At 73.5% G+C, this 40,787-nt stretch carries 33 protein-coding genes, 1 tRNA gene, 1 rRNA gene and 2 pseudogenes; 34 read left to right on the top strand and 3 right to left on the bottom strand.

Annotated elements, in window-relative coordinates; all coding sequences use genetic code 11:
• The first annotated feature begins 10 nt into the window (after window positions 1-10).
• Window positions 11-127: ribosomal RNA gene (rrf, locus tag ABGB16_RS25315) — 5S ribosomal RNA — on the top strand.
• 90 nt (window positions 128-217) lie between these two features.
• Here rrf and ABGB16_RS25310 read toward each other — a convergent pair.
• Window positions 218-1,765 carry a hypothetical protein gene (locus ABGB16_RS25310; protein ID WP_347670580.1) on the bottom strand — a complete coding sequence of 516 codons (1,548 nt, stop codon included), beginning with the start codon at window positions 1,763-1,765 and terminating at the stop codon, window positions 218-220.
• Here ABGB16_RS25310 and ABGB16_RS25305 point away from each other — a divergent pair.
• Together ABGB16_RS25305 and ABGB16_RS25300 are read left to right on the top strand one after the other, a co-directional pair.
• A complete protein-coding gene (locus tag ABGB16_RS25305) occupies window positions 1,724-2,692 on the top strand; it encodes a Replicase polyprotein 1ab (protein WP_347670587.1) in 969 nt (322 codons plus the stop codon). The two genes, ABGB16_RS25310 and ABGB16_RS25305, sit on opposite strands and share 42 nt — an antisense overlap.
• Window positions 2,689-3,708, top strand: coding sequence for an HAD-IIA family hydrolase (locus ABGB16_RS25300; protein WP_347670579.1), 1,020 nt, complete (start codon window positions 2,689-2,691; stop codon window positions 3,706-3,708). The genes ABGB16_RS25305 and ABGB16_RS25300 overlap by 4 nt, the downstream gene beginning before the upstream one ends.
• A 99-nt stretch (window positions 3,709-3,807) precedes the next feature.
• Here the strand turns inward: ABGB16_RS25300 and ABGB16_RS25295 are convergent, their stop codons facing one another.
• Complete coding sequence (locus ABGB16_RS25295; RefSeq protein WP_347670578.1) at window positions 3,808-4,146, bottom strand: SCP2 sterol-binding domain-containing protein; 339 nt, start codon at window positions 4,144-4,146, stop codon at window positions 3,808-3,810.
• 111 nt (window positions 4,147-4,257) lie between these two features.
• Here ABGB16_RS25295 and ABGB16_RS25290 point away from each other — a divergent pair, with 111 nt between their 5' ends.
• From ABGB16_RS25290 to ABGB16_RS25230, 13 genes and pseudogenes are all read left to right on the top strand, one after another.
• A complete protein-coding gene (locus tag ABGB16_RS25290) occupies window positions 4,258-4,827 on the top strand; it encodes a hypothetical protein (protein WP_347670577.1) in 570 nt (189 codons plus the stop codon).
• Window positions 4,828-4,855: 28 nt separating this feature from the next.
• Window positions 4,856-5,104 (top strand): hypothetical protein, encoded by a 249-nt coding sequence (locus tag ABGB16_RS25285; RefSeq protein WP_347670576.1) that lies wholly within the window; start codon window positions 4,856-4,858, stop codon window positions 5,102-5,104.
• Between the two features lie 19 nt (window positions 5,105-5,123).
• Entirely contained in the window at window positions 5,124-5,984 is an 861-nt protein-coding gene (locus tag ABGB16_RS25280) for a TlyA family RNA methyltransferase (RefSeq protein WP_347670575.1), read from the top strand.
• Between the two features lie 220 nt (window positions 5,985-6,204).
• Window positions 6,205-7,089: an NAD kinase gene (locus tag ABGB16_RS25275; protein ID WP_347670574.1), complete on the top strand. Its 885-nt coding sequence runs from the start codon at window positions 6,205-6,207 to the stop codon at window positions 7,087-7,089.
• A gap of 151 nt (window positions 7,090-7,240) precedes the next feature.
• Window positions 7,241-8,998 (top strand): DNA repair protein RecN, encoded by a 1,758-nt coding sequence (gene recN / locus ABGB16_RS25270; RefSeq protein WP_347670573.1) that lies wholly within the window; start codon window positions 7,241-7,243, stop codon window positions 8,996-8,998.
• Window positions 8,999-9,119: 121 nt separating this feature from the next.
• Complete coding sequence (steA, locus tag ABGB16_RS25265; RefSeq protein ID WP_347670572.1) at window positions 9,120-10,298, top strand: putative cytokinetic ring protein SteA; 1,179 nt, start codon at window positions 9,120-9,122, stop codon at window positions 10,296-10,298.
• Window positions 10,299-10,329: 31 nt separating this feature from the next.
• Window positions 10,330-11,268: a copper transporter gene (locus ABGB16_RS25260; protein ID WP_347670571.1), complete on the top strand. Its 939-nt coding sequence runs from the start codon at window positions 10,330-10,332 to the stop codon at window positions 11,266-11,268.
• A 71-nt stretch (window positions 11,269-11,339) separates the two neighbouring features.
• Window positions 11,340-12,206 (top strand): hypothetical protein, encoded by an 867-nt coding sequence (locus tag ABGB16_RS25255; RefSeq protein WP_347670586.1) that lies wholly within the window; start codon window positions 11,340-11,342, stop codon window positions 12,204-12,206.
• Between the two features lies 1 nt (window position 12,207).
• The gene (locus tag ABGB16_RS25250) at window positions 12,208-13,899 is read left to right on the top strand and encodes a lipid II flippase MurJ (RefSeq protein WP_347670570.1); all 1,692 of its coding nucleotides are present in this window, start codon (window positions 12,208-12,210) and stop codon (window positions 13,897-13,899) included.
• Between the two features lie 46 nt (window positions 13,900-13,945).
• Window positions 13,946-15,067, top strand: a pseudogene (locus ABGB16_RS25245) (glycosyltransferase family 4 protein); the annotation flags it as partial.
• A gap of 212 nt (window positions 15,068-15,279) precedes the next feature.
• Complete coding sequence (locus tag ABGB16_RS25240) at window positions 15,280-17,556, top strand: hypothetical protein (RefSeq protein ID WP_347670569.1); 2,277 nt, start codon at window positions 15,280-15,282, stop codon at window positions 17,554-17,556.
• A gap of 304 nt (window positions 17,557-17,860) precedes the next feature.
• Window positions 17,861-19,591, top strand: coding sequence for a CTP synthase (locus tag ABGB16_RS25235; protein ID WP_347670568.1), 1,731 nt, complete (start codon window positions 17,861-17,863; stop codon window positions 19,589-19,591).
• On the top strand, window positions 19,588-20,193 hold the full coding sequence (locus ABGB16_RS25230) for an NUDIX hydrolase (protein ID WP_347670567.1): 606 nt from the start codon (window positions 19,588-19,590) through the stop codon (window positions 20,191-20,193). The genes ABGB16_RS25235 and ABGB16_RS25230 overlap by 4 nt, the downstream gene beginning before the upstream one ends.
• Before the next feature lie 77 nt (window positions 20,194-20,270).
• Here ABGB16_RS25230 and ABGB16_RS25225 read toward each other — a convergent pair whose 3' ends face one another.
• Window positions 20,271-20,585 (bottom strand): TM2 domain-containing protein, encoded by a 315-nt coding sequence (locus ABGB16_RS25225; protein ID WP_347670585.1) that lies wholly within the window; start codon window positions 20,583-20,585, stop codon window positions 20,271-20,273.
• Window positions 20,586-20,809: 224 nt separating this feature from the next.
• Between ABGB16_RS25225 and ald the strand changes: the two genes are divergently transcribed.
• The 18 genes and pseudogenes from ald to ABGB16_RS25135 form a co-directional block, all read left to right on the top strand.
• Window positions 20,810-21,925, top strand: a complete 1,116-nt coding sequence (ald, locus tag ABGB16_RS25220; protein ID WP_347670566.1) for an alanine dehydrogenase — start codon at window positions 20,810-20,812, stop codon at window positions 21,923-21,925.
• On the top strand, window positions 21,922-22,929 hold the full coding sequence (locus ABGB16_RS25215; protein WP_347670584.1) for a site-specific tyrosine recombinase XerD: 1,008 nt from the start codon (window positions 21,922-21,924) through the stop codon (window positions 22,927-22,929). The genes ald and ABGB16_RS25215 overlap by 4 nt, the downstream gene beginning before the upstream one ends.
• Window positions 22,930-23,162: 233 nt before the next feature.
• Window positions 23,163-24,086: a ParA family protein gene (locus ABGB16_RS25210; RefSeq protein WP_347670565.1), complete on the top strand. Its 924-nt coding sequence runs from the start codon at window positions 23,163-23,165 to the stop codon at window positions 24,084-24,086.
• Between the two features lie 326 nt (window positions 24,087-24,412).
• On the top strand, window positions 24,413-25,330 hold the full coding sequence (locus tag ABGB16_RS25205) for a segregation/condensation protein A (RefSeq protein ID WP_347670583.1): 918 nt from the start codon (window positions 24,413-24,415) through the stop codon (window positions 25,328-25,330).
• 143 nt (window positions 25,331-25,473) lie between these two features.
• Window positions 25,474-26,460 (top strand): SMC-Scp complex subunit ScpB, encoded by a 987-nt coding sequence (gene scpB, locus ABGB16_RS25200; RefSeq protein ID WP_347670582.1) that lies wholly within the window; start codon window positions 25,474-25,476, stop codon window positions 26,458-26,460.
• Window positions 26,447-27,217: a pseudouridine synthase gene (locus ABGB16_RS25195; protein ID WP_347670564.1), complete on the top strand. Its 771-nt coding sequence runs from the start codon at window positions 26,447-26,449 to the stop codon at window positions 27,215-27,217. Before scpB ends, ABGB16_RS25195 begins: the two co-directional genes overlap by 14 nt.
• 168 nt (window positions 27,218-27,385) lie before the next feature.
• Complete coding sequence (gene cmk / locus ABGB16_RS25190; RefSeq protein ID WP_347670563.1) at window positions 27,386-28,066, top strand: (d)CMP kinase; 681 nt, start codon at window positions 27,386-27,388, stop codon at window positions 28,064-28,066.
• Between the two features lie 17 nt (window positions 28,067-28,083).
• On the top strand, window positions 28,084-29,466 hold the full coding sequence (der, locus tag ABGB16_RS25185) for a ribosome biogenesis GTPase Der (RefSeq protein ID WP_347670581.1): 1,383 nt from the start codon (window positions 28,084-28,086) through the stop codon (window positions 29,464-29,466).
• Window positions 29,467-29,646: 180 nt separating this feature from the next.
• Window positions 29,647-29,720 (top strand) — tRNA-Pro (locus tag ABGB16_RS25180).
• Between the two features lie 1,447 nt (window positions 29,721-31,167).
• Window positions 31,168-31,470 (top strand): DUF4193 domain-containing protein, encoded by a 303-nt coding sequence (locus ABGB16_RS25175; protein ID WP_347670562.1) that lies wholly within the window; start codon window positions 31,168-31,170, stop codon window positions 31,468-31,470.
• 621 nt (window positions 31,471-32,091) lie between these two features.
• Window positions 32,092-32,238, top strand: coding sequence for a hypothetical protein (locus ABGB16_RS25170; RefSeq protein ID WP_347670561.1), 147 nt, complete (start codon window positions 32,092-32,094; stop codon window positions 32,236-32,238).
• A 550-nt stretch (window positions 32,239-32,788) separates the two neighbouring features.
• The gene (locus ABGB16_RS25165) at window positions 32,789-34,213 is read left to right on the top strand and encodes a DEAD/DEAH box helicase (RefSeq protein ID WP_347670560.1); all 1,425 of its coding nucleotides are present in this window, start codon (window positions 32,789-32,791) and stop codon (window positions 34,211-34,213) included.
• Between the two features lie 196 nt (window positions 34,214-34,409).
• On the top strand, window positions 34,410-34,613 hold the full coding sequence (locus ABGB16_RS25160; protein WP_073838002.1) for a cold-shock protein: 204 nt from the start codon (window positions 34,410-34,412) through the stop codon (window positions 34,611-34,613).
• A 119-nt stretch (window positions 34,614-34,732) separates the two neighbouring features.
• Window positions 34,733-35,475 (top strand): annotated as a pseudogene (locus ABGB16_RS25155) (50S ribosomal protein L11 methyltransferase).
• Between the two features lie 630 nt (window positions 35,476-36,105).
• Window positions 36,106-37,566: an SDR family NAD(P)-dependent oxidoreductase gene (locus ABGB16_RS25150; protein ID WP_347670559.1), complete on the top strand. Its 1,461-nt coding sequence runs from the start codon at window positions 36,106-36,108 to the stop codon at window positions 37,564-37,566.
• Window positions 37,567-38,647: 1,081 nt separating this feature from the next.
• Window positions 38,648-40,099 (top strand): ATP-binding protein, encoded by a 1,452-nt coding sequence (locus ABGB16_RS25145; protein ID WP_347670558.1) that lies wholly within the window; start codon window positions 38,648-38,650, stop codon window positions 40,097-40,099.
• A gap of 156 nt (window positions 40,100-40,255) precedes the next feature.
• Window positions 40,256-40,387 carry a hypothetical protein gene (locus ABGB16_RS25140; protein WP_347670557.1) on the top strand — a complete coding sequence of 44 codons (132 nt, stop codon included), beginning with the start codon at window positions 40,256-40,258 and terminating at the stop codon, window positions 40,385-40,387.
• A 100-nt stretch (window positions 40,388-40,487) separates the two neighbouring features.
• A partial coding sequence (locus ABGB16_RS25135; RefSeq protein ID WP_347670556.1) for a reverse transcriptase N-terminal domain-containing protein occupies window positions 40,488-40,787 on the top strand: 300 nt, incomplete at its 3' end.

Here is a 40,787-nt window from a genome sequence, read left to right as displayed (position 1 = left end):
TCGATAGTGTTACGGCGGTCATGGCGGAGGGGAAACGCCCGGTTACATTCCGAACCCGGTAGCTAAGCCTTCCAGCGCCGATGGTACTGCACTCGGGAGGGTGTGGGAGAGTAGGACACCGCCGGACTTCTTTCCAGTCGAGGGCCGCCCCAGCAGGGTCGGCCCTCGACTGCGTAGCGTCGGTCGCGGCGCAATCAGGAAGGATGTACCTGTGAGTTCAGGACCGCGGGACGGAGATCGTCCCCGTCGTTACGAAGACCGCGCCGAGCGGCGCGGCGCGGCGCCGCGGCGCGACGACCGACCGCCGTACCGGGGCGACCGCGACGACCGGTCGCGCGATCAGCGCGACGGTTACAGCGGTGGCCGGGATGGCGGCTACCGCGGCGGTGACCGTTTTGAGGGTGGCTCCCGCTTCAGGGACGACGCCAGGCCCGCCGGGAGTGGTTACGGCCGCGACGGCGAGACCCGCGCGGGTGGCTTCCGCGGCGGCCCGCGCGGCGAGGGCCGGGACTTCCGTGGCGGTGACCGTCGTGAGGGTGGTTTCCGCTCGGGCCCGCGCGAGGGCGGCTTCCGCCGCGACGGCGACGGCCCGCGCGACGGTGGTTTCCGCGAGCGCCGTGAGGGCGGTTTCCGTCGTGACGGTGAGTCGCGCCCGGGCGGGTTCCGCGACCGTGAGGGTGGCTTCCGCGGTGGGGACCGCCGTGAGGGTGGCTTCCGCGGTGGGGACCGTCGCGAGGGTGGCTTCGGCGGCGAGCGCCGTGAGGGTGGTTTCCGTGGCGGCGAGCGCCGCGAGGGTGGCTACGGCGGTGATCGTCGCGAGGGCGGCTTCCGCGGCGGCGACCGTGAGAGCGGCTTCCGTGGCGGTGACCGTCGTGAGGGTGGCTTCCGCTCGGGCCCGCGTGAGGGCGGCTTCCGCCGCGACGGCGACGGCCCGCGCGACGGTGGTTTCCGCGAGCGCCGTGAGGGCGGTTTCCGTCGTGACGGTGAGTCGCGTCCGGGCGGGTTCCGCGACCGTGAGGGTGGCTTCCGCGGTGGGGACCGCCGTGAGGGTGGCTTCCGCGGCGGCGACCGCCGTGAGGGCGGTTTCCGTCGTGACGGTGAGTCGCGCCCGGGCGGGTTCCGCGAGCGTGAGGGCGGTTTCCGTGGCGGGGAGCGCCGTGAGGGCGGCTTCCGCGGCGGCGACCGCCGTGAGGGCGGCTTCGGGGGGGAGCGCCGTGAGGGCGGCTTCCGCGGTGGGGAGCGTCGCGAAGGTGGCTTCGGCGGCGAGCGCCGCGACGGTGGCTTCCGCCGGGAGGGCGACGCCCGCGAGCGTGGCTTCCGGGGCGGTGACCGTGAGGGCGGCTTCGGTGGCGGGGAGCGCCGTGAGGGTGGCTTCCGCGGCGGCGAGCGTCGTGACGGTGGTTTCCGCGGTGGGGAGCGTCGTGACGGTGGTTTCCGCGGCGGCGAGCGCCGTGACGGTGGTTTCCGCGGTGGGGAGCGCCGTGAGGGCGGCTTCCGCGGCGGCGAGCGCCGTGACGGTGGTTTCCGCGGTGGGGAGCGTCGCGAAGGTGGCTTCGGCGGCGAGCGCCGTGAGGGCGGCTTCCGCGGTGGGGAGCGTCGCGAGGGCGCGCCGGGCGACCGGCGGGAGCGAGCCGAGGCGGAAACCGACCGTGGGCCGGCGGCTCCGGCGTTGCCCGAGGAGATCGTCGCGACCGACCTGGACTCGACCGTCCGCGCCGAGCTGCTGTCGCTGGCCAAGCCGGTGGCGGAGACCGTCGCCCGGCACCTGGTCGCGACCGGCCAACTGATCGACGAGGACCCGGCGGAGGCACTGGCCCACGCGCTGGCCGCCCGTCGGCTCGCGTCCCGGATCTCCGCGGTCCGTGAGGCGGTCGGGCTGGCCGCGTACCACGCGGGGGAGTGGCAGTCGGCGATCGCCGAGCTGCGGACGTACCACCGGATGACCGGGTTGCAGAGCCACCTCGCCGTCCTCGCCGACTGCGAGCGGGCCCTGGGGCGCCCGGAGCGGGCGATCGACCTGTTCCGGGGCGCCGACCGGGAGCGGTTGGACAAGGCCGTCGCGATCGAGCTGCTGATCGTGGCCGCCGGGGCGCGCGGTGACCTGGGTCAGAAGGACGCCGCCGTGGCCATGCTCCAGGTACGCGAGCTGACCAGCGAGGCGACCGAGCCGTGGGCCGCCCGGCTCCGGTACGCGTACGCCGACGCGCTGCTCGCCGTGGGCCGGCGCGAGGAGGCCCGGGAGTGGTTCTCGCGCGCGGCCGAGGTCGACACCGAGGGTGAGACGGACGCGGCCGAGCGCCTCCTGGAGCTCGACGGGGTGGTGATCGAGGGCGACGAGGACGACGAGTCGGAGGAGATCGCCTCCGGGCCGGGCGCCCCGGGCGCCGTGCCGGCCGAGCCGGACGTCGACCTCACGGACCTCGCCGACCGTCCGGCGGACGACGGCGACGTGGACCCGGACGAACTGGTCCTGGACGCCGCGGACGGGCCGGCCGCGGCCGGCGGCGAGGACGACGATGACCGGGACGGCCGGTACGCCGACGACCTGGCCGACGACGAGCTGACCGACGACGAGGCTGCCGCCGTCGCTACGCACACGGAGCCGGCCGGCGCCACGGACGCGAGCGGCTCCGAGCCGGGCGACCCGGAGCAGGGTGCCGAGTCCCGCTCCTCGGGCGCGGACCAGCGGTGACGCCGGACGCCGGGGGCCGGCTGGTCGACGGGTACTCGTTGGTCGTCTTCGACCTGGACGGGGTGCTCTACCTGATCGACCAGCCGATCCCCGGCGCCGCGGAGGCGGTCGGCCGGCTGCACGCGGAGGGGCGGCCCGTCGCCTACGCCACGAACAACGCCTCGCGCCGTTCCAGCGAGGTCGCCGATCTGCTCACCGGGATGGGCGTGCCCGCCCGCCCGGAGGAGGTGCTGACGTCCGCCGCGGCCTCCGCCGAGCTGCTGCGGGAGCGGCTGCCGGCCGGCGCCGCGGTGCTGGTGGTGGGCGCGGAGGCGCTGCGCGCGGAGATCGCCGCCGTGGGGTTGCGGCCCGTGTCCCGCGCCGACGAGTCCCCGGCCGCCGTGGTGCAGGGGTACGGCCCGCAGGTGGGCTGGGTGGACCTGGCCGAGGCGTGTCTGGCGGTGCGCGCCGGCGCGTTGTGGATCGCCACGAACACCGACCGGACGCTGCCCAGCGGGCGGGGCCCGCTGCCGGGCAACGGGTCGCTGGTCGCCGCGCTGCGGACCGCCCTGGACCGGGAGCCGGACGTCGTGGTCGGCAAGCCCGAGCCGGCGCTGTTCGGCACCGCCGCCCGGCGGGCGGGGCAGGGGCGCGCCCTGGTGGTGGGCGACCGGTTGGACACCGACATCGAGGGCGCCAGCCGTGCGGGCCTCGACAGCCTGCTGGTACTGACCGGTGTCAGCGGCGTACCCGATCTGCTCGCCGCCCCGCCGCAGCGCCGCCCGACGTACGTGTCGTTCGACCTGGCCGGGCTGTTCGACCCGGCGGCGGTGGTCCGGGTGCCCGGCGCGGCGGTCCCAGGCGGCTGGAAGGCGACCGTGCGCGACGGTGGGCTGGAGCTGGCCGGAGCGGGACGGACCCTGGACGCCCTCGCGGCGCTGTGCGCCGTCGGCTGGGCCGCCGAGGCCGGCTCGCGGGTGCGGCCCGCCTCGCCGGAGGCCGACGCGGCCCTGTCCGCCCTCGGCGTGGCCGGCTGACCGTCCCGGCCGCGCCGGCGTGGCCGGCTGACCGCCCCGACCGGGCCGGCGTGCTCGGTCACGCCCGGCGCGGGGCCGTGGCCGGCCATCGGGCGGAGCTCAGAGCAGCTTACGAAGCTTCATCAGGTCGAACGGGTTCGCCTTGATCGAGACCCGCTTGGACGCGACCGCGCGGGTGATGTCCAGCTCACCGCGGACGAGGGCGAGCAGGTCGTCGCTGCTGGTGCTCAGGGCGATCTTCGCCTTCGGGTCGTCGCCGTCGGTCAGGTCGACCAGGCGCCCGTCGGCGAGCCGACCGTGGAACGCGGCGTCCAGGTCGGTGATCCGGCAGGCCAGGGTCCGGTCCAGGTCGATCCGCTCCCGTACGGTCTCGGCGTTGCGGTCCAGCCGGCCGGCCAGTTCCTGCAACGCCTGCCGGCACTCGTCCACGCTGGCCACATCGTCTCCTCACGCACGCCACGCCCGTTTCCCGGCACCGTACCGCAATGGGCGGCGCGGGGCGCCCGGTAGCGTGACACCTGCACACCCCACCCGTGGAAGGACTCAGGCATGCAGGACGCGTGGCGCGCCTACCTCGGACTGGCCATGGGCCTGACGGAGGCGCCCCGGAAGAAGGCCCAGGAGGTGGTGCGCCGGGCGGTCGGATCCGGCGGGGCGACGGCCGCCCAGCTCCAGGCGCTCGCCGAGGAGCTGGTCTCGACCGGCCTGGCCAACCGGGAGGCGCTGACCAAGCTGGTCCGCCTCGAGGTGGACCGCGCGCTCGGCGCGGTGGGGCTGGCCACGGCCGACGAGGTGGCGGAGCTGAGCCGCCGGGTGCGCGAGCTGGAGCGCCAGCTCCGGGAGGCCAGGACCGCGCCGCCGCCCCACGGGCCAGGGGCCGCGCCCTCCGGCGGGCCCACGACGGCTCCCGCTGTGCCGAAGGCCGCGGAGCCCGCGGCACCCGCCTCCGCCGCGGTTCCGACGAAGGCGGTGACGAAGAAGGCCGTGGCGAAGAAGGCGATCGCCCGCAAGCCGCCGGCGACGGTCAGCCGTACCGGGGGCGCGGGCACCGCGGCGGAGCCGGCCCGGCCGGTGAAGAAGGCGCCGGGCCGCGGGCAACAGCCGGGCGGTGCGGCGTGAGCGGGCCCGCGGCGGGCGGAGGCGGGCGGTGAGCGCGCCGTTCCGGCCCGGACCGCCGCCGGGGGCGCGGCCCGCGCCGCCGCCCGGTCCCCGGCCCACCCCGCCTCCGGGGCCGGCCGTCGTCGGGGACGTCGACGACGCCCGGCACCCGGCGGTCGACGCCGCTGTGCGGGCCATGGCGAACGCCGAGGCGCTGTCGCCGGCCGACCAGATCCCGCAGTACGAGGCGGCGTACCAGACGCTGCGGGAGACCCTCGCCACCATCGACCAGTCCTGACCGACCGGAGAACCATCCGATGGCACGTCGCAACCGGCTCGACGCCGAACTCGTCCGCCGCGGCCTGGCCCGCTCCCGGGAGCAGGCCGCCGCGTTGGTCGAGGCCGGCCGGGTCCAGCTGCGCGGGGTCCAGGCCCGCAAGGCCGCCGCGCTGGTCGATCCCGCCGACCCGCTGCTGGTGACGGGCGCCGACCCCAGCTCCGAGTACGTCTCCCGGGGCGGGCACAAGCTGGCCGGCGCGCTGGCCGCGTTCGCCCCGGGCGGGCTGCGCGTGGCCGGCCGGCGCTGCCTGGACGCCGGCGCCTCGACCGGTGGGTTCACCGACGTGCTGCTGCGCGCCGGCGCGGCCGAGGTGGTCGCCGTCGACGTCGGCTACGGCCAGCTCGCCTGGCCGCTACGCAACGACGACCGGGTACGGGTTCTCGAGCGCACCAACGTCCGCACGCTGACCCCGGAGGGCATCGGCGGGCAGGTGGAGCTGACGGTGGCCGACCTGTCGTTCATCTCGCTGCGGCTGGTGCTGCCGGCCCTGGCCGCCTGCACGCGGGCCGACGGCGACCTGGCGCTCATGGTGAAGCCCCAGTTCGAGGTGGGCAGGGAGCGGGTCGGCGCGGGCGGGGTGGTGCGGGACCCGGCGCTGCGCGCCGAGGCGGTGCTCGGCGTTGCCGCCGCGGCGGCCGAGCTGGGCCTGGGCCTGGCCGACGTGACGGCCAGCCCGCTGCCGGGCCCCAGCGGGAACGTGGAGTTCTTCGTATGGTTACGCCGGGACGCGGCGGCGGTCGACCCGGAGCGGGTGCGGGCAGTCGTGGCGGCCGGCCCGCAGGGTCCGATCCCGTCCGGAGACGCGCCGGAAACGGCCCCGGAGGAGGTGGCAGGGTGAGCGCGAGGAGTGAGCTTGTGAGCCCCGCAATCGTGAACGGAAGGCTGGCTGGGTGAGCGCGAGGAGTGAGCTTGCGAGCCCCGCAGTCGCGAACGGAAGGCTGGCTGGGTGAGCGCGAGGAGTGAGCTTGCGAGCCCCGCAGTCGCGAACGGAAGGCTGGCTGGGTGAGCGCGAGGAGAGAGCTTGCGAGCCCCGCAGTCGCGAACGGAAGGCGGACCCGGTGAGCCGTACCGCGCTGCTGGTGACGCACACCGGCCGGCGCCGCAGCACCGAGCATGCCCGGGCGGTCGCGGCCGACCTCATCGGCGCCGGGTTCGAGGTGCGGGTGGTGGCCGAGGAGGCGGAGGACCTGGACCTGCCCGGCGTGGTGCCGGTGACGGGCCCGGAGGCCGCCGAGGGGGCGGAGATCGTCTTCGCGCTCGGCGGGGATGGCACGTTCCTGCGCGCGGCGGAGCTGGCCCGGCCCGCGAAGGCCCCGCTGCTCGGCATCAACCTGGGCAAGGTCGGCTTCCTCGCCGAGGCGGAGATCGACGACCTGGACGAGGCGGTACGCGACGTGGTCGGGCGCAACTACACCGTGGACGAGCGGCTGACCCTCGACGTCACCGCGGAGTTCGAGGGCGGCCCGACCATCGAGTCGTGGGCGCTCAACGAGATCAGCGTCGAGAAGGGCGAGCGGGCCCAGATGCTGGAGCTGCTCGTGGACGTGGACGGCCGGCCGCTGTCCCGGTACGGCTGCGACGGCGTGGTCTGCGCCACCCCGACGGGCTCCACGGCGTACGCGTTCTCGGGCGGCGGGCCGGTGGTGTGGCCGGAGGTGGAGGCGCTGCTGCTGGTGCCGATCAGCGCGCACGCGCTGTTCAGCCGGCCGCTGGTCACCGCGCCGACCTCGACGTTCTCCATCACGGTCGACCCGTTCACCACCCTTGCCGTGCTCTCCTGCGACGGGCGGCGCGTCTACGACCTGCCGCCGGGGGCCCAGGTGACGGTGCGCCGGGGCACCCTGCCGGTGCGGGTCGTGCGGCTGCGGGCCCGGCCCTTCACCGACCGGCTGGTGGCGAAGTTCGGGCTGCCGGTGCACGGCTGGCGGGGCGGACGCAGGTGACCGGCCTGTCCCAGGCGCCCGGCCAGGGCTGACGGGGCAGGGCCCGCGGCGCCACGGGTCGGGCGCGGGCGGGCCGGACGGCGCGACGGTCACCGCACCCCGGCCGCGCCGGCTGGTCAACTGTCGGGGCCCGCGTCTAGTGTCGGGTGCTGTGCTGGAGGAGCTGCGCATCACCGGACTGGGCGTCATCGAGGACACGACCCTCCCGTTGACCGGCGGGATGAACGTGATCACCGGCGAGACCGGCGCCGGCAAGACCATGGTGGTCACCGGCCTCGGCCTGCTCTTCGGCGGCCGGGCCGACGCGGGTCGGGTGCGGGCCGAGCCGGGCCGGGCGGTGGTCGAGGGGCGGCTGCGACTCGACGGGCGGGTCGCCGCCGCGGTGCACGCCCGGGTGACGGACGCCGGTGGCGAGCCCGACGAGGACGGTTCGCTGCTGCTGAGCCGCACGGTGACGGTGGAGGGGCGCTCCCGGGCGCACGTGGGCGGGCGCAGCATGCCGGTGGCGATGCTCGGCGAGGTCGGCGAGCAGGTGGTGGCCGTGCACGGCCAGTCCGACCAGCTGCGGCTGCTGCGCCCGGCGGAGCAGCGGGCCGCGCTGGACCGGTTCGCCGGCCCGGAGCACGAGAAGCTGCTCGAGGCGCTGCGGGAGGCGTACACGCGGTGGCGGGCGGTGGTCGACGACCTGGCCGACCGGCGGCGCAACGCCCGGCAGCGCAACCAGGAGGCCGACCTGCTGCGGCTGGGGCTGGACGAGATCAGCCGGGTCGACCCGCAGCCGGGGGAGGACGACGAGCTGCGGGCGGAGGCGCAGCGGCTGGAGCACGCCGAGGGGCTGCGCACGGCCGCGCAGACCGCGTACCAGTGCGTGGCCGGCGGTGCCGAACCGACCGACGAGACGCCGGACGCGACCGCCCTGCTCGGGCTGGCCCGCCGCACCCTGGAGGCGCAGGCCGGCACCGACGCGTCCCTCGGCGACCTCGCGGCCCGGCTGGAGGAGGCGGCGACCCTGGTCGCGGACGTCTCCGCCGAGCTGTCGACCTATCTGGACGCTCTCGACGCGGATCCCGCGCGGCTGCAGACCGTCTACGAGCGGCGGGCCGCGCTGCGGGCGCTGACCCGCAAGTACGCCGACGACGTCGACGGGGTGATCGCCTGGGCGGAACGGGCGCGCACCCGACTGTCCGACCTGGACACCTCGGACGAGCTGCTCGACGAGCTGGACCGGGAGGCGTCTCGGCTGGCCACCGAGGTGGCGGAGCTGGCCGGGCGGGTGTCGGCCTCCCGACAGGAGGCGGCGACCCGGTTCGCCGAGCAGGTCACCGTCGAGCTGGCCGGGCTGGCCATGCCGCACGCCCGGGTGGAGGTGGCGGTGCTGCCCCGGCCGGCCGGCCGGACCGAGCCGGGCCTGCCGGTCAACGGCGTCGAGGTCGGCGTCGGCCCGGACGGCGGCGACGAGGTGGAGCTGCGGCTGCTGGCGCACCCCGGGGCCCCGGCGCTGCCGTTGCAGCGGGGCGCCTCCGGCGGCGAGCTGTCCCGGGTGATGCTCGCCATCGAGGTGGTCTTCGCCGGGTCCGGCGGCCCGCCCACCCTGGTCTTCGACGAGGTCGACGCGGGGGTCGGCGGTCAGGCGGCGGTGGAGATCGGCCGCCGGCTGGCCCGGCTGGCCCGCTCCCACCAGGTGTTGGTGGTCACCCACCTGCCGCAGGTGGCCGCGTTCGCCGACCGGCATCTGGTGGTGGCGAAGGACACCGGCGGTGCGGTCACCACGAGCGGGGTGCGGGTGGTGGAGGACACCGAGCGGGCCCGGGAGCTGGCCAGGATGCTGGCGGGTTTGCCGGACTCGGACCTGGGTATCGCCCACGCCGAGGAGCTTCTGGCCGTGGCGGCTCGGGAACGGCGACCCTGACCGTGAGCGATTGTGACCGCACGCACACCGGTGTGCGTACGGGTGTGCTTCCCTGGGTAGGCGGCCCTGCTCAGGCATGTCGCGACAGATAAAACCTGCCTCACATGCCAGGATGGTCACGATGCGTCTACCCACGTTGCGCCGGAGCCGGAACGCGGAACCGGACAAAGTCCAAGGGACCGCGCGCCTCGACCGCCGGACGAAGCGCCTGGTCGGTCGGCTGCGCCCCGGCGACATCGCGATCATCGACCACGTCGACCTGGACCGGGTGGCGGCCGACTCGCTGGTGGCGGTCGGCGTCGGGGGGGTGCTCAACGCGAAGCCGTCGATCTCCGGCCGCTACCCCAACCTGGGGCCGGAGGTCCTGGTTGGGGCCGGCATCCCGCTGTTGGACGACCTGGGTGAGGGCATCTTCGAGCGGGTCCGTGAGGGCGACGTCGTCCGGATCGAGGGCAACACCGTGTTCGTCGGCGACGAGCCGGTGGCGCACGGCGCGCTTCAGGACGCGGAGACGGTGGCCAAGGCCATGGCCGACGCCCGCGAGGGGCTGTCGGTGCAGTTGGAGGCGTTCGCCGCCAACACCATGGACTACCTCAAGCAGGAGCGCGACCTGCTCCTCGACGGCGTCGGGGTGCCGGAGATCCGGACGCAGGTGCAGGGGCGCCACTGCCTGATCGTGGTCCGGGGGTACGACTACAAGGCCGACCTGGACGTGCTGCGCCCGTACATCCGGGAGTTCAAGCCGGTGCTGATCGGCGTGGACGGCGGCGCCGACGCGCTGGTCGAGGCGGGCTACACGCCCGACATGATCATCGGGGACATGGACTCGGTCACCGACGACGTGCTGCGCTGCGGCGCGGAGGTGGTCGTGCACGCGTACCCGGACGGCCGGGCGCCGGGGCTGCCCCGGGTGACCGCGTTGGGTGTGTCGGCGATCACCTTCCCGGCGGCGGCGACCAGCGAGGACCTGGCCATGCTGCTCGCCGACGAGAAGGGCGCCTCCCTGCTGGTGGCGGTCGGCACGCACGCCACCCTCGTCGAGTTCCTCGACAAGGGCCGGGGCGGGATGGCCTCCACGTTCCTCACCAGGCTCAAGGTCGGCGGGAAGCTGGTGGACGCCAAGGGCGTGAGCCGGCTCTACCGGCAGAGCATCTCCGGCTCGTCGCTGCTGCTGCTGGTCCTCTCCGCGGTGGCGGCGATGGCCTCCGCCGTGGCGGTCTCCACCGTCGGCAAGGCGTACCTGGGCGTGGTCAGCGAGTGGTGGAACAATTTCGTGTTCCAGCTCGGCCAGCTCTTCTAGCTCCCGACCGACCGATCAAGAGGCTGCAAGCGTGATCAATTTCCGCTACCACGTGGTGTCCCTGACCGCGGTCTTCCTGGCGCTGGCCATCGGCCTGGTGGTCGGCACGGCCGCCCTCAACGGGCCGGTGGCCGACTCGCTCAAGGGGCGGGTCGACGGGCTGAGCAAGGACAACCAGCTCATGCGCCAGCAGGTCAGCAACATGCAGAAAGAACTGGACATGGAGGAGCAGTTCGCCGCGGAGATCGCCCAGGTCGTCCTGCCGGGCAAGCTCGCCGGCCGCCGGGTGGTCCTGCTCACCCTGCCCAGCGGCCGGGAGCACACCGAGGGCGTGCTCAAGATGCTCCAGCTCGCCGGCGTCACCGTCACCGGCCGCGTCGACCTGCAGGACAAGTTCATCAACCCGGAGAACAACAGCAACCTCATGGAGTTGGCGGTCACCGCGGCCCGGCCGACCGCCCCCGCGTCCGGGCTGCCCGGCAACGGGCACGGGGTGGAGACCTCCAGCGCCATGCTCGCCAGCGTCCTGCTGGACCGGGCCCCCGGCGTCGAGCCGGTCAGCGAGGCCGACCGTAGGGCGGTGCTGGCCTCGTACAGCAACGGGGGGTACCTCACGACCGACGACAAGGTGACCGGGCCGGCCGAGGCGGTCGTGCTGGTCAGCGGCCAGCCGTACGTGGACAAGGACTCCGACAAGAAGGACCAGTCGGTCGTCAAGGTCGCCGAGCAGTTCGACCGCAGCGGCGCGATCGTTGTGGCTGGCATCGGCTCGACCGGCGGGAACGTCGTGGCGGTCGTCCGGGGGGACCCGGTGCTGTCCCAGTCGATCTCCACCGTCGACGACGCCAACACGGCGCAGGGGCAGGTGGTCACGAGCCTGGCGCTGGTGCAGCAGTTGACCGAGAAGAAGGCCGGTCAGTACGGCGTGGGCGACAACGCAGCCTCCCTGCTGCCTAAACTGCCCCAGTGAGCGAACGATCCGCCTGGATGTCCGACATTGCCGACCGTCGCCCGTGGGGCGTGCCGAACGGGGTGACCGCAATGAGCCTGCTGGGCCGCCTGTTGATCGTCGGGGCCGGCGCCGCCGCCGCCCGGTACGCCCTGCGCCAGGTGCGCACCGCACCGGCCGCCCCGGCGTTGGAGCGCACCAACTTCCGGGGCCGCACCGTCACCCTGGCCGCCGGGCCGGCGCTGGCCGCCGGCGCCGCCGCGGCCGGCGCGCTCGGCGCGTCCGGGCCGGCCGCCGGCGCCGCCGCGCTCGTCGCCGGCCTCGGCGGGGGCGCGGTCGGGCTCTACGACGACGTGGTGGGCGCCCGGCCCGAGCAGAAGACGGCCAAGGGCTTCGCCGGCCACCTCGCCGCGCTGCGCGAGGGTCGGGTCACCGCCGGCCTCGTCAAGATCGCCGGGGTGGGCGCGGCCGGCCTCGGCGCCGCCGCGCTGCTGGCCGCCGACCCCACGGTCGCCGCGCATCCCCGCCGGCGGCGCCAGGGCCCCCTGGGCCGCACCGTGGACGTGCTGCTCGGCGCCGGGGTGGTCGCCGGCACCGCCAATCTGCTCAACCTGCTGGACCTGCGCCCGGGGCGGGCGCTGAAGTCCGGCCTGCTGCTGGGCGCCCCGCTGACCCGGGGCCCCCACGGCGGGATCGCCGCCGGCGCGGTGGGCGCCGCCGCCGGGCTGCTCCCCGACGACCTCGACGAGCAGGTGATGGTCGGCGACAGCGGGGCCAACGCGCTCGGCGCGGTGCTCGGCGTGGCGCTGGCCGCCCGCACCGGGCCGCTCGGCCGGGCCGCCGCGCTCGCCGTGCTGGCCGGGCTCACCGCGGCCAGCGAGAAGGTCAGCTTCACCCAGGTCATCCAGGCCACCCCCGGCCTGCGGGAGCTCGACGAGCTGGGCCGGCGAACCGACTGACGTGAAGAAACCGGCACCCCTCGCCGGCGCCGGGCGCGTCGCCGGAGCGGCCGCGCTCATCGCCGTGCTCACCGTGCTCAGCCGGCTCGCCGGCTTCGGGCGCACCGTCGTGTTCACCTGGGTGGTGGAGCGCAGCGACCTCGGCGGCATGTACGTCGTCGCGAACACCGTGCCCAACATCATCTTCGAGATCGTGGCCGGCGGGGCGCTGGCCAGTCTCGTCGTACCGCTGCTGGCCGGGCCGGTCGCGGCGGGCGACCGGCGGGCGGTGGGCGCCACCACCGGGGCCCTGTTGACCTGGACGCTGACCCTGCTGGTGCCGCTGGCGGTGGTGGTCGGGCTGCTGGCCGGCCCGATCGTCGAGGCGATCAGCTCCGGCCGCAGCCCGGCGGAGCTGGCGGCCGGCGCCCGGATGCTGCGCGTCTTCGCCCCCCAGCTGCCGCTGTACGGGATCGGCATCGTGCTCACCGGGGTGCTCCAGGCGCACCGCCGGTTCGCCTGGCCCGTCATCGCGCCGCTGCTGTCCAGCGTCACCGTCATCGCGGTGTACCTGGCCTTCGACGGGGCGGAGGGGCGCGGGGCCACGATCGCCGAGGTGAGCCGGGGCGGGGAGCTGATCCTCTCCGCGGGCACCACCCTCGGTGTGGTGGTGCTGTCGCTGTCCCTGCTGGTCCCGCTGCGCCGGCTGGGCCTGCGGCTGCGCCCCGGGTACGGCTTCCCCGCCGACGCCCGCGCCCGCATCGGCGGCCTGGCCGTGGCCGGGGCGGTGACCGTCACCGCCCAGCAGATCGCCCTGGCGGTGATCATCAAGAGCGTCTCGGGCGGGCCCACCGGCTCGCCGCAGGTGTTCAACGTGGCCCAGACGATGTATCTGCTGCCCTGGGCGGTGCTGGCCGTGCCGCTCGCCGTGGCCGCGTACCCGGCGCTCGCGGCCGCGTCGGCGGCCGGCGACGAGGCCGCGTACGGGCGTACCCTGGCCTCGACCGCCCGGGGCGTGTTGCTGTTCAGCTGCCTCGGCGCGGCGGCGCTGGCCGGCACCGCCGCGCCGGTCGCGGCGTTCTTCTACGCCGACGATCCCGCCCCGGTGGCCGCCGCGATCGCCGGCTTCGCCCCGGGGCTGCTCGGCTACGGCCTGTTCGCGGTGCTCTCCCGCGCCCTGTACGCCCGGGGCGACACCCGGCCGGCGACCCTGGCGATCACCGTCGGCTGGCTCGCGGTACCGGTGGCCGTCGCGCCCCTGGCGGCGCTGCTGCCCCGCGCCGACCGGGTGCTCGCGGTCACCCTCGCGAACTCGGTCGGGATGCTGCTGCTCGGCGCCCTGCTGGTCCTCGCCGTGCGCCGGGTGGCCGGCCCGGCGGCGCTGGCCGGCGCCGCCCGCGCCGGTGCGGCCGGGCTGCTGGCCGGGGCGCTCGCCGCGCTCGCCGGGGCCGCCACCGCGGGCTGGCTCGCCGGGGCCGGCACCCCGACGAGACCCGCGGCGGCCGTGCAGGGCATGCTGTCGGCAGCCGCGGTCGGCGTGGCGTTCCTCGCCGTGGCGTACCTGGCGGACCCCCGGGACGTGCGGCCGCTGCTCGCCGCCGTGCGCCGCCGTCTCGGCCGCGCGGGCCGAGGATCCGGGCGGGGCGAGGGGCCGCGGCGGGAGGACCCGATCGGTACGGAACGGGGCGACGGGAAGGAGACGGTGTCGGGGTGAGCGCGACGACGACCGACCGACCGACGACGGACCGGAGGTGGTCGCGGTGACCGACGCCACGGGAGCCGTCCGCTGGCCCGGCACGGTGGCGCTGGTGCTCGGCTCCAGCACCGGCGGCGTCGGCCAGCACATCCGCTACCTCGCCCGGGGGCTCGCCGAAGCGGGCGCCTCGGTGCTGGTCTGCGGCCCGGCCGCCACCCAGGAACAGTTCGACTTCGCCGGCGCCGGTGCCCGGTTCCGGCCCGTCGAGATCCCGGCCAGCCCCACCCCGGCCGACGCCCGGGCCGTCGCCGCGCTGCGACGCGTACTGGCCGACGAGCCGGTCGACGTGGTGCACGCCCACGGGCTGCGCGCCGGGCTGGTCGCCGTCCTCGCCCGGCCGGCGGTCCCGCTGGTGGTCACCTGGCACAACGCGGTCCTCGCCCGCGGCCTGCGCGGCGGGCTGTCCCGGCTCGCCGAACGCGTCGTCGCCCGGTCCGTCCGGGTCGCCCTGGGCGCCTCCGCCGACCTCGTGCAGCGAGCCGCGGTGCTCGGCGCCGCCGACGCCCGGCTCGCCCCGGTCGCCGCGCCGGCCCTGCCCGCGCCGCGTCGCCGCCGCGCCGCCGTCCGGGCCGAGTTCGGGGCGGCCCCCGGCCAGCCGCTGATCCTGTCCGTGGGACGGCTGCACCCGCAGAAGCGGTACGACGTGCTGGTCGACGCCGCCGCCCGGTGGCGCGGCCGTACCCCGTCCCCGGTCGTGGTGATCGCCGGCAGCGGGCCCGCGTACCTGGCGTTGGCCGCCCGGATCTCCGCCGCCCGGGCCCCGGTCACCCTGCTCGGCCACCGCACCGACGTGGCCGACCTGCTCGCCGGCGCGGACCTGGCCGTGGTGACCAGCGACTGGGAGGCCCGCCAGCTGTTCGCCCAGGAGGCGCTGCGGGCCGGCGTGCCGCTGGTGGCGACCGCCGTCGGCGGGCTGCCGGAGCTGGTCGGCGACGCCGCCGTGCTGGTGCCCCCTGGCGACGTGGACGCCGTCGACGCGGCCGTGCGCGAGCTGCTCGACGACGAGCCCCGCCGGGCCGAGCTGGCCGGGCGCGGCGCCGTGCGGGCGGCGACCTGGCCCACCGAGGCCGAGACGGTCGCGCAGCTGGCCGCGCTCTACGCGGAGCTGGCCCCCGCCGCCGCAGGGCCCGCCGCCCGTGACACCGCCCCCGCCGGGCCCGCCGCCCGCGGCACCGCCCCCGCCTCGGCCGCCGCCGGGTCCGCCGCCTCGGCCGCCGCCGGGCCCGCCGCCCGCGGCACCGCCCCCGCCTCGGCCGCCGCCGGGTCCGCCGCCTCGGCCGCCGCGGGCTCCGAGACCGGCGATCCCGACGCCGACGCCCCCTCGACGGGACGCCCCTGATGCTGCGCCGACTGACGCCGGTCCTGCTCACCCTCCTGGTCGTGGCGTTCGGCGTCACCGCCCTCGCCGCCCGGCCCGACAGGGCCGCCCCGCGCCGCACCGCCGACTTCGTGGTGCTGGCTGGGGTGACCGGACTGCGCTGGGACGACGTCGACCAGCGCGACACCCCGACCCTGTGGGCCCTGGCCCGGCAGGGCTCGATCGGCTCGCTGTCGGTCCGCTCGGCGCACCGGCCGACGTGTCCCGTCGACGGCTGGCTGACTCTCGGGGCCGGCAACTTCGCCGCCTGGAACGGCAGCCGCGCCGCGGCTGGTTGCCCGGCCGCGGCGGTGACCGTCGAGCAGCCGGACGGCATCGGCGCGAACCTGCCCGACCAGGAGAGCGTCGTGCAGCACAACCAGCAGCGCCTGCCGTGGGGCACGGTGCCGGGCTCGCTGTCGGAGTCGGTGCGCTGCTCGGTGGCGGTGGGCCCCGGCGCGGCGGTGGCGGCCGCCCGCCCGTTCGGCCGCGTCGACCGGTACGCCCCGGGGCTGCCCGCGGACCCGGCCCCGCTGCTCGGCTCCTGCGTCCTGAGCATCGTCGACCTCGGCACCGTCGCCGGCGAGGACCCGGCTGCCCGGGCGGCGCAGGCCCGGCGGGCCGACGCCGAGCTGGCCCGGGTGCTCGCCGCCCGCCCGCCGAACTCCCTCGTGCTGGTCGCCGGGGTCTCCGACACCGATCTGCCGTCCCGGCTGCACGTCGCGGTCGCCGACGGCCCGGGCTGGGAGCGCGGCTGGCTCACCTCGCCCAGCACCGGCCGCGAGGGATACCTGCAACTGGTCGACCTGGCGCCGACCGCCCTCGCCGCGCTCGGCCGGCCGATGCCCGAGCGGCTCTTCCTCGGCCGGCCCGCCGTGGCCGTGGCCGGCCGTCCGGCGGATCTGCCCGCGGCGATCGCCGCGACGGCCGACGCCGACCGGGAGGCCGGCGCCCAGCGCCGGGTGGCCGGCTGGTTCTTCGCCCTGCTCACCGTCGCGCAGGTGCTGCTCGCGGTGGCGGTGCTGCCGCTGCTGCGCCGCGCCCGCCGGCACGCCGGCCCGGTCGGCCCGGCCCCGGTGTCGCGGCGGGTCGTGGCGGTGGTGGAGCTGCTGCTGGTCGGCGCCGCCCTGGCGGTGCCGGCGGCCCTGCTCGCCGACGCCGTGCCGTGGTGGCGCGGTACGCACGCGGGCTGGTGGTTCGCCACCGTGACGGCGCTCCTGGTGGTCGGGGCGACCGCCGCCGTCCGGTTCACCCCCGGGTACGGCTCGACGCTCGGGCCGCTCGGCGCCGTCGCGGCCCTGGCCACCCTCGTGGTCGCCGCGGACGTGCTCACCGGCGCCCGGCTGCAGCTCAACGGGGTGGTGGGCTATTCGGCCCTGGAGGGCGGCCGGTACGCCGGGCTGGGCACCGTCGGGCTCGGCGTGTTCGCCGCCGGGGCGCTGCTCAGCGCCGGCTGGCTGGCCCGACGGGTACGCCGGGAGTGGCGCCCCGTCGCGGTGGTCGCCGTCGGCGGGGCCGCCGTGCTCGTGGTCGGCAGCCCGTACCTGGGCGCCGACTCGATCGGCGCGATCGCGCTGACCGCCGGGGTGAGCGTGGCCGCCGCGATCAGCACCGGCGGCTGGCTGACGGTCAGCAGGCTGGCCTGGGCGGCCATGGCCGGGTTGGCGGTGATGGTCGGCTTCGCCGTGGTCGACCTGCGCCGGCCCGCCCCCGAACGCGGCAGCCTCGGCCGCTTCCTGGCCGCCGTCGGCGACGGCACCGGCGGTCTGACCGTCCACCGCTCCAGCACCGCCAACGTGGAGACGCTGGTCAACAGCCCGCTCACCCTGCTGGCGTTGGCCGGGGCGCTGCTGGTCTGGTTCGCCCTGCTGCGGCCCTGGGGTGGGCTGATGCGGCTGTTCGGCATCTACCCGACGATGCGGGCGGCGATGGCCGGCACGGCGGTGGCGGCCGGGATCGGCGGGGTGCTCGGCGGCTCGGCGCTGGACGTCGCCGGCTCGGCCGGGGCGCTGGTGGTGCCCATGGCGGCGCTGGCGGCGCTGCGGGTGCTCGACCACTCCACCGACCGGACCCGCCCCGGTGACGGCCACCCCGCCGCCGACCGGCCCGGCGCCGGGTACGAGGGGTCGCCGCCCACCCCCGGAGGCGGTGACGCGACGGCGGCGCCGGCCGACCGCGCGCCCGGCAGGGCGGCGGCCGACGACGCCACCCCGGCCGACCGTGGCGCCACCCCGGCTGCCGCCGCGCGGGGCCGCTGACACCCCCGCCTCGCTGTCCGGCGGCACCGCCACGCCGGCGGCCGACGCTGCCGGCGCCCCGGCGCCCCGGCGCCCCCGGCGCCCCCGCCGACGACGGCGGCGACGCCGCGCCGGACCGGGCCGCGGGCGCGTCGACCGAGGTCGCGAGGGCCTGACCGCCCGGCGTCCCGGCCGGGCGACCCCGGGTGCGGCCTGCGGCCCCGGGCCGGGGAGGTGTTAGCGTGGAATCCCGTGGATCGCGTGATCACTCTGCTGATCGGCACGGCGGTCTGCACGACCGCGACGGACGACACGGGAGCAGGCCTTGGCCCCTACAGCACGGACGACCAGGCACATTTTCGTCACCGGGGGCGTGGCCTCCTCGCTGGGTAAGGGCCTCACCGCCTCCAGCCTCGGCAATCTCCTGACCGCACGTGGGCTGCGTGTGGTCATGCAGAAGCTCGACCCCTACCTCAACGTCGACCCGGGGACGATGAACCCGTTCCAGCACGGCGAGGTCTTCGTCACCGAGGACGGCGCCGAGACCGACCTGGACGTCGGGCACTACGAGCGGTTCCTGGACCGGGCGCTCTCCGGCAAGGCGAACGTGACCACCGGCCAGATCTACTCCGACGTGATCGCCAAGGAGCGGCGCGGCGAGTATCTGGGCGACACGGTGCAGGTGATCCCGCACATCACCAACGAGATCAAGTCCCGCATCCTCGGCATGGCGGACCCCGACGCCGACGGCCAGGTGCCGGACGTGGTGATCACCGAGGTCGGCGGCACGGTCGGCGACATCGAGTCCCTGCCGTTCCTGGAGGCGATCCGCCAGGTCCGCCACGACCTCGGCCGGGACAACTGCTTCTACCTGCACGTCTCGCTCGTGCCGTACCTGGCCCCGTCCGGGGAGCTGAAGACCAAGCCGACCCAGCACTCGGTGGCGCAGCTGCGCAGCATCGGCATCCAGCCCGACGCGCTCGTGCTGCGCTGCGACCGGGAGATCCCGGACAAGGTCAAGGAGAAGCTGTCCCTCTACTGCGACGTCGACCGGGAGGCCGTCACCGCCGCCCCGGACGCCCCGAGCATCTACGACATCCCGAAGGTGCTGCACCGCGAGGGCCTGGACGCGTACGTGGTGCGCCGGCTCGGCCTGTCCTTCCGCGACGTGGACTGGAGCCGCTGGGACGACCTGCTCGACCGGGTGCACCAGCCCCGCCACACCGTCACCGTGGCGGTGGTCGGCAAGTACGTCGACCTGCCCGACGCGTACCTGTCGGTCAGCGAGGCGATCCGGGCCGCCGGCTTCGGCCACCGGGCCCGGGTGCAGCTGCGCTGGGTGCCCAGCGACGACTGCGTCACCCCGGCCGGCGCCACGGCGGCCCTGGGCGGCGCGGACGGCATCGTCATCCCCGGCGGGTTCGGCGTGCGCGGCATCGAGGGCAAGATCGGCGCCGCCCGGTACGCCCGGGAGAACGGCGTGCCGCTGCTCGGCCTCTGCCTCGGCCTGCAGTGCATGACGATCGAGGTGGCCCGACACCTGGCCGGCCTGGACGGCGCGAACTCGCTGGAGTTCGACGAGGAGGCCGTCCACCCGGTCATCGCCACCATGGCCGACCAGGAGGACATCGTCGCCGGCAAGGGCGATCTGGGCGGCACCATGCGGCTCGGGGCGTACCCGGCGACGCTGGCCGCGGGGTCGATCGTCGCCGAGGCGTACGGCAGCACGGAGGTCAGCGAGCGGCACCGGCACCGGTACGAGGTGAACAACGCCTACCGCGACCAGCTCACCAAGGCCGGGCTGCACATCTCCGGCACGTCCCCGGACGGCCGGCTCGTCGAGTTCGTCGAGCTGGACCGCGACCTGCACCCGTTCTTCGTGGCCACCCAGGCGCACCCCGAGCTGAAGAGCCGCCCGACCCGCCCGCACCCGCTGTTCGCCGCGTTCGTGGCCGCCGCGGTGGCGTACTCCGAGGCCGACCAGCTTCCCGTGGACCTCGACGGCGCGGCGGCGCCGCGCGGCGCGGCGGTCGCGAAGGCGGGGTCGGCCTCGTGAGCGCCGTGGAGCACCGCTACGAGGTGGCCGGGCGGCGGGAACGCTACGCCGGGAAGATCTTCTCCGTGGTGACCGACGAGGTCACCATGCCGGGCGGCGGCACGTCCGCGCGCGACTACGTCCGGCACGTCGGCGCGGTCGCCGTCGTGGCGCTCGACGACGCCGGCCAGGTGGTCCTCGTCCGGCAGTACCGACACCCCGTCGGCAGGCGCCTGTGGGAGCTGCCGGCCGGGCTGATGGACGTCTCCGGGGAGGACCTGGCCGCCGCGGCGGCCAGGGAACTGGCCGAGGAGGCCGACCTCACCGCCGGTTCCATCGACGTGCTGGTCGACCTGCACAGCTCGCCGGGCTTCTCCGACGAGGTGGTCCGGGTGTTCCTGGCCCGCGACCTGGCCGACGTGCCGGTCGACCAGCGCCACGAGCGCAGCGAGGAGGAGGCGGACCTCCAGGTGGTCCGGGTCGACCTGGACGAGGCGGTCCGGATGGTCCTGGACGGCGAGATCACCAACGCGTCCGCCGTGGCCGGGCTGCTCGCCGCCGCCCGCGCCCGCGACGCCGGCTGGTCGGCGCTGCGCCGCCCGGACGCGCCGCTGCCGCGCTGACCGGGGCGCGGCGCGCCGAGGGGGTACGACGACGAGGGGCCGTGCGCAGGCACGGCCCCTCGTGTCGTCTCGGGTTGTCAGTCGCGCAGCGGGCGACCCTGACCGTCGACGCCGCCGTTGACCAGGATCAGGATGCCGTCGATGGTGCCCCAGAGGGCGCCGAAGCCGCAGGTCACGAAGGTCACCACGAGCTGCAGGACGCCGATCTTGGTGTGCCCCATGTAGAACCGCCCGACGCCGAAGCCGCCGAGCAGGATGCCGAGGATGCCCGCCACCATCTTGCTCTTGTCGGACACGCCCTGCGGGTACTGCTGGTAAGGAGTGCTCATGGGGCGACACCCTAGTGATCTCCGGCGATCCTGTCCGCAGCAGGGTCCCCCAGGTGGGACGATGGGGGACGAACAGTGTCCTGACGGCTGAGGCGCTCTCCACCGCCGGCCCGGTCGATACCTGACACATCGTCAGCACAGCCGGCCACCGGATGTCACTGTGTCGGCTGCCCAGCGGATTCGGCGGGCCTAGACTGCCGCCGCGGGGACCGGTGGACCGCGGCGGCAACGGGGCCGGCGCGCACCGACAGTCGGGGTGGGACGGCCCCGGAGAGAGGGGTCTGCACGTGAAGGTCGGAATCCCACGCGAGGTCAAGAACCACGAGTACCGCGTGGCGATCACGCCGGCGGGCGTCAACGAGTTCACCCGCGGCGGCCACCAGGTCTTCGTCGAGTCCGGCGCCGGCGCCGGGTCGAGCATCACCGACGAGGAGTTCGCCGCCGCCGGGGCCAAGATCCTGGCCACGGCGGACGAGGTGTGGGACGCCGCGGAGATGGTGCTCAAGGTCAAGGAGCCGATCGCCGAGGAGTACCACCGGATGCGCGAGGGGCAGGTGCTCTTCACCTACCTGCACCTGGCCGCCTCCAAGGCGTGCACCGACGCGCTGCTCGACCGGAAGGTCACCGGCATCGCGTACGAGACGGTCGAGCTGCCCGACCGGTCGCTGCCGCTGCTCGCCCCGATGTCCGAGGTGGCCGGCCGGCTCGCCCCGCAGGTCGGCGCGTACCACCTGCAGCGGCAGGGCGGCGGGCGCGGCATCCTGATGGGCGGCGTCTCCGGCGTGTACGCGGCCAAGACGGTGGTCATCGGCGCCGGCGTGTCCGGCATGAACGCCGCCGCCATCGCGCTCGGCCTGCAGGCCGAGGTGCTGCTGCTGGACAAGAACGTCGCGCGGCTGCGTCAGGCCGACGCCATCTACCGGGGCCACCTGCAGACGGTCGCCTCCAACGCGTACGAGATCGAGCGGGCCGTGCTCGACGCGGACCTGGTCATCGGCGCGGTGCTGGTGCCCGGCGCGAAGGCCCCGACCCTGATCTCCAACGAGCTGGTCTCCCGGATGAAGCCGGGCAGCGTGCTGGTGGACATCTCCATCGACCAGGGGGGCTGCTTCGAGGACTCCCGCCCGACCACGCACGCCGAGCCGACCTACAAGGTGCACGAGTCGATCTTCTACTGCGTGGCGAACATGCCCGGCGCCGTGCCGCACACCAGCACGTACGCGCTGACCAACGTCACCGTGCCGTACGCCCTCGAGCTCGCCAACCACGGCTGGCGCGAGGCGCTGCGCCGCGACCCGGCCCTGGCGCTGGGCCTGAACACCCACGACGGCCAGGTCGTGTACGGGCCGGTCGCCGAGGCGCACGGCATGCGCCACCTGCCGCTGACCGAGGTGCTGGCCTGACCGACGAGGCGCGCACCGGAGCACCGGACAGGGCCGGCGCGGGCAGGCAGCCCGCGCCGGCCCTGCGCCGTGCCGTGCGCGGCTACCTCGACCACCTCACCGTCGAGCGCGGCCTGTCCGCCAACACCCTCGCGTCGTACCGGCGGGACCTGGACCGCTACCTGGCCACCCTGGCCGCCGCCGGCGTCACCGACCTGGCCGCCGTCGACGCCGCCCAGGTCGAGGCGCACCTGGCCCGGCTGCGCGCCGGCTCCGACGGCCACCCGCCGCTCGCGGTCTCCTCGGCCGCCCGGGCCGCCAGCGCCGTGCGCGGCCTGCACCGCTTCGCCGTGCGCGAGGGCCTGGCCGGCGGCGACCCCAGCCGCGACGTCCGCCCGCCCGTCCCGCCGCGCCGGCTGCCCCGGGCGCTCGCCGTCGACCAGGTGGTGCGGCTGCTGGAGACCGCCGGGCCGCTGACCGCCGCCGGCGACGCCGCGCCGCTCGCGCTGCGCGACCGGGCGTTGCTGGAGTTCCTGTACGGCACCGGGGCGCGCATCTCCGAGGCCGTCGGCGCCGCCGTCGACGACCTGGACACCGGCGAGGGGACGGCGCTGCTGCGGGGCAAGGGCGGGCGCACCCGACTCGTGCCGATCGGCGGGTACGCCGTCGAGGCGCTGGGCGCCTGGCTGGTACGCGGCCGGCCCGCCCTGGTCGCCGCCGGCCGGGGCACCCCGGCGGTCTTCGTCAACGCCCGCGGCGGCGCGCTGACCCGGCAGGGCGCGTGGACGATCCTGCGCCGGGCCGCCGAGCGGGCCGGACTGCCGGTGGACGGTCCCGGCGCGGTCTCCCCGCACACCCTGCGGCACTCGTACGCCACCCACCTGCTCGACGGCGGCGCCGACGTGCGGGTCGTGCAGGAACTGCTCGGCCACGCCTCGGTGACCACCACCCAGGTGTACACATTGGTCACCGTGGAGCGGCTGCGCGAGGTGTACGCTACCGCCCATCCCCGCGCCCGCGGCTGAGCCCGCGCGCCCCGGCGGTCCCGGTCCGCCCCGCCCCGCCCGGGCCGGCGCACCGGCCCCGGCCAGGCAGGCGGCCGACACGCCGCACGGCTGCCGAACGCGCTGCTCGCCGGTGGCGTACAGTCGGCATGGCGCGGGCCTGGCGGAGCGAAGCGGACCGGGTGCGCAGCGGCGCCGCGAGGGGGTCGGACGGCTCCGACGCCGGGTGGTCGTCGGGAGGGGGCAACGAGGACATGGCTGGCAACGGTGACCGTGCCGAGACCTGGACGTCGGAGCTCCGCGAGCAGCAGGCCGCGCTCGGCACGGACCTCGGCCCGGCGGACCCGGCGGCGTACACGATGCGCAAGCCGATCCCGGAGCCGATGCCCACCGACCGGCACGGCCCGGCCCGGATCATCGCGATGGCCAACCAGAAGGGCGGCGTCGGCAAGACCACCACCACCATCAACCTGGGCGCGGCGCTGGCCGAGTACGGCCGCCGCGTGCTGCTGGTCGACTTCGATCCCCAGGGTGCCCTCTCGGTCGGGCTCGGGGTCAACCCGCACAACCTCGACCTGTCCGTCTACAACCTGCTCATGCAGGACGACGTCACGCCCGAGGACGTCCTCATCAAGACGGACGTGGCGGGCCTGCACCTGCTGCCGGCCAACATCGACCTCTCCGCGGCCGAGATCCAGCTCGTCAACGAGGTGGCCCGGGAGATGGCCCTGGCCCGGGTGCTCAAGTCGATCCGCAAGGAGTACGACTACATCCTCATCGACTGCCAGCCGTCCCTCGGCCTGCTGGCGATCAACGCGCTGACCGTCGCCCACGGGGTGCTCATCCCCCTGGAGTGCGAGTTCTTCAGCCTGCGTGGCGTGGCCCTGCTCCTGGACACCATCGACAAGGTGCGCGAGCGGCTCAACTTCGACCTGGAGTTGGAGGGCATCCTCGCCACCATGTACGACAGCCGCACCACCCACTGCCGGCAGGTGCTCCAGCGGGTGGTCGAGGCGTTCGGCGACAAGGTCTACCAGACGGTGATCACCAAGACGGTGAAGTTCCCCGAGTCCACGGTGGCCGGCGCGCCCATCACCACCCTCGATCCGGCCTCGTCGGGCGCCCGCAACTACCGGCAGCTCGCGCGCGAGGTGATCGCCGCCCAGGCGGAACGGTAGGCCGTGCGCCGTACGACCGGCGGGCGCCCCGGGACGCACCTTCCCGTCGGGCCTTCCGGAGCGTGGACTACGGTCGTCCGGTGACCGCGCCGCCCCTCGACCCGCCCGCCGGGCTCCCGCCCGCCGACGGCGCGGCGACCGGCGCGTCCGGCCCGGCACCCGGCGCGGCGTCCGGCGCGTCCGGCCCGGCACCCGGCGCGGCGTCCGGCGCGTCCGGCGCGGCGTCCGGCGCGTCCGGCCCGGCACCCGGCGCGGCGTCCGGCGCGTCCGGCCCGGCGACCGCGGCCGACCCGCCCGCCCTGGCCGGCGCGCCCGACGGGACACCGGTGACGGCTTCGGCCGCCGAGGCTGGCCTGCCCGGCGCGGAGGCCGCCGGCTTCACCGTCCGGCTGGACAACTTCACCGGCCCGTTCGACCTGCTGCTGCAACTGATCGGCAAGCACAAGCTCGACGTCACCGAGGTGGCCCTGCACCGGGTGACCGACGAGTTCATCGCGTACATCCGCGCGATGGGCGACCAGTGGGACCTGGACGAGGCCAGCGAGTTCCTGCTGATCGCGGCCACCCTGCTCGACCTCAAGGCGGCGCGGCTGCTGCCCGCCGCCGAGGTCGAGAACGAGGAGGACCTGGCCCTGCTGGAGGCGCGCGACCTGCTGTTCGCCCGCCTGTTGCAGTACAAGGCGTTCAAGGAGGCGGCGGCGCACCTCGCCGAGCTGGAGGCGGTCGGCGGTCGGCGCTACCCCCGGTCCGTGACCCTGGAGCCCCGGTACGCCGAGGCGCTGCCCGACCTGGTCCTCGGCATCGGCCCGGAACGGCTGCTGAAGCTCGCGGTCAAGGCGATGACCCCGAAGCCGGTGCCCGAGGTCTCCATCGCCCACGTGCACATGGTCCGGGTCAGCGTGCGCGAGCACGCCGCGATCATCAGCGAGCGGCTGCGCCGCGCCGGCACGGCCACGTTCTCCCTGCTCTGCGCCGACTGCGAGGCCACCCTCGAGGTGGTCGCCCGGTTCCTGGCCCTGCTCGAGCTGTACCGGGAGGGGCTGGTCTCCTTCGTCCAGGAGCAGGCCCTGGCGGAGCTGACCGTACGGTGGACCGGTCCCGCCGACGGCGGCACCGACCTGCGCATCGACGAGTATGCCGGCAGCGTCGAGAGTCCGCCGCGCGATGTCGGCGACGTGGCGGGGTCCGGGCCACCGGGACCGGACCATGTCGGCGACATGGAGTCGATGGAAGGAGCGGGATGAGTGACGAGGAGCGCCAGGACTCGCTGGCCGACCAGGCGGCCGCCTGGGTGCCGCCGTGGGAGCGCCCCCGACCCCCCGCCGCCCGTCGCCCCGAGGAAGACCTTGGAAGCGAACGGCCCCCAGAGGAGCCCGATCCTTCCAAGATCTCGGAGCCGAGCGCCGCGCCCGAGGCCGCGGCAGCGCCCGAGCCCCCGGCGGCGGACGCCGCCGCGCAGTCCGAGGCCGAGCCGGATTCCGGCGGCGTGCGGTCCGAAGCGGCCGAACCGGATTCCGACGGCGCGCGGTCCGGAACGGCCGAACCGGATTCCGACGGCGCCCAGTCCGAAGCGGCCGAACCGGACTCCGGCGGCGTGCGGTCCGAAGCGGCCGAACCGGATTCCGACGGCGCGCGGTCCGAAGCGGCCGAAGCGGATTCCGACGGCGCGCGGTCCGAAGCGGCCGAGTCCGATTCCGGCGGCTGGCGGTCCGACACGGCCAAGCCGACGGGCGCGGCGGGGGAGCGGGGCGGCGGCGCGGGCGTACCCGGGAAGCAGCCGGCGGGGCGACGGCGGACGACCGCCGCGCCCGAGCCGCCGCCCGAGCTCGACGACCGCGAGCTGCGGGCGGCGCTGGAGGCCATCCTCCTCGTCGTCGACGAGCCGGTCAGCGAGCTGACCCTCGCCAAGGTGCTGGAGCAGCCGCCGGAGCGGGTCGGGGCGATGCTCGACGACATCGCGGCCGGCTACACCGCCGCCGGGCACGGCTTCGAGCTGCGCCGGGCGGCGGGCGGCTGGCGGCTCTACACCCGGCCGGAATACGCGACGTACGTCGAGCGGTTCGTGCTGGACGGGCAGTCGGTACGCCTGACCCAGGCGGCGCTGGAGACCCTCGCCGTGGTCGCGTACAAGCAGCCGGTGACCCGCTCGCGCATCTCGGCCATCCGGGGTGTCAACTGCGACGGGGTGATCCGTACGCTGGTCTCCCGCGGCCTGGTCGAGGAGTGCGGCACCGAACCGGACAGCGGGGCGTTCCTCTACCGGACCACCACGATGTTCCTGGAGAAGCTGGGGCTGAACTCCGTCGACGAGCTGCCCCCGCTCGCCCCGTTCCTCCCCGACGACGTAGAAGAGCTTGCCGATGCGACGCGATGACCGTGCCCCGAAGTCCGACGCCCCCGTGTACGAGGGCGCCGAGCGCCTGCAGAAGGTGCTGGCCGCCGCCGGCGTGGGCTCCCGACGCGCCTGCGAGGACCTGATCTTCCGCCGCCGGGTCACCGTCAACGGTCGGGTGGCCCAGCTCGGCGACAGGGCCGACCCGGCCCGCGACGTCATCCACGTCGACGGCGAGCGTCTGCAGGCCGACACCCGCCTGGTCTACCTGGCGATGAACAAGCCGCGCGGGGTCGTCTCCACGATGGCGGACGAGAAGGGACGCGCCGCCCTGTCCGACTTCCTCGGCAACCGGGTCGAGCAGCGGGTCTACCACGTCGGGCGGCTCGACGCGGACAGCGAGGGCCTGCTGCTGCTCACCAACGACGGCACCCTCGCCCACCGGCTCATGCACCCCTCGTACGGGGTGCCGAAGACGTACCTGTGCGAGGTCGCCGGGCCGATCCCGCGCAACCTCGGCAAGCGGCTGGCGGCCGGCGTCGAGCTGGAGGACGGCCCGGTGCAGGTCGACTCCTTCAAGGTGGTGGACACCCTGGGCAAGACCGCCCAGGTGGAGCTGACCCTGCACGAGGGGCGCAAGCACATCGTCCGGCGGCTGCTGGCCGAGGTCGGCCACCCGGTGTCGCGGCTGGTGCGTACCTCGATCGGGCCGATCCGGCTCGGCGACCTGCGCGCCGGACGGACCCGCCGGCTCACCAACGCCGAGGTCGCCGCCCTGTTCAAGGCGGTGGGTGACTGACCCGCGGTCGCGGGTACCACAACCGGTAGGCTTCCGTGACGCCCGCGACGGGGCGTCACGGCGGCGTCGCGCGCGGCCCCGGCAGGGCGCGGGCATGATTGACGACGACGGACAACCGCTCGCGGCGGGCCGCCGGGCCCCGCGAGGCACGGGCTGAGGAGGAACACGGTGGAGGAAAACGTACGGACCGGGCGCTGCGTGGTCGCTGTGGACGGGCCGTCCGGTTCGGGTAAGTCCACCGTCTCCCGGCGGCTCGCCGGCGGCATCGGCGCCCGCTACCTGGACACCGGCGCGATGTACCGGGCGGTCACCTGGGCGGTGCTGCGCTCCGGGGTCGACCTGACCGACGCCGAGTCGGTGGCCAAGGTCGCCGCCGAGGCCGACCTGCGCATCGGCACCGACCCCCAGGGGTACGGCGTGACCGTCGACGGCGTCTCCGTCGACCGCGAGATCCGGGGCCCCGAGGTGACCGGGGCGGTCTCCGCCGTGGCCGCCGTACCGGCGGTGCGGGCGCTGCTCGTGGCCCGCCAGCGGGAGCTGATCGACCAGGCGGGCCGGATCGTGGTCGAGGGCCGCGACATCGGCTCGGTCGTGGCGCCGGACGCCGACCTGAAGGTCTACCTGACCGCCTCGGCGGAGGCCCGCGCCCAGCGGCGCAGCGCCGAGGACGCCGCCGACGTGGCCGCGACCGCCGCCGACCTGGCCCGCCGGGACCGGCTCGACTCCACCCGCAAGGCCGACCCGTTGCAGCAGGCCGCGGACGCGGTGGTGCTGGACACCACGGAGCTGGGCATCGACGAGGTCGTCGACCGGCTGCGTTCGCTGCTGACCGAGCGGGGAGTGGCGTGACCAACGACGAGGGCTGGGTGGAGCTGCGCGAGCCGGACCTCGACACCGAGGAGCAGACCGGCCCGCAGCCCGTGGTGGCCGTGGTGGGCCGCCCCAACGTGGGCAAGTCGACCCTGGTCAACCGGATCATCGGCCGCCGCCAGGCGGTCGTCGAGGACGTCCCCGGGGTGACCCGGGACCGGGTGCCGTACGACGCGCAGTGGTCCGGCCGCGCGTTCACCGTGGTGGACACCGGCGGCTGGGAGCCGGACGCCAAGGACCGGGCCGCGGCGATCGCCGCGCAGGCCGAGGCGGCGGTCGCCACGGCCGACGTGGTGCTCTTCGTGGTCGACGCCGTGGTCGGCTCCACCGATGTGGACGAGGCCGCGGTGAAGATGCTGCGCCGCAGCGCGAAGCCCGTCATCCTGGTGGCCAACAAGGCCGACAACAGCTCCGTCGAGATGGAGGCGACCTCGCTGTGGTCGCTCGGCCTCGGCGAGCCGCACGCGGTCTCCGCGCTGCACGGCCGGGGCTCCGGCGACCTGCTCGACGCCATCCTGGACGCCCTGCCGGACGCGCCGGCCGTACTGGAGAACCGCCCCCGCGGCCCGCGCCGCGTGGCCCTGGTCGGGCGCCCGAACGTGGGCAAGTCCAGCCTGCTCAACCGGTTCTCCGGCGAGGAACGGGCGGTCGTCGACTCCGTCGCCGGCACCACCGTCGACCCCGTCGACAGCCTCGTGGAGATCGGCGGCCAGACCTGGCAGCTGGTGGACACCGCGGGCCTGCGCAAACGGGTGGGCAAGGCCAGCGGCACCGAGTACTACGCCAGCCTGCGTACCGCGTCCGCGATCGAGGCCGCCGAGGTGGCGGTGGTGCTGCTCGACGCCAGCGAGCCGATCAGCGAGCAGGACCAGCGGATCCTGTCGATGGTCACCGACGCCGGGCGGGCCCTCGTGCTCGCCTTCAACAAGTGGGACCTGGTCGACGCCGACCGCCGGTACTACCTGGAGAAGGAGGTCGAGCGGGAGCTGCGCCGCATCCCCTGGGCGATCCGGGTCAACGTCTCGGCCAAGACCGGCCGGGCCGTCGACCGGCTGGCCCCGGCGCTGCGCAAGGCGCTCGCCAGCTGGGAGACCCGCGTGCCGACTGCGCAGCTCAACCAGTGGCTCACCGCGCTGGTGCAGGCCACCCCGCACCCGGTGCGGGGCGGGCGGGCGCCGCGCATCCTCTTCGCCACGCAGGCCGGCACCTGCCCGCCGCGCTTCGTGCTGTTCAGCACCGGCCCCTTGGACGCCGGCTACCAGCGGTTCGTCGAGCGCAAGCTCCGCGAGGAGTTCGGCTTCGAGGGCAGCCCGATCGAGATCTCGGTACGCCCGCGCAAGAAGCTCGGCCCGGGCGGGCGGGGCAAGGCGCACGGCTGACCCGTGGGGTGGGCGGGGCCGCCAGCAGGCCCCGCCCACCCCACCCTCCTAGGATGCTCTAGGGGGTGTGAGAGGGTCGCGGCGCGCCGGAGGATCGGGTGGGGCCCGTGCGGACGGAGGGAAGATCGTGCGCTAAGCTGTACCGGCTGTCGCGGGGAGATGAATGCCGCGCGGTAGCATCGGGACGTGGCGCAGCTTGGTAGCGCACTTGACTGGGGGTCAAGGGGTCGTCGGTTCGAATCCGGCCGTCCCGACAGCGAGAGGGTTTCCACAGGTCAGCGGCTTGTGGAGGCCCTCAGTTTGTTGATCTGGCTAGACGTGGTGGCGTGTGAGGCGTTGCTGGACCCCTTGACTCGGGTGGGTTTAGCGAGCCGATCTTGGTTGCCTCTGCTGTGAATTGCCTGGTACGCGTACTGCCTCGGCGTCGTGTGGTCACTGCTGGACCGCTTAACGGCAGACGATTTCGGATATAAAGGGCACGGCCCCCTGTGGCTAATTCATGCGTGAGGGCAGCCCAGTTGCCGAAATCGCGACGATCATCTAGGCCATCCCGCGCGAACGCCGATGGCGTCACGGGGTTAGAGCGTGTCTCAGGTGGTGAGTTTGAGGTAGCGCTTGTGGCAGGTGAGTGCGGCGGCGAGGGTGACGAACGCGCAGTAGAGGCTGGCCGAGCGTTCGTAGCGGATGGTCAGTCGGCGGTAGCCGGTGAACCAGGCGAACGTCCTCTTGGCTCAGCCGTGAACTCCTCCTCGGTTAAGATCCCGGCGTCACGCAGTTCGCCGAGCTTCCGGAGCAGTCTGCGTCCGCCGGCTGGCGATCGTCCGAAGGAAGCCCCACGAATCCAGGGAGATACCGATGCCGGAGCCTGAGCCCGTTCAAGACGCCCACGCCGACGACGCCGACACGCCAACCACGGCCGAGACCGAGACCGAGACCGACGAGCCTGCCGTTTACGCAAATCGGGCTGCCCGACGCGGGAAGGGCAAGGTCGCCTCGCCTCATCCGTATGGAAAGGGTCAGCGCCTCGATGGTCGGGGCTCGGTCCAGAGCCCGCGCCAGTGGGGCAACCGCCGAAGTGGTTGATCCGTTGGTGGGGCCTTCGTCGGCACACGGCTCCGGGTGTCTGCGGCGATGGTGGCGGGGACGCAGCGCGCGAGCAGCAGGGGTCTCCGAACTTCGACGGCCTCAGTCAACCCCGAAAGGATGATCATCGCGGTTTACGCCAAGCGGATGCTTTGATATCGGGCCTGATGCGGTCGGTGCTCGTTGTAGTGCGTGACGTGTTCGGCCAGGGTCGTCAGCAAGGGCGGGGGTGATCCCGTTGAGGCACTCGCGACGTACCGTGCGCACCCGTCTCTCCGCGTACGCATTGGCCTCGGCGCTTGCGGCGGGGTATGCAGGATGTCGATGCCTTCAGAGGCAAAGAACGTGGGCGTGCACTTCGCGTCGCGGTCACGGATTACCTCTTCGCGAGGGCGACAGACGGCAACGACCGGTCCTGGACATCGTCTCGCAGTGCCCTTCAGGACCGGCCATGGCCGGGGAGTGCGGAGCTGTTCTCCACCTGGGCGATCATTGCCGACGGTGCCCCTCGCATCCAAGGGTGAGCGCTACCCTTCCACCGCTCTCTTGAGCGCCACGACGTGACCCCCGCGGTCTACCGTCGTGACACCCATGAACCAAGCCGGAGAGGCCATCACAATGAGCAAGCCCGTCGATTACGACGCACCGCGCCGACCCGTTGTTGAGGTTGAAGACGACAGCCTGGAGGAACTCAAGGCGCGCGGCGCGGCGTCACAGTCAGCGAGAGTCGACCTCGACGAGGCCGAGGCTGCCGAGAACTTCGAGTTGCCCGGCGCGGACCTGTCCGGCGAGGAACTGACCGTAGCTGTCGTGCCGATGCAGCCGGACGAGTTTCGATGCGCGCGCTGCTTTCTGGTGCACCACCGCAGTCAGTTCGCCGCACAGCCCGACGGCCGGGAGGTCTGCCAGGAGTGCTCCTGACCTCCACTGTCAGGGCACCATCTCTCGCCACTCCGGACGACCACCCAGCCACGCGTCGGCGAGGATCTTTGCGGACGCCCGACTCGGACAGGGGTGTAGCTTCGATCGGCCTGTGATGCCGCCGGTCTGCGCCTCTACTTCCCATCGCTGGCCGTCGGTGCGGATGTAGACGTCGCGACGCCCCCGCGGACTCCGGTCCCCGTTCCACCAATGGCGTTCGATTCTCACCTGCTGACCGTATAGCACCACCTGCAGAAAGACGAACGGTAATGATCTTGGGAAGGCGGCCGACATAATCGGGAAGCCACGGATTGTGGACGAGAGTCAGGAGACCTGACCGGGCCGGCACAGGACGCATCCGCGGAGCGCCGCCTTCGCAGCGCCGCGTATGTCTTTCTGAGCGGATGTCCGGCGAGCGTATCCACGACCGATCGAAGCGATTCAACAGCGCGCCGACAGCGACCACGTTCGACCGCCTCGGCGCACGTACCTCCCAGCCATCCAGTCAAGCCCCAAGCTGGTCATGTCATAAGCTGTCCGACTCTCATCACCGGTGCCGAGACGAGCGGCGCCTACACCGTGCGCTGTTGCACTGCGGCGCCCACCCCGACCGGCGTCCCGATGGGTGCGGCGGTCGCGGATCGCGGCAACAACCTCGACGGGGACACGTTGACCGGGATGGCCGACGCGACAACGTACGCGGGCAAGGCCGAGCGGCGGTCCACCGCCACCGCCCGATCTGGTGGTCCAGTCGTGGAGACGTGCTGATCCACCTCAAAGGGACGTCGGTACCTGCGACGCGTCGAACCGACACGCGTGGTAGCCCTACCGACTGGGCTCCGTTGCGTCGTGATGCCTAACGAGCCGTCGGCTTCCGGTCGGCGTCACGCTCGACACGGAACGGGGTGCGCAGGCGGGTCATCGCAGCCGAACTTACGTCGACGGCAGGTGTGTGGTCGAAAGCCGCATCTGCTCCCGGTGCTTCACGGAACAAATTCGGATCATGCGCGGTTACATCAGTCAAGAGCTGCTCCAAGTTTGCGCGCCAACGCGCGACCCACCCGCTCGCACATGCAAGCCGGGTGCCAAATGAGCGGGGCGGATCCGGCCGCTCGCCGGGGGGCGTGGATCCGTTTCGCTCGGCCCGTCGAACCCTAACCCAAAAAGCCATCGTGTACGGCCTGGGCCCGGGTGCGGGTAGATTGATCAACCAGTCCGCCGGTTCCGACCACGGCCTGCCTCTGATGTCGACCACCATGCGCCGCGACCAATCGGTCAGCGCCGTGCAGGGCGACCCCTTCCACGTGCGGAGACTCCCATGGCGGCACTCCGCCCCAGCAAGACACCCCTTGTCACACCCACCTCCTTCGCCGACCTTGGCGTGCCCGGCCGCCTGGTCGCCGCGCTCGAGCAGGCGGGCATCAACACGCCATTCCCGATCCAGGCCGCGACGCTCGCGGATTCACTCGCCGGACGCGACGTGCTAGGTCGTGGCAGGACGGGATCGGGCAAGACATACGCCTTCGCTCTCCCGGTCCTCGCCCGGCTCTCGGCCGCCACGTCTCCGCGGCTGCCCGGCCGCCCGCGCTCGCTCATCCTGGCGCCCACTCGCGAGCTGGCGACCCAGATCGAAGCGACGATCGCACCGCTGGCCACCGCGCTGTCGCTGCGGACCCTGACGATCTTCGGTGGGGTGAGCGCGCGGCCACAGGTCGGTGCACTGCGTGCCGGGGTCGATATCCTCATCGCCTGTCCCGGCCGGCTCGCCGATCACGTTTCGAACGGCCACGCGATCCTCGACGCCGTCGAGGTCACGGTGCTCGACGAGGCGGACCACATGGCCGACCTGGGCTTCCTGCCGCTCGTACGGCGACTCCTCGACAAGACACCGCCCCGCTCCCAGCGGCTGCTGTTCTCGGCGACGCTCGACGCGGGCGTTGACGTCCTCGTACGGCGGTACCTCTCCAACCCAGTCACCCACAGCGTCGACTCGGCGATGTCCCCGGTCGCCGCGATGACCCACCACGTGCTCCGGGTGCGTCACGATGACCGGCTTCCCGTCCTGATCGACCTGACGGCCGCCCCGGGGCGAACGCTCGTATTCACCCGCACCAAGCGGGGCGCCAAGAAGCTGACCAGTCAACTGGTCGCTTCGGGCGTGCCCGCTGTGGAGCTGCACGGCAACCTGGCGCAGAACGCCCGGACCCGCAATCTGGCGGCGTTCTCTGCCGGCGACGCCCGCACGCTTGTCGCGACCGACATCGCGGCGCGCGGTATCCACGTCGACGACGTAGCTCTCGTGATCCACGCCGACCCGCCTGCCGAGCACAAGGCATACCTGCACCGCTCGGGGCGGACCGCGCGTGCCGGAGCGAGCGGCACCGTCGTCACCCTGATGACCGACGACCAGGTCACCGACGTGCGCGATTTCACCCGCCAGGCCGGCATCAACCCGACGATCACCCGGCTTCGGCCCGGTGACTCGCTGCTCACCGAACTCGCCCCGGGCGAGCGCCGCTTCGTGACGCCTCCCGTAGCGACGACGGCGCCACATCACGGACCAGGCCACAGCGCCACGCGGCACCCGGATCCGCGCACGGCGACGGGCGGATCGACCGCCAGCGCAACGCGCGGGAGAGGCTCGGAAGGTCGTCGGGCGAGTGCCGCGGAAACGTCCGCCACACGGGGCGCGGCGGCGTTCTCTTCCGGCACGCGGGTTGGTAGCCGGCGCGGTCAGCGCTGACAGCGAAGACACCGCGCGCGTGGCGCGCCCGTGCTAGCCTCACCGGGTTGCAACCTTCGGTTTGTCGCATACTTTGCCAGCGCCTGGTGGGTATCTAACCCGCCAGGCGCTTTTTGTCCTGCCGGTTCTTCCGGACCAGCAGCGGCGGCAACCGAGGGTCCGTACGTGGCTCCATCCGCTACCCAAAGGAGAAGACATGGCATTCGGCACAGTCAAGTGGTTCAACGCGGACAAGGGCTTTGGCTTTATCGCGCAGGATGGTGGCGGCGCTGACGTCTTCGCCCACTTCTCCGCCATCTCATCGAGCGGGTTCCGCAGCCTGGAAGAGAACCAGCGGGTCGAGTTTGACGTCGAGCAGGGCCAGAAGGGGCTTCAGGCCGCCAACATCCGTCTGGTCTGACGTTGACTCCGCCAAGCCGTGGCGACGAGGCCTCGCCCGCCGCCACGGCGGTGGCTGAGATCACGGACCGGCGAATGCCGGTCCGCTCCGACACCGCGCTCCTTCCCGGCCTCAAACCGCTGGTGTTGCAAGCGCTGTCCGCCCCCGAGTACGCGGCCGGGACCGCCAGCATCGACCGGCTCCGGCTGGCCCCGGTGCCGCTGGTGCCAGAGGTGCGACTGGTCATGGCCGAGGACGCGATCGTCCTCTGGGCCCGACTCGAAGCCGAAGCGGGCCACGTCCTCCCGCCGCCGTTCTGGGCGTCGGCCTGGACCGGCGGACAGGCTCTCGCGCGTTACATCCTCGATCACCCGGACACCGTGGCCGGTTGCCATGTCCTCGACGTCGCATCCGGCTCCGGACTGGTCGCTATCGCCGCAGCGATAGCCGGCGCCGCCGGGGTAACCGCCAACGACATCGACCCCTACTCGATCGCGGCAATCAACGCCAACGTCCACGCCAACGGCGTCGAGTTGACCCTGTCGTCGAAAGACCTGCTTGACGGCGACGTTGACGGCGTGGATGTGGTGTTGGCCGGTGACGCGCTCTACCACCCGTCTGTGGCGGCCCGGATGCTGCCGTTCCTCGCCCGCGTCGTCGCGAAGGGCGCTCGGGTCCTTGTTGGCGATCCGGACCGGGGCCACGTTCCCCATGCTGGCTGGAGCGGGTGGCGACGTACGAGGTGCCGATAAGCGGCGCTCCGGAAGACGCGCAGCTTCACCTGACGAGCGTGCTCAAGCCACGACGCGACAAGGTGGACGACCGGCGGGGCCCGGCCACACGGCTGCGGCGTGAATCCCATCACTGCCGCACCCGTGAGTGAGCCGGAAGCTATTGCCAGCGCCACTGGCGCCGTGCGGGCGAGCGCCGTATCTGAGACGGTCTACGGCAACCGGTCAGAGAGCGATGGCCTCGACCTGTTCGACCCGCAGGGGCCGGCCGGCGAGGTCGTGAACATTCATAGATAACCGCCACCACTCGACGGAGAATTGTTACCGCCGAGCCCGGCCTGACCCGGCGCTACGAGGTCCCGCCTACGTCGTGTTCCAACTGTGAGAGCATCGCCTTCGGCCCCTGTTGGGGCTCGACCTGCCGGGCAGCCGCCTGTTCGTCGGCCGCCCTGGCGGAGTGCTTCTCGGCTCCAACCCCATCGCGGTTCGCTCGCACTTGATCAAGTAGAACCCACTGCCCATCCGAGTCATCAGGTGCCGATGGCTGGTCGGGTGACGCACCACGGTCTGACGGGGCAAACGGCAAGAAGCCCGTTACCGGCGTTCCGGCTACGGGTTTCTGACCTGGAAATATAGACCCGGGCGAGGTTGGCCTCGACGGTCTTCGGGCTGATGAACAGGCGCGGGATGCGTCGGAGGCCGTGCGGTGCGTACAGTTCCGGGTCGGACTTGGGGTGAGCCGGGTAGATCCGGCGCAGGGAACGGGACGAGACAGCGACGGCATGACGGCGGACAACATTACGGAAACCGGTCAATACGGCATTGATCCGACCCGGCTGGAGACCTGTCTCAGCGTCTTCGAGGCGTTGGAGGACCTTCCTCCCGATCACCCCGACGTGGTGCGGGTGCAGCGGGCCACCGCGAAGCTCTACAAGGTGATCAAGCAGCGGCGACGCAAGGAACAGCGGGATGCCATCGCGGCGGCCGACCGCGCGGTGACGGCGGCCACCGCCACCGGCGCGCCGGGCCGGATCGACGACGAGACCCAGGGCAACCCGCTCGCCTCCCCCACCGTGGGTGCCACGGCCGGCTTCCTGCACAATCCGCGCGGCTGCTACGTCTGCAAGCAGCGCTACCGCGAGGTGGACGCCTTCTACCATCAGCTCTGCCCGCCCTGCGCCGCGCTCAACCGGGAGCGCCGGGACGCCCGCACCGACCTTACCGGCCGGCGCGCGCTGCTCACCGGCGGCCGGGCGAAGATCGGCATGTACATCGCGCTGCGGCTGCTGCGCGACGGCGCGCACACCACGGTGACCACACGGTTTCCCCACGACGCGGTCCGCCGATTCACCGCGATGCCCGACAGCGCGGACTGGCTCCACCGCCTGCGGATCGTCGGGATCGACCTACGCGACCCCGCCCAGGTGATCGCCCTTGCTGACTCGGTCAGCGGCCAGGGACCACTCGACATCCTGATCAACAACGCGGCGCAGACCGTCCGCCGCACGCCTGGGGCGTACGCGCAACTCGTCGCCAGCGAGGTGGCGGCCCTGCCGGACGGTCCGCTGCCGGAGATGATCACGTTCGCCAAACCGGCCGGCCGGGGCGACCCGGCGGGCAGCCTGATCGGCCCACCGAAGTCGCCCGCGATCTCCCCGCACGCGCTCGCCGCGCTGGCGTTGACCAGCGGCTCCGCCTCGCCGGAACGGATCGCGGCAGCCAGCGCCATCGACGCCGGCGGTCTGGTGCCGGACCTCGACCCGGTCAACAGTTGGGTGCAGCGGGTGCACGAGGTGGACCCGGTCGAGCTGCTTGAAGTGCAGCTGTGCAACGTGACCGCGCCGTTCGTGCTGGTCAGTCGGCTGCGATCGGCGATGGCCGCAGCGACGGCCCGCCGCAAGTACGTGGTGAACGTGTCGGCGATGGAGGGCCAGTTCGCCCGCGGCTACAAGGGGCCGGGGCACCCGCACACCAACATGGCCAAGGCCGCGCTGAACATGCTGACCCGGACCAGCGCCCAGGAGATGCTGGCCGATGGCATCCTCATGACCAGCGTCGATACTGGCTGGATCACCGACGAGCGGCCCCACCCGACGAAGATGCGGCTGGCGGACGCCGGCTTCCACGCCCCGCTGGACCTAGTCGACGGCGCGGCCCGCGTTTACGACCCGATCGTCCGCGGCGAACAGGGCGAAGACTTGTACGGCTGCTTCCTCAAGGACTACGCGCCCTGCGCCTGGTGATCGGCCCGCCCACCCCGCCGTCGGCCGCCCAGGCTCAGGCCGGCACGGTCAGCACCGTCGCCCCGTCCACCACAGGTCCAGTAGGAGGTTATCCACAGGGCGCTGGACAGGATCGGTGCAACAAACCGGCCGGCCCTGGCAGAGGCCCTGTTCGATGCCATGAACTGGCGTACTCGCTGGCTGGAACCTAAGGGACCTCAAGGCTCCGCCCCGAACCCCGGCCCTCCTAATCTAATAGAGGGGCGAACGGTGATCGCCGCAGGTGGCGGCTGGTTGAGACGCCTCGGCCAATCTGGCTCAGGCTCTTGCGGTTGGTAGCCTGCGTGCCGCAGCGAGAAGGGCGAGCCATGAGCCAACGCAAACGAATCTGGATCGCCATTGCGTGCGCTGCGGCCGGCTCGTTGATGGTGGGGCTGCTGGGCTGCCTTGAGGCGCTGGTGCTATTGCTGCCCGACGCCGTGCCGTTACGTAACGGACCTGGACGGCAGGGTCGCGGACGAGGGGATGCAGAACTTCGTACCAGACATTCTGCCTGCCGCTGTCCTTGGCTGACCGGTCAAACGGCTGCCCGAACCTCGACCTCCTACGCAAACGAGTCCCCGCACGGCGGTAGCGCCTTCGCGCTCCGTCGGCGAGTCAGCGCGCGCGTACCAATGCATGATCGCCCCGCCGGGACCCGCGGTGAACAAACCGATGCTGGGGCAAGTAGATCGTCAGGGTGGTTCTGGGCCAACCGATGGCCTGAGCCGTCGGTCAGCCTCGGCCCCGGTCGGCCAGCCGCGTCTGCCGCCGTTCGGCGAAGGCCGGCACGGGCGGCCCCGACCACTTCACGTTTGCCAGCCGGTGGGGGCCCACGCCGGCATTGGCGAGGATGTAGGTCAGGTCGATCGGGTCATCGGCGGCGGCGTTTCTCGCCGGCCCGCCGTACGACGGTGCCGAAGGTGTAGGCGGGGTTGGAGCGGAATCGCGCCGGCAACTACCCGCCACCCTTGCGACGCCGGGGCGTGGTTCCTACGAGGCAGGCAACAGAAGCTTGGTAGAGTGAGTCTACGTAGAAGGCGTCTACGTAGACTGGGATTACATGATGGCGGGAACCTTCGTCGGCCGAACGGCCGAACTTGCCTTGTTGCAGAAGCGGCTGGACCGGCTCCGAACAGGGAGTGCCGGACTGGCGGTCACCATCCGGGGCCGGCGCCAGGTGGGCAAATCGCGGCTCGTCCAGGAGTTCTGCAACCGCGCTGAGGTGCCTTACCTCTTCTACGCCGCAACCAAGGGTGCGTCCTCTACCGAGGCGATCTCCACCTTCCTGGCCGAGTTGCGTGATTCACCGCTGCCGACGAACCCGGATTTGGTGCCGATATCCGCCGGAGGTTGGCCAGACGCCTTCCGGTCGCTAGCCTCTGTCCTCCCGGACGTCCCATCCGTGGTCGTTATCGACGAGGTTCCATGGCTTGCCGAGCAGGATGCGCTCTTCGACGGCGCGTTGCAGACGGCTTGGGACCGGCTACTGTCCACCAAGCCCGTACTCCTTCTGCTCCTAGGCAGCGACGTCCACATGATGGAGCGGCTGACCGCATACGACCGGCCGTTTTTCGGCCGCGCCGACGCGCTCGTGCTCGGGCCGCTGAACCCGGCGGAGACAGCGCGCGCGCTGGATCTCAGCGGGGCAGATGCAATTGATGCGCATCTGATCTGCGGAGGTCTCCCGGGGATCATTCGGGCCTGGCCACCGGCCAAGCCGCCGCTGGCCTTCCTCGAAGAGGAGTGCGCCGATCCGGCCTCGGTCGTCTTCAGCATCCCGGAAGCGGCGCTGCTGGCCGAGTTCCCCGCGCCGGACCAGGCACGCCGCGTCCTTGAGGCAATCGGTGGCGGCGATCGGGCCTATGCCAACATCGCCTCGACGGCAGGCGGCGCCCAAACTCCGCTCGCGTCCGGTCTGCTCTCCCCTCTCCTGCGCCGGCTGGTGGAGGAAAAGAGGGTGCTGGCCGTCGACGAGCCGCTGTCGACGAAGCCGAGCAGACCGGCGTTGTATCGAGTCGCCGACAGCAACTTACGCTTGTACCTGGCGATTCTCCGTGGCGCGCAGGAACAGGCCCGTCGAGGCCGCCCGGAGGCAGCATTCAAACTCGTCCAGCGGCGTTGGAAGGGATGGCGTGGCCGCGCCGTCGAACCGCTTATCCGAGAGTCCCTGGAACTCGCCGCGATCGCCGGAAGCCTGCCCTGGTCAGACGTGCAGGCGGTTGGGGGTTGGTGGAACCGCCAGTTCAACCCGGAGATCGACATCATTGGCGCGGACCGGGCGCCGGTGGCTCAGACCGTCTACTTCGCGGGTTCGATCAAATGGCTCAGCAGTCCTTTCGACGCGCGCGACCTTGCCGAACTGGCGGCGGGCGCGGCACAGGTGCCCGGCTTCGACCACGGCCGTTGCGGGCTCGTGATCGTCTCCCTCAGCGGCGTGTCGCCACAGGTCGACTCGACGAAAGCGGATGTGGTGTGGGGTCCTTCGGAGATCTTGTCGGCCTGGCGGGGGTAACCGCACAGGCCGCCTACGCGATCTGCTCCGGGTTGAGCCGCTTCCGCGCGATGCGATGGTTCTCGTGCGGGTGGGCCAGATGCGGCGGAGAAGTTGACTGCTCACGCTGAGCGGGTTCGCCGTGCGTTCGTTGCCGGAGACGAAGACGCGCCCGCGGTGGCAGTCGTTGTGAATCTCGCCGAACACCACAACGGCACGATCGTGCACCTCGACGTGCGTCCTGGCGCCGTGGACAGTTACCTGGCGTTGGCCCGGCGGGTTCAGACCGCCGCACAGCACGGCGGGTGACGTGGTCGACGACCCCTTTACTCGGCCGGATTATGCTTGAGGCGACCTGGGCAAACGTGCGTGAGCATGCCGCTGGGCCACCGGACTACTGGGGGACAAGTTGGACGCCAACGCGACGACGACGGTGGCCGCTGCCACCGTGGGCGCCGTGACGGTGAACGGACCTGAGGACGGACTCCCCGACTGGACCGCGATCGATTGGCGGGAAGCCGAGGACAACGTACGGCGTCTGCGGCAGAGGATCTTCACGGCGTCGAAGGCAGGGGACCTGCGTAAGGTCCGTAACTTGCAGAAATTGATGCTCCGTTCCCGCAGTAACACGCTGGTCAGCGTGCGGCGGGTGACGGAGGTCAACGCTGGTCGGATGACGGCCGGGATCGACGGTCAGGTGGCCCTGACC

Origin of the sequence: Micromonospora sp. B11E3 (assembly GCF_039871625.1) — a bacterium.
GTDB lineage: Bacteria > Actinomycetota > Actinomycetes > Mycobacteriales > Micromonosporaceae > Micromonospora.
This window is presented reverse-complemented; position numbering and strand designations above follow the sequence as displayed.

What these genes read in the sequence shown, in the direction of transcription:
- ABGB16_RS25290 (WP_347670577.1), top strand. Translation starts at nt 4,258, where the DNA reads ATGCAGGACGCGTGGCGCGCCTACCTCGGACTGGCCATGGGCCTGACG.
- ABGB16_RS25280 (WP_347670575.1), top strand. Translation starts at nt 5,124, where the DNA reads ATGGCACGTCGCAACCGGCTCGACGCCGAACTCGTCCGCCGCGGCCTG.
- steA (WP_347670572.1), top strand. Translation starts at nt 9,120, where the DNA reads ATGCGTCTACCCACGTTGCGCCGGAGCCGGAACGCGGAACCGGACAAA.
- ABGB16_RS25255 (WP_347670586.1), top strand. Translation starts at nt 11,340, where the DNA reads ATGAGCCTGCTGGGCCGCCTGTTGATCGTCGGGGCCGGCGCCGCCGCC.
- ABGB16_RS25240 (WP_347670569.1), top strand. Translation starts at nt 15,280, where the DNA reads ATGCTGCGCCGACTGACGCCGGTCCTGCTCACCCTCCTGGTCGTGGCG.
- ABGB16_RS25210 (WP_347670565.1), top strand. Translation starts at nt 23,163, where the DNA reads ATGGCTGGCAACGGTGACCGTGCCGAGACCTGGACGTCGGAGCTCCGC.
- ABGB16_RS25195 (WP_347670564.1), top strand. Translation starts at nt 26,447, where the DNA reads ATGCGACGCGATGACCGTGCCCCGAAGTCCGACGCCCCCGTGTACGAG.
- ABGB16_RS25175 (WP_347670562.1), top strand. Translation starts at nt 31,168, where the DNA reads ATGAGCAAGCCCGTCGATTACGACGCACCGCGCCGACCCGTTGTTGAG.
- ABGB16_RS25170 (WP_347670561.1), top strand. Translation starts at nt 32,092, where the DNA reads ATGGGTGCGGCGGTCGCGGATCGCGGCAACAACCTCGACGGGGACACG.
- ABGB16_RS25165 (WP_347670560.1), top strand. Translation starts at nt 32,789, where the DNA reads ATGGCGGCACTCCGCCCCAGCAAGACACCCCTTGTCACACCCACCTCC.
- ABGB16_RS25160 (WP_073838002.1), top strand. Translation starts at nt 34,410, where the DNA reads ATGGCATTCGGCACAGTCAAGTGGTTCAACGCGGACAAGGGCTTTGGC.
- ABGB16_RS25150 (WP_347670559.1), top strand. Translation starts at nt 36,106, where the DNA reads ATGACGGCGGACAACATTACGGAAACCGGTCAATACGGCATTGATCCG.
- ABGB16_RS25145 (WP_347670558.1), top strand. Translation starts at nt 38,648, where the DNA reads ATGATGGCGGGAACCTTCGTCGGCCGAACGGCCGAACTTGCCTTGTTG.